The organism is Bacillus sp. NPDC094106 (genome assembly GCF_044764345.1).
Classification (GTDB): Bacteria; Bacillota; Bacilli; order Bacillales; family Bacillaceae_G; genus Bacillus_A.
The window spans coordinates 1-50,395 of the sequence record NZ_JBIWHY010000026.1 but is presented as its reverse complement, the minus strand read 5'-3'; the positions used below and the strand labels follow the sequence as shown (position 1 = coordinate 50,395).

Annotated in this window: 52 protein-coding genes and 4 pseudogenes; 41 read left to right on the top strand and 15 right to left on the bottom strand. The window is 34.4% G+C overall.

Annotation, left to right across the window (positions count from 1 at the left end):
- Positions 1–544 precede the first annotated feature (544 nt).
- From ACIQ7L_RS25715 to bcbE, 4 genes are all read left to right on the top strand, one after another.
- Entirely contained in the window at positions 545–1,225 is a 681-nt protein-coding gene (locus ACIQ7L_RS25715) for an MgtC/SapB family protein (protein ID WP_400572752.1), read from the top strand.
- Positions 1,226–1,611: 386 nt separating this feature from the next.
- Positions 1,612–2,142, top strand: a complete 531-nt coding sequence (locus ACIQ7L_RS25710) for a GNAT family N-acetyltransferase (RefSeq protein ID WP_400572750.1) — start codon at positions 1,612–1,614, stop codon at positions 2,140–2,142.
- Between the two features lie 96 nt (positions 2,143–2,238).
- Complete coding sequence (locus ACIQ7L_RS25705; RefSeq protein ID WP_400572748.1) at positions 2,239–2,445, top strand: alpha/beta-type small acid-soluble spore protein; 207 nt, start codon at positions 2,239–2,241, stop codon at positions 2,443–2,445.
- Positions 2,446–2,706: 261 nt separating this feature from the next.
- A complete protein-coding gene (gene bcbE / locus ACIQ7L_RS25700; protein WP_400572746.1) occupies positions 2,707–3,960 on the top strand; it encodes a bacillibactin exporter BcbE in 1,254 nt (417 codons plus the stop codon).
- 71 nt (positions 3,961–4,031) lie between these two features.
- On the opposite strand, the gene ACIQ7L_RS25695 is transcribed toward bcbE, so the two are convergent.
- On the bottom strand, positions 4,032–4,649 hold the full coding sequence (locus ACIQ7L_RS25695) for a LysE/ArgO family amino acid transporter (protein ID WP_400572745.1): 618 nt from the start codon (positions 4,647–4,649) through the stop codon (positions 4,032–4,034).
- A gap of 80 nt (positions 4,650–4,729) precedes the next feature.
- Between ACIQ7L_RS25695 and ACIQ7L_RS25690 the strand changes: the two are divergent.
- Together ACIQ7L_RS25690 and ACIQ7L_RS25685 are read left to right on the top strand one after the other, a co-directional pair.
- Positions 4,730–5,176: pseudogene (locus ACIQ7L_RS25690) on the top strand (PLP-dependent aminotransferase family protein); the annotation flags it as partial.
- Positions 5,177–5,231: 55 nt separating this feature from the next.
- On the top strand, positions 5,232–5,399 hold the full coding sequence (locus tag ACIQ7L_RS25685; protein WP_400572744.1) for a DUF3933 family protein: 168 nt from the start codon (positions 5,232–5,234) through the stop codon (positions 5,397–5,399).
- Between the two features lie 329 nt (positions 5,400–5,728).
- On the opposite strand, the gene ACIQ7L_RS25680 is transcribed toward ACIQ7L_RS25685, so the two are convergent.
- Positions 5,729–6,694 (bottom strand): patatin-like phospholipase family protein, encoded by a 966-nt coding sequence (locus ACIQ7L_RS25680; protein WP_400572742.1) that lies wholly within the window; start codon positions 6,692–6,694, stop codon positions 5,729–5,731.
- Between the two features lie 89 nt (positions 6,695–6,783).
- Positions 6,784–6,951: a YjcZ family sporulation protein gene (locus ACIQ7L_RS25675; RefSeq protein WP_400572741.1), complete on the bottom strand. Its 168-nt coding sequence runs from the start codon at positions 6,949–6,951 to the stop codon at positions 6,784–6,786.
- Between the two features lie 223 nt (positions 6,952–7,174).
- Between ACIQ7L_RS25675 and ACIQ7L_RS25670 the strand changes: the two genes are divergently transcribed.
- Together ACIQ7L_RS25670 and ACIQ7L_RS25665 are read left to right on the top strand one after the other, a co-directional pair.
- Positions 7,175–7,927, top strand: a complete 753-nt coding sequence (locus tag ACIQ7L_RS25670) for a YwqG family protein (RefSeq protein WP_400572740.1) — start codon at positions 7,175–7,177, stop codon at positions 7,925–7,927.
- 201 nt (positions 7,928–8,128) lie between these two features.
- Positions 8,129–9,289 carry a transglutaminase domain-containing protein gene (locus ACIQ7L_RS25665; protein WP_400572738.1) on the top strand — a complete coding sequence of 387 codons (1,161 nt, stop codon included), beginning with the start codon at positions 8,129–8,131 and terminating at the stop codon, positions 9,287–9,289.
- A gap of 203 nt (positions 9,290–9,492) precedes the next feature.
- Here ACIQ7L_RS25665 and nadE read toward each other — a convergent pair whose 3' ends face one another.
- A complete protein-coding gene (gene nadE, locus ACIQ7L_RS25660) occupies positions 9,493–10,311 on the bottom strand; it encodes an ammonia-dependent NAD(+) synthetase (RefSeq protein WP_335360721.1) in 819 nt (272 codons plus the stop codon).
- Positions 10,312–10,580: 269 nt separating this feature from the next.
- On the opposite strand from nadE, the gene ACIQ7L_RS25655 reads away from it, so the two are divergent.
- A complete protein-coding gene (locus ACIQ7L_RS25655; protein ID WP_400572736.1) occupies positions 10,581–12,461 on the top strand; it encodes an ABC transporter permease in 1,881 nt (626 codons plus the stop codon).
- Between the two features lie 345 nt (positions 12,462–12,806).
- On the top strand, positions 12,807–13,757 hold the full coding sequence (locus ACIQ7L_RS25650; protein ID WP_400572734.1) for a S8 family peptidase: 951 nt from the start codon (positions 12,807–12,809) through the stop codon (positions 13,755–13,757).
- Positions 13,758–13,797: 40 nt separating this feature from the next.
- Here ACIQ7L_RS25650 and ACIQ7L_RS25645 read toward each other — a convergent pair whose 3' ends face one another.
- Positions 13,798–14,106: an ArsR/SmtB family transcription factor gene (locus ACIQ7L_RS25645; RefSeq protein WP_400572732.1), complete on the bottom strand. Its 309-nt coding sequence runs from the start codon at positions 14,104–14,106 to the stop codon at positions 13,798–13,800.
- A gap of 107 nt (positions 14,107–14,213) precedes the next feature.
- Between ACIQ7L_RS25645 and ACIQ7L_RS25640 the strand changes: the two genes are divergently transcribed.
- Together ACIQ7L_RS25640 and ACIQ7L_RS25635 are read left to right on the top strand one after the other, a co-directional pair.
- The gene (locus ACIQ7L_RS25640) at positions 14,214–15,149 is read left to right on the top strand and encodes an aldo/keto reductase (protein ID WP_400572730.1); all 936 of its coding nucleotides are present in this window, start codon (positions 14,214–14,216) and stop codon (positions 15,147–15,149) included.
- A 51-nt stretch (positions 15,150–15,200) separates the two neighbouring features.
- A complete protein-coding gene (locus ACIQ7L_RS25635) occupies positions 15,201–16,388 on the top strand; it encodes an MFS transporter (protein WP_400572728.1) in 1,188 nt (395 codons plus the stop codon).
- A gap of 55 nt (positions 16,389–16,443) precedes the next feature.
- On the opposite strand, the gene ACIQ7L_RS25630 is transcribed toward ACIQ7L_RS25635, so the two are convergent.
- Entirely contained in the window at positions 16,444–16,668 is a 225-nt protein-coding gene (locus tag ACIQ7L_RS25630; protein ID WP_097898585.1) for a hypothetical protein, read from the bottom strand.
- A gap of 85 nt (positions 16,669–16,753) precedes the next feature.
- The gene (locus ACIQ7L_RS25625; RefSeq protein ID WP_097898584.1) at positions 16,754–17,101 is read right to left on the bottom strand and encodes a DUF4257 domain-containing protein; all 348 of its coding nucleotides are present in this window, start codon (positions 17,099–17,101) and stop codon (positions 16,754–16,756) included.
- Between the two features lie 439 nt (positions 17,102–17,540).
- Here ACIQ7L_RS25625 and rsgA point away from each other — a divergent pair, with 439 nt between their 5' ends.
- From rsgA to ACIQ7L_RS25605, 4 genes are all read left to right on the top strand, one after another.
- Positions 17,541–18,590 (top strand): ribosome small subunit-dependent GTPase A, encoded by a 1,050-nt coding sequence (gene rsgA / locus ACIQ7L_RS25620; RefSeq protein ID WP_400572726.1) that lies wholly within the window; start codon positions 17,541–17,543, stop codon positions 18,588–18,590.
- A gap of 198 nt (positions 18,591–18,788) precedes the next feature.
- Positions 18,789–20,771, top strand: coding sequence for a methyl-accepting chemotaxis protein (locus ACIQ7L_RS25615; protein ID WP_400572724.1), 1,983 nt, complete (start codon positions 18,789–18,791; stop codon positions 20,769–20,771).
- Between the two features lie 144 nt (positions 20,772–20,915).
- A complete protein-coding gene (locus tag ACIQ7L_RS25610; RefSeq protein WP_400572722.1) occupies positions 20,916–21,230 on the top strand; it encodes a hypothetical protein in 315 nt (104 codons plus the stop codon).
- Positions 21,231–21,535: 305 nt separating this feature from the next.
- A complete protein-coding gene (locus tag ACIQ7L_RS25605; protein WP_400572720.1) occupies positions 21,536–21,904 on the top strand; it encodes a DUF3979 family protein in 369 nt (122 codons plus the stop codon).
- Positions 21,905–21,933: 29 nt separating this feature from the next.
- Here ACIQ7L_RS25605 and ACIQ7L_RS25600 read toward each other — a convergent pair whose 3' ends face one another.
- Complete coding sequence (locus tag ACIQ7L_RS25600) at positions 21,934–22,974, bottom strand: YkvI family membrane protein (RefSeq protein WP_400572718.1); 1,041 nt, start codon at positions 22,972–22,974, stop codon at positions 21,934–21,936.
- 230 nt (positions 22,975–23,204) lie between these two features.
- On the opposite strand from ACIQ7L_RS25600, the gene ACIQ7L_RS25595 reads away from it, so the two are divergent.
- The 3 genes and pseudogenes from ACIQ7L_RS25595 to ACIQ7L_RS25585 all read left to right on the top strand — a co-directional run.
- Positions 23,205–23,648 carry a Dps family protein gene (locus ACIQ7L_RS25595; RefSeq protein WP_400572716.1) on the top strand — a complete coding sequence of 148 codons (444 nt, stop codon included), beginning with the start codon at positions 23,205–23,207 and terminating at the stop codon, positions 23,646–23,648.
- Between the two features lie 150 nt (positions 23,649–23,798).
- Positions 23,799–24,254 carry a DUF3939 domain-containing protein gene (locus ACIQ7L_RS25590; protein ID WP_400572714.1) on the top strand — a complete coding sequence of 152 codons (456 nt, stop codon included), beginning with the start codon at positions 23,799–23,801 and terminating at the stop codon, positions 24,252–24,254.
- A gap of 43 nt (positions 24,255–24,297) precedes the next feature.
- Positions 24,298–24,639, top strand: a pseudogene (locus ACIQ7L_RS25585) (alpha/beta hydrolase); the annotation flags it as partial.
- Positions 24,640–24,693: 54 nt separating this feature from the next.
- Here the strand turns inward: ACIQ7L_RS25585 and ACIQ7L_RS25580 are convergent.
- Together ACIQ7L_RS25580 and ACIQ7L_RS25575 are read right to left on the bottom strand one after the other, a co-directional pair.
- Positions 24,694–25,695, bottom strand: a complete 1,002-nt coding sequence (locus tag ACIQ7L_RS25580; protein WP_400572712.1) for an LLM class flavin-dependent oxidoreductase — start codon at positions 25,693–25,695, stop codon at positions 24,694–24,696.
- A gap of 91 nt (positions 25,696–25,786) precedes the next feature.
- Positions 25,787–25,990 (bottom strand): DUF3896 family protein, encoded by a 204-nt coding sequence (locus ACIQ7L_RS25575; RefSeq protein WP_400572710.1) that lies wholly within the window; start codon positions 25,988–25,990, stop codon positions 25,787–25,789.
- A 180-nt stretch (positions 25,991–26,170) separates the two neighbouring features.
- Between ACIQ7L_RS25575 and ACIQ7L_RS25570 the strand changes: the two genes are divergently transcribed.
- Together ACIQ7L_RS25570 and ACIQ7L_RS25565 are read left to right on the top strand one after the other, a co-directional pair.
- Positions 26,171–27,643 carry a flavin monoamine oxidase family protein gene (locus tag ACIQ7L_RS25570; protein ID WP_400572708.1) on the top strand — a complete coding sequence of 491 codons (1,473 nt, stop codon included), beginning with the start codon at positions 26,171–26,173 and terminating at the stop codon, positions 27,641–27,643.
- 147 nt (positions 27,644–27,790) lie between these two features.
- A complete protein-coding gene (locus ACIQ7L_RS25565; RefSeq protein ID WP_400572707.1) occupies positions 27,791–28,375 on the top strand; it encodes a GNAT family N-acetyltransferase in 585 nt (194 codons plus the stop codon).
- Positions 28,376–28,411: 36 nt separating this feature from the next.
- On the opposite strand, the gene ACIQ7L_RS25560 is transcribed toward ACIQ7L_RS25565, so the two are convergent.
- Positions 28,412–29,314 carry an aldo/keto reductase gene (locus tag ACIQ7L_RS25560; RefSeq protein ID WP_400572705.1) on the bottom strand — a complete coding sequence of 301 codons (903 nt, stop codon included), beginning with the start codon at positions 29,312–29,314 and terminating at the stop codon, positions 28,412–28,414.
- 169 nt (positions 29,315–29,483) lie between these two features.
- Between ACIQ7L_RS25560 and ACIQ7L_RS25555 the strand changes: the two genes are divergently transcribed.
- Positions 29,484–30,434, top strand: coding sequence for a CobW family GTP-binding protein (locus tag ACIQ7L_RS25555; RefSeq protein ID WP_400572703.1), 951 nt, complete (start codon positions 29,484–29,486; stop codon positions 30,432–30,434).
- Positions 30,435–30,714: 280 nt separating this feature from the next.
- Here ACIQ7L_RS25555 and ACIQ7L_RS25550 read toward each other — a convergent pair whose 3' ends face one another.
- Together ACIQ7L_RS25550 and ACIQ7L_RS25545 are read right to left on the bottom strand one after the other, a co-directional pair.
- Entirely contained in the window at positions 30,715–31,185 is a 471-nt protein-coding gene (locus tag ACIQ7L_RS25550) for a GNAT family N-acetyltransferase (protein ID WP_400572701.1), read from the bottom strand.
- A gap of 132 nt (positions 31,186–31,317) precedes the next feature.
- Positions 31,318–32,268, bottom strand: coding sequence for a metal ABC transporter substrate-binding protein (locus ACIQ7L_RS25545; RefSeq protein WP_400572699.1), 951 nt, complete (start codon positions 32,266–32,268; stop codon positions 31,318–31,320).
- 200 nt (positions 32,269–32,468) lie between these two features.
- Here ACIQ7L_RS25545 and ACIQ7L_RS25540 point away from each other — a divergent pair.
- Both ACIQ7L_RS25540 and ACIQ7L_RS25535 read left to right on the top strand, forming a co-directional pair.
- A pseudogene (locus ACIQ7L_RS25540) lies at positions 32,469–32,692 on the top strand (hypothetical protein).
- 125 nt (positions 32,693–32,817) lie between these two features.
- On the top strand, positions 32,818–33,477 hold the full coding sequence (locus tag ACIQ7L_RS25535; RefSeq protein WP_400572697.1) for an oxidoreductase: 660 nt from the start codon (positions 32,818–32,820) through the stop codon (positions 33,475–33,477).
- 86 nt (positions 33,478–33,563) lie between these two features.
- Here the strand turns inward: ACIQ7L_RS25535 and namA are convergent, their stop codons facing one another.
- Positions 33,564–34,604 (bottom strand): NADPH dehydrogenase NamA, encoded by a 1,041-nt coding sequence (gene namA / locus ACIQ7L_RS25530; RefSeq protein WP_400572695.1) that lies wholly within the window; start codon positions 34,602–34,604, stop codon positions 33,564–33,566.
- A 132-nt stretch (positions 34,605–34,736) separates the two neighbouring features.
- Here namA and ACIQ7L_RS25525 point away from each other — a divergent pair, with 132 nt between their 5' ends.
- From ACIQ7L_RS25525 to ACIQ7L_RS25455, 15 genes and pseudogenes are all read left to right on the top strand, one after another.
- Positions 34,737–35,189 carry a methylated-DNA--[protein]-cysteine S-methyltransferase gene (locus ACIQ7L_RS25525; protein WP_097895897.1) on the top strand — a complete coding sequence of 151 codons (453 nt, stop codon included), beginning with the start codon at positions 34,737–34,739 and terminating at the stop codon, positions 35,187–35,189.
- 130 nt (positions 35,190–35,319) lie between these two features.
- Positions 35,320–36,264, top strand: a complete 945-nt coding sequence (locus ACIQ7L_RS25520) for a DUF2628 domain-containing protein (protein ID WP_400572693.1) — start codon at positions 35,320–35,322, stop codon at positions 36,262–36,264.
- 135 nt (positions 36,265–36,399) lie between these two features.
- Positions 36,400–38,061, top strand: coding sequence for a peptide ABC transporter substrate-binding protein (locus ACIQ7L_RS25515; RefSeq protein WP_400572691.1), 1,662 nt, complete (start codon positions 36,400–36,402; stop codon positions 38,059–38,061).
- Between the two features lie 58 nt (positions 38,062–38,119).
- On the top strand, positions 38,120–38,536 hold the full coding sequence (fosB, locus tag ACIQ7L_RS25510; RefSeq protein WP_400572689.1) for a FosB/FosD family fosfomycin resistance bacillithiol transferase: 417 nt from the start codon (positions 38,120–38,122) through the stop codon (positions 38,534–38,536).
- Positions 38,527–38,676, top strand: a pseudogene (locus ACIQ7L_RS25505) (short-chain dehydrogenase); the annotation flags it as partial. The gene fosB and the pseudogene ACIQ7L_RS25505, both read left to right, overlap by 10 nt.
- A gap of 12 nt (positions 38,677–38,688) precedes the next feature.
- Positions 38,689–39,306 (top strand): phosphoserine phosphatase 1, encoded by a 618-nt coding sequence (locus ACIQ7L_RS25500; protein WP_400572687.1) that lies wholly within the window; start codon positions 38,689–38,691, stop codon positions 39,304–39,306.
- Between the two features lie 306 nt (positions 39,307–39,612).
- Positions 39,613–40,137, top strand: a complete 525-nt coding sequence (locus ACIQ7L_RS25495; RefSeq protein ID WP_400572756.1) for a hypothetical protein — start codon at positions 39,613–39,615, stop codon at positions 40,135–40,137.
- Between the two features lie 352 nt (positions 40,138–40,489).
- Positions 40,490–41,566, top strand: a complete 1,077-nt coding sequence (locus tag ACIQ7L_RS25490) for a CotH kinase family protein (RefSeq protein WP_400572686.1) — start codon at positions 40,490–40,492, stop codon at positions 41,564–41,566.
- Between the two features lie 72 nt (positions 41,567–41,638).
- A complete protein-coding gene (locus ACIQ7L_RS25485; protein WP_400572684.1) occupies positions 41,639–42,256 on the top strand; it encodes an NUDIX hydrolase in 618 nt (205 codons plus the stop codon).
- 160 nt (positions 42,257–42,416) lie between these two features.
- A complete protein-coding gene (gene uptA, locus ACIQ7L_RS25480) occupies positions 42,417–43,019 on the top strand; it encodes an undecaprenyl phosphate transporter UptA (RefSeq protein WP_400572754.1) in 603 nt (200 codons plus the stop codon).
- Between the two features lie 95 nt (positions 43,020–43,114).
- A complete protein-coding gene (locus tag ACIQ7L_RS25475; protein WP_400572682.1) occupies positions 43,115–44,494 on the top strand; it encodes a putative polysaccharide biosynthesis protein in 1,380 nt (459 codons plus the stop codon).
- A gap of 183 nt (positions 44,495–44,677) precedes the next feature.
- The gene (locus ACIQ7L_RS25470) at positions 44,678–45,619 is read left to right on the top strand and encodes a magnesium transporter CorA family protein (protein WP_097895913.1); all 942 of its coding nucleotides are present in this window, start codon (positions 44,678–44,680) and stop codon (positions 45,617–45,619) included.
- A gap of 201 nt (positions 45,620–45,820) precedes the next feature.
- Entirely contained in the window at positions 45,821–46,717 is an 897-nt protein-coding gene (locus ACIQ7L_RS25465; protein WP_400572680.1) for a permease, read from the top strand.
- Between the two features lie 3 nt (positions 46,718–46,720).
- Positions 46,721–47,590: a TIGR03943 family putative permease subunit gene (locus ACIQ7L_RS25460; protein WP_400572678.1), complete on the top strand. Its 870-nt coding sequence runs from the start codon at positions 46,721–46,723 to the stop codon at positions 47,588–47,590.
- A gap of 151 nt (positions 47,591–47,741) precedes the next feature.
- Complete coding sequence (locus ACIQ7L_RS25455; RefSeq protein ID WP_335360815.1) at positions 47,742–48,248, top strand: acyl-CoA thioesterase; 507 nt, start codon at positions 47,742–47,744, stop codon at positions 48,246–48,248.
- Between the two features lie 111 nt (positions 48,249–48,359).
- Here the strand turns inward: ACIQ7L_RS25455 and ACIQ7L_RS25450 are convergent, their stop codons facing one another.
- On the bottom strand, positions 48,360–48,446 hold the full coding sequence (locus ACIQ7L_RS25450) for a YjcZ family sporulation protein (protein WP_000505094.1): 87 nt from the start codon (positions 48,444–48,446) through the stop codon (positions 48,360–48,362).
- Between the two features lie 161 nt (positions 48,447–48,607).
- On the opposite strand from ACIQ7L_RS25450, the gene cls reads away from it, so the two are divergent.
- Positions 48,608–49,792, top strand: coding sequence for a cardiolipin synthase (gene cls, locus ACIQ7L_RS25445; protein ID WP_400572675.1), 1,185 nt, complete (start codon positions 48,608–48,610; stop codon positions 49,790–49,792).
- Between the two features lie 30 nt (positions 49,793–49,822).
- Positions 49,823–50,281 carry a spore coat protein gene (locus ACIQ7L_RS25440; RefSeq protein WP_400572673.1) on the top strand — a complete coding sequence of 153 codons (459 nt, stop codon included), beginning with the start codon at positions 49,823–49,825 and terminating at the stop codon, positions 50,279–50,281.
- The last annotated feature ends 114 nt before the right edge of the window (positions 50,282–50,395 follow it).

The following is a 50,395-nucleotide window of genomic DNA, read 5'->3' as shown; positions in this document are numbered from 1 at the left end:
CTTATCGCTCGTATTTTTTCTTTTGAAGAAAGTTTAGCCATTAAAAAGTGCACCTCCGATTGTTAGACTGTGTCTAACAATCGGGGTGCACTTCATATTTTTCCGGCTTTTATATATATACATCAATTAAAAAACGGACATAAAACCCCCTCTTTTTAGGTGGGAGAGAGGATCTGGCCATGCATAGAAGCGGTCAGGGCCTTTTTCTGCCACATCCGAAGTAAAAACAGAAAGAGTAAACGAGTGTAGGTTACTTTTTACTCCACATAGCAGGGATTTAGATGTCGAAAAATTAAAATGGATTTATATAGCTTAGCTAATATATAGACAGAAATTGAAAAACTGACGTAAACACTCCTTTCTTGTTAGGTGGACGAGAGCATCTGCCCATGCATAGTAGCGACTTACATATTGAAAAATTAAAATGAATTTATATAGAAAAGACTGGAATTGATAACCAAAACGAGTTATAGTTTAATATTCAAGGAAAAATGATGTTTACGAAGAGGAATGATGAACATCATATAAGTAAGGAGAATGAAAAATGTCATATGAATTTTTACTCAAATTAGGTTTAGCACTCTTTTTAGGTTTATTTATTGGGATTGACAGACAGCTAAAGAATAAACCACTTGGTGTGAAAACAAGTATGGTCATTTCTGTAGCAAGTTGTTTAATTACAATCGTTTCAATTGAATCGGTGAATGTTTATTCTTCACCAGGTCATACAAATATGGATCCGATGCGTTTAGCAGCTCAAATTGTAAGTGGTGTTGGTTTTCTCGGAGCGGGAGTTATTTTACGAAGAAATAACGATGTGATTTCGGGATTAACTACAGCTTCTATGGTGTGGGCGGCGTCTGCTCTAGGTATTGCAATTGGGGCAGGTTTTTATATACAAGCAACAGTAGCTATGATTTTAATTATATTAGCAATCAATGTATTGCCTCATCTGGTAAAGATTGCTGGACCGTACTCATTAAGACAAAAGGACGTAGCTATAAAAATTATTGTAAACAAGCATAAAGAGTTAGATGGAATCTTTAAGCAAATAAAAAATTTAAACATGCAAGTGAAACGGGTTAAAATTAAAGATATTGATAATGGTGCAGCTCAACAATTAGAAATGGTGATATTAGCACCTGAAGATTTATATACAACTGAGTTATATAGTTCTTTAAAAGAGATTGATCATATTATTTCAGTTGAGGTTGAGAGTAGATAGTCATAACGTAAAAAGGGTGATGGGATTCACCCTTTTTTATTTTAGATTCATTTATTTTTATAAAATGTGTTTGTTATATATACATTAATTTAAAAAACGACATACCCCCCTCCTTTTAGGTGGGAGAGAGGATCTGGCCATGCATAGAAGCGGTTAGGGCCTTTTTCTGCCACATGCGAAGTAAAAACAGAAAGAGCAAACGAGTGTAGGTTACTTTTTATTCTGCATAGCAGGGATTTAGATGTCGAAAAATGAAAATGGATTTATATAGTTTGTCGTAGAAACTAATTATATAGGGAAGTAAATGAAATATTTAATCATTTGCATAATCAACATCGATTTTATGTTTCCATTTGATACAATGAAATGCAAAAGGGGGAGAAGAGATGGAAATAAAAATTAGAAAGGCAGTAAAAGAGGATATTCCTGGTATAGCAAAAGTGCATACGGATAGTTGGAAAACAACGTATAAAGGCATATTACCTGATGAAATTTTAGATAATATCACGCATGAAAGCCGAGAAAAACAATGGAAAACCATTTTCGAACAAGTGACCCCTTATCAATATAGGTATGTAGCAGAAACGTTAGATGGCAGTATCATAGGATTTCTTGATGGTGGAACTGAAAGAACAGGAAAATATGATTGCGATGGGGAATTATATGCAATTTATCTATTAAAAGAATATCAAGGTTATAAAGTAGGAAAACGATTATTTCAAACGCTCGTATCTGAATTTATAAAAAATGATGTGAAATCGGTATTAGTATGGGTTCTTTCTAATAATCCTTCAAAGCTCTTTTATGAAAAATTTCGCCCCGAACTAGTTGATACTAAGTTTTTAGAAAGATTAGATGCAGAAGAAACTGCGTATTGTTGGAGAAATATTGAAAGTCTTTATAGAAGTTTAAGGTGATGAAAGAGCTTTATTAGAATTAATAAATTCCAAAAAATACCAAGAATAAATTATCGAGTTTCTCTGCATTTTAATATATAAAGGAGGTGAACGGTAATGGCTAGAAATCGTAATTCTAATCAATTAGCATCAAGCGGAACGCAAGCGGCTCTTGATCAAATGAAATATGAAATTGCACAGGAATTTGGTGTACAACTTGGAGCCGATACTTCTTCACGTGCAAATGGTTCTGTAGGCGGTGAAATCACGAAACGTCTTGTAGCTATGGCAGAACAACAGCTTGGTGGCGGATATATTCGCTAAAATGAAAGCGTCAAGGGAGAAAGGAAGGGATCTTCCTTTCTTTTTTGTTTTTTTAAAATATTGTATGGTGTTAGGTGGAAAGGAAGATAATTTTCCATTAAATAGTACGGATATACTGTTGTGGGGATTGAAAGAATAGAAGTAATGCTAGGTTTTACTCCAATTTCTTTTGTTATATAAGTTAAAAAGCAGACAAGATGTGAGAGCCCTGATGGAATATAAAATCAAATCCCATCAGGGCTACTATGTGGGAAGAAATAAATGATGAAAGGTTTCGAAATTAGCATGTTAAAAAAAGAAGACTGTTGTTTAATTGCACTTGCATCTGTGCCACTTGTTATGACATTAGGAAATTCAATGCTTATTCCAATCCTTCCAACAATTGAAAAAAAGTTGCATATTTCTTCTTTTCAAACATCCATGATTATTACAATATATTCTATTGTGGCAATTTTACTTATTCCTATCGCTGGTTATTTATCAGATCGGTGGGGGCGCAAAATGGTGATGGTCCCAAGCTTGTTAATTGCTGCCATCGGAGGGGCTATAACAGGTTGGGTATCATGGAAAGTTGAAAATCCCTATGTGTGGATTCTTATAGGAAGAGCGATTCAAGGAATAGGTGCTGCGGGAGCTATGCCAGTTGTCATCCCGTGTGTCGGTGATTTATATAAAGATGAAAAAGAAGTAAGTACTGGCTTAGGGATTATTGAAACATCGAACACATTTGGAAAAGTACTTAGTCCAATATTAGGATCAGCTCTTGCTGGGATAGTATGGTTTTTACCATTTTGGGCTATTCCGGTATTATGTGCTATCTCAATTGTTTTATTATTGCTGTTAGTAAAAGCAAAAAAACAAGAAAATCAAGTGCCGCCACTTAAGGAATTTATTCATTCCATTGCTTCAACCTTCCGAGAAAAAGGAAGATGGTTAGTTGCAATCTTTATATTAGGTGCGATTACTATGCTTATTTTATTTGGGATTCTTTTTTATTTGTCTACCATATTAGAAACAAAATATAGCATTCATGGAATTTGGAAAGGATGTATACTTGCTATTCCTTTACTTGTACTATCACTAAGTTCATATATGGCAGGAAAGAAAATCGGTGATAACCAAATCATAATGAAAAGGTGTATATACATCGGTTTTATATTAGCCGCCGCATCTGTTGCTATTCCATTATTTGTGAAAGGTATATATTTGTTACTTCTTTGTCTTGTTATTATGGGGCTTGGAATTGGGATAGCATTACCATGTTTAGATGCTTTGATTACACAAGGAATTGAAAAAGAACAAAGAGGAACAGTTACCTCATTTTATAGTTCGATGCGTTTTATTGGTGTAGCTGCAGGTCCGCCTCTTTATTCTTTTTTTATGAAGGGAGCAGACCATGAAGTTTTTTATGTAACAAGTATCTTTGCAGCGATTGGGGCGATTGTTACAATCATATGGATTAAACCAGCAAAAAATCAAGCTGCTTTACATCGACAGCCTAAATCAACTCCTTAACGTTGTTTCTATTTTGTCACGCCAAATGAGAATTGTATGTAACATATTCTCAGCATGCAATTCTCATTATTTTAGTGCAGAAAAACGATTTGCTTTAACATATAAAGAGCGACGCCCCATATCATAACTCCAGAAACTTTATTTAATATTTCAATTATTTTCCCGGATGAATCGATTTCTTTTAGCATTCGTCCAGCAAATACTAACCCGATAAACCAAATCCAAGAAACAGTAATAGTTGCAAAAGTAAATGCCCACTTTTCAACTCCTACATATTGAATAGAGTTTGTTCCTATAACACCAATCGTATCCAAAATTGCATGTGGATTTAATAAGGAAACAGAAGCAGCGAAAATAATTTGCTTTTTGAATGATATCTTTTTTTCTTTATGTAGTTCCTTTGTAGCATCGCTTTTCCAAATTGCCCATCCCATATATATCAGAAAGAAAAATCCAATTACATAAAGAGCTGTTGTGAGCCAAGAAAAAGTAAGAAGCATAATAGATACACCTTGGACGGCAACGAGAATTAACACTGTGTCACAAATGGATGCGGTTAGCACCACAGGAGCGGCGTGCCAAATATTTGTTTGGCTGGCACCTTGATTAAAAACAAAGACATTTTGGACACCTAATGGAATAATAAGTCCAAATGCAAGGATGATACCGTGAATAATTGCTTCAGTCATGTTATTTCCTCCCGTATAAATGATTCAAATATGATAGTGTATATTGTATAAAAGAAAATAGAAGTTGTATCCATCCATATGGTTGGATTGTTGGACCAGAACCAGTTATTCAACGATTAGCAGATATAAAAATGCAAGCGGATTATGGTTCTAGTTCTATATCGCAACAGGTTGCTGCAGAATGGTTTCGGAGTGGCTTCTATGGTGAACATATACAATATATACGAGGCGAATTGAAAAGAAAGAGAGACTTTATGCTTGACGTACTCAATAAATATTGTAAAGATATAGCAACTTGGCATATCCCACTAGGTAGTTTTTACATTTGGTTACATATCGGTCCCGAAATCTCAAGCCGAATTTTATTTGAAAAAGCATTAAAAGAAAATATTTTACTAAATCCAGGGAATTTATATGATAGAAATGCAGGGGATTTTTTACGTCTTTCATATTCATATGCATCATTAGATGAAATCGAAATAGGAATTAAAAACATAGCCAGATTGATAAAGAGTTTATCAGTATAGTAGTACATTTTTATGAAAAAAGTAACAGAGTATGTATTGAAAAAGGAGAGAAAGTATGAAAAAGTATGTTATTTGTCAAGTAATTGAAGGGACTAAATATTTAGCAGCTTATGCGGAAACGAAGCAAGAAGCAATTGAGAAGGCAGAGTTACTAGGACTTAGGACAGGAGAGCGGTATGTAGTTGTTACTGCTAAAGAAGCGGAAGGATTGGAGTATCCTTAATGAAAAATAAATGCAGGAAATATTCTATATAAATCCACTTTAATTTTTCGACATTTAAATCTCTGCTATGCAGAATAAAAAGTCACCTACACTCGTTTGTTCTTTCTGTTTTTCCTTCGCATGTGGCAGAAAAAGGCCCTGACCGCTTCTATGCATGGCCAGATGCTCTCTCCCACCTAAAAAGAGGGGTTTTATGTCGGTTTTTCAATTGATGTATATATGTATTAAGGTGTACCTTATAATCAATAAGCCTAATCCAATTATAGTTTATTAGGCTTATTGATTTGATAGTAATGTAAAGTAAGAACAATCTAATTGAAAGAAGAATATTATGAATCCAAATAGCGGTTTTGATGATATATTTTTCGATCTTGATTTCCGCTTCTATATTCATGGACATATCTTTTGAAGTTCCAAGATTGTAAAAATTTATTCGCAGCGTTGTATCCAGATTGATAGAGCCATTCTTTTTCGGCATCAGTTAATTGGAAATTGGTACTTGTAATTGAACCTGTTGGAATTGTAATGGTTCGCGCCTTTGATTCTTTATCGAAATAACGTAAGTCGTGTGCTTGCATCATTGTTTTAAATAACCCTTTGAACATAGAAATAGGCTCTTCATAAGGAACAGGCTCTGCTTGGATTTCATCTTTCACAAAATGGAAGCCAAAGGTAGGCCAGCGAGGTATAGTGGGTGAGTCGAAGATCCAGATTGGATAATTGCTTAAAATACCACCATCAACCATGTAACAAGGTTGTTTCCATTTTGGTGTTTTCCATTTCACTGGTTCAAAAAAGAAAGGAATAGTCCCGCTCATTCTAACTGCTTTCGCGATTGGAAAACGATAATTTGAAAAACCGTAGTTGGGTAAGTCATCAGGGAAAACAACCATTTTGCCATTGCTTATATCTGAAACGATGATTTTTAGATTTTTTTGATTAGGTAAGTCACTAAAATGATAAATTCCCTTTTTTCTTAGTAAGTCTTCTAGCCATTCTTCTAAAAATATATTGGAATAGATTCCTAATCTAGCCCATGTGTTCAACCCTTTTCCTATAAGTGGGATCTTATCAAGTAAAGTTTTTTTTGTGAATTGATGGTAATCTACGTTATTTATAATGTCTTTTAGCTCTGTACAAGAATAACCAGCTGCCAAGAGGGCTGCGATAATAGCACCAGCTGATGTTCCCGCTACGCGTTCGCAATCGTAGCCTTGCTCAGCTAATGCACAAATTGCCCCAACATGTGCAATTCCACGAACACCCCCACCTTCAAACACACCATCAATCTTCATAAGAATGATTCCTTTCACATAATGAATTTTTTGTATAGTAAAAGAGCACGCAAATCACGTGCTCTTTTACAATAGTTTTTAAATCTTACTTAGTAGCCGCCGAATCCGCCCCAGCAACTAGCTCCAATGATGATTAGAAGGATAAATAAAACGATTAATAACGCGAAACCGCCATAACCACAACCACCACCACAACTGCCGCCGTAACCGAAACCGCCGTAACCACCATAACCGCCACAACTATATCCGTAACCCATGTGGAAAGCCTCCTTATATTAAAAGTTAAAATGAATGATTAGAGGGTCTACTGTAAGAAATTATGAGATATCATGTTTGTAGGAACACTGTATACTATGCTTTTTTAAACTTGTTCGCGTATGAGAGATGAGCCCGTTTTTTGATGGTTTGTTTAATTTGAAGATGAAGTCGTTACTATATGTGTGCTATGATACGAATAAGTACATTACTTAAGGAGAGCTTATGAAAAAGCAAATTGAATCATTAATTGATAAATATGAATTGACACATTTAAAACAGGAATTAGTAAATACTATATTTCCTTGTATAAAAGTTACTCCTATACAAAAGGATACACTTGCAATTGGTTGTTCTAAAATGGGAGGAGTCCCTGATGTGCCCGTTTCATTTGAATATCCAACTTACAAAGAGAATCCATTACATTTTATTGCGCAATTTAATTTAAATGATTTACATGATGTGGGTATGAGTCACAATCTTCCTAAAACAGGAATGCTCTATTTTTTTTGTTATGAAAATCATTTTGATGAAGATGTAAATCAGAAAGATGTAGGATGTGTACTTTATTATGATGTTTCACCTGAACAACTGCGAAGAATGGATGAAATCCAACCGAAATTTATACAATGTGAAATATCATTTGAATGCACTTATAAATTACCAGAGCTCTTTATTGAAAATGAAGATGATTCGGATCGTTTTCTGCAGTTACTTGAGGAATTAATCCCAGATCATTATGACAACCATCAATTATTTGGTGAACCTTTCTCTGTTCAAGAAGAAGTGTTTCAAGAAGCTGGCGATTACATTGGTGTGAATCCTCATCATATGACGCTATTATTCCAAATTGATTCTGATTATAAGAATTGTAATATGATGTGGGGAGATTTAGGAATGCTATACTTTTGTATTGGAAATGATGATTTGAAACATCGTCGTTTTGAAAATACATGCTGTATATTACAAACTTGTTAGAAAAAAGAAAAGTAGTAGTTACTTCTAATGGAGGGGTTACTACTTTTTTAGTTTATATATTACCGAAATTCCTTTTAATAATATTTAAATGGCAATTAATAAATATACATAATCTCATATTTTCTTTTTGGGAAAATACTGTATACTCTAAAAATATATGAATATTTTTTCGTATATTTTTAGAGTAGGAGGAGTGACAAGATGAAGAAAACAAACAAGTATGTAACAGCTATCGCACTTTGTTCAACAATTATGATCAGTGGTTTACATGTGCATTCCGTATCTTATGCAGCGTCAACTCAAAAGGTAGCAGCTACACCATCAGATACAAAGTTGTTAGAAGATTTTCAGAAAGAGTTAAAAAAGCGCATTGATAATCGAGAAGAAAATATTACAATCACATACAAAACAAAAGAGAAAAATGGTAGAGACGTAATGGATAAGCTCTTTCAAGAGTATAGTAAAATTGTAGATGCAGATGAGTATGTAAAATATAATATAGCAAGTACTAAGTACTCTATACGTGGAATACCAGGAAACTATGCGTTTACATTAAACATTACATATCGTGAATCAAAAGAACAAACACAATATGTAAAGACGCAGGCAAAATCGATTGTGAATTCTATAATAAAAGCTGGCATGGATGATCATGAAAAAGTAAAAGCGATTCATGATTATGTTGTGAAACATGTTTCCTATGATACTTCTTATAAGGCATATACAGCGTATGACGCCTTGGCCAATCGCTCAGCTGTTTGTCAAGGATATACGCTATTAACATATCAATTATTAAAAGAAGCGGGTATTCAATCACATATCGTAACTGGAAAAGGAAATGGACAAGCACATGCTTGGAACCTAGTAAAGATTGAGGATAAATGGTATCACCTCGATACGACATTTGATGATCCAGTTCCAGATAAAGAAGGACGTGTAACATATTCTTACTATAATATGTCTGACGAGCAATTAAGCAAAGACCATGAATGGGATCGTAGTAAATATCCAGTAGCATCTACGAATTACTATAATGAATTAACAAGTAAGATAAAGAAAGGTAGTTCAAAAAAGTTGGTATATCAACAAATGCTAAAAGACACGAATTTAGTCTATCTGTCTACGCAATATGGGGCTGAAGATTATAATGAGTTGAAACAAAAATTACAGAAGCAATTTACTACGAAACCTCAAAAAGTAGAACTGCGTTATAAGCAATCTATGGATGGAACAATGCAAGATATTAAAAAAGTATTAAATGAACTTACTTGGCCAAAAGGTGCGAAGCGAGTTTCTTATCAAGTTGCACCGTATAGTGCGATGGCAGGGTATTCATTAGCAACAATTACATTTACGTATTGATGAAAAAGGGCATCTGTAAAAGGTGCTCTTTTTATGTTTATAGGTAAATGCAGAATTATTTACATTGAGTGTATGGTAAAATTATCAAAAAAGAGGGATTTTATGTCCGTTTTTTAATTGATGTATATATAGAAACTAATTTTTAAGAAGTGATTTATATAAAAAGAAGCTAAATGAAATTAGCTTCTTTTTATATATGTTATTTATTTCCACCAGTCATCAAACATGGATGCTGGTGTTTGTCTTTTATGTTCACTTACTGTATAACGTTTTTCAATTTTTTCTGCAACGTCTTCAGGAACTGCTTTTCCTTCTAAGTAATCATCTAATTGATCGTATGTAATCCCTAATTCTGTTTCGTCAGCTTGACCTGGTTTTTCATCTAATAAATCAGCTGTTGGCATTTTTAAGTAAAGGCGTTCTTCAGCGCCTAATTCTTGTAATAAAGATCGTCCTTGACGTTTTGTTAATCCTGTTAGTGGTAAAAGATCTGCACCACCATCACCGAACTTTGTGAAGAAACCTGTTACAGCTTCAGCAGCATGATCTGTTCCGATAACAAGTAAACCTTGTTGTCCACCAATTGCATATTGTGTGACCATGCGAACGCGAGCTTTAACGTTTCCTTTATTGAAGTCTGTTAATGATTCTCCTAATAAGTCTTTATATTGACTTGAAAATGCATCAACTGTTGAAGCGATATCGAAAGCTACAGATTGATCGGGTTTAATAAATTGTAGTGCTAATTGTGCATCGTCTTCATCTTTTTGTACCTGATATGGAAGGCGTACAGCGATAAATGTTGCGTTGTATCCTTCATTGCGAGATTCTTCAACTGCAAGCTGTGCTAAGCGGCCTGCTAGTGTTGAATCTTGTCCACCACTAATTCCGAGTACAAAGCCTTTTGCACCTGTTTTTCTTAAATAATCTTTTAAGAAATCAATTCGTTTACGAATTTCTGCTTTTGGATCAATTGCAGGCTGAACATGTAATGCTTTCATAATTTGTTCTTGTAATGTCATTATGTTTTCCTCCTATTCATATAGAACGAGTGATAAGTTTATATGTACTGATTCAGAAATATCCATCCTTATTATTTCGTAAAATTAACGAATATACAATAGGTTGAACGTATGAATATGAATGTAGTTATTATAAAGAAAATGCCTAGTTTAATCAATTTTTCTGTGACCTTTCAAAAATGTAAGGTTTTTGTCATTTGAATCGATGGTAGATATTTCTTCGCTTTATTATGATAGCAATATAGTTATTGAAAGGGCGGAGAAATAATATGAATATTAGGGAATTAGCGTTTCGTAATGTAACGCGGAATAGACGAACATATTCGGCTTATTTTTTGAGTAGTGCATTTGCAATTATGGCCTTCTTTGTTTACTCATTTTTTGCATTTCATCCTGCATTAAGTGCCGGTCAATTAGGTCAATATGTATTTGTAAGTATGTCTTTTGCACAAGTTATTATTTATCTTTTTACGTTTTTCTTTATTCTATATTCAATGGGAATGTTTTTAAAAACAAGGAAGCGTGAATTAGGGATTTTAATGATGCTAGGTATGACGAAATTTCAATTAAGACGTCTTATCTTTTTTGAAAATGTCATGATTGGTATGGCATCAATTATTGCGGGTATCATTTGTGGAATGCTGTTTTCAGGTCTATTGATTTGGATAGCGCCATTAGTATTGAAGCTAGATCTATCTTTATCATATTATTTACCAACAACAGCAATTGGCGTAACGAGTGTTATGTTTTTTATATTATTTATTATTATTTCTTTTTTTAGTGCAGGAATGATTCGTAAAAATCAAATCATGAAACTATTTAGAGGTGCAGTAAAAGCGAAGCCTGAACCAAAAGCGTCCATTATTTTTTCAATTCTAGCTGTGGTATTGCTTGGTACAGGATATGTAGGTGCCTTATCTTCGCATGGTGCAATGGTTTTTATTATGTTGATTCCTGTAACGACGGTTGTCATTATTGGTACATACTTACTGTATAAGCAGCTAAGTGTATATATTATTCGAGCATGTAAAAAAAGCAAACGTTTGTATTGGACAAGAACTAATATCATTACTCTATCAGATTTAGCATATCGCATGAGAGATAATGCACGGATGTTCTTTATTGTTACAATTATTTCGACTGTAGCTTTTTCTGCCATTGGTACACTAGTTGGCTTTGCTTCTATGACGAAGAGCATAATGGATCAACCGATTGCATTTCAGTATCAATCTAAACAAGGAAATGAAAATGAAGCAGGGCATGTACAAATGATTGAGCAAACATTAAAGAACTATAATATATCTAACGAAAAAACAGATGTTGTCTCAAAGCAAACCGAAGAGAAAGGACTGCGAGATGCAGTCTTTGTAAGAGAATCTGATTATAAGAAATATGCAAAGCTTACAGGTGAACAGCCAGGTGATTTGAAAGAAAATACAGCACTCTTTCTATCAGCAGAAATGCCAGTACCACAAAAAAAAGAAAGAAAAACATTAGAATTACCGAATCAAAATACATCATTGAAGGTGAAAGAAATTCATACATCTTCTCTTGGTAAAGCACTTACTAGGAATGTCTACGTTATTTCAGAAGATCAATATAATCTATTACAAGATGGCTTCAAGGAAGTAAAAGATTATATGTATCAAACGAAGGAAAGCAAAAATGAAATTGAAGCTGGAAAGGAAATAACAAACGAAATAAAATCTCAACAAGAGCATTCGAGATTTAGTGCAGCAGAGTATGAGCAAAATCAAGCTTTACAGGTTGCTGGACCTATTTTATTTGTAGGATTTTTTATCGGTATTGTGTTCTTTGTATGTGCGGGTAGTTTTCTATACTTCCGCTTATTCTCTGACTTAGAAGATGATTATCGTTTATTTGAATCAATTCGAAAAGTAGGGTTAACAAGTGGAGAATTATCCAAAGTTGTGACAATTCGATTAGCGCTATTATTCTTTGTTCCAATTGGTGTTGCAACATTACACGGTGCTGTTGCATTAACGACTTTAGGGCAAATGTTTGAGTATTCACTTTTAAAGGAAAATGCAATTGTACTAAGTATTTTTGTTGGAATTCAAATTGTATATTTCATTCTGATACGATCTCGTTATTTAAAGCAATTGAAGGCAAGGTTGCGGATGAGTTAGTAAAGGCTGGGTATGTTTAGTTTGCTAGGTATTTAAACAAAATCACTCATTACATTAATTTAAATAATCAGTACGATACTAGTATCATATTGTGCGGTATTAAGGCTGAGTAGGTTCTTATTCCAGCGATCATGCTGTTATGAAAGAAAGGGAATTTGTGACCGCAAAAAATGAAGTAGCATAAGATTTCACAAACGTCTTTTTCGTCAGAATATCTGATGGAAAAGATGTTTTTTGTATTGAGAAAAATCTTGAAGCAGGAAAATAGAAGTGAGAAAACGAATGTTTTTTATAAATGAAAGCGTATTCAAAATGTAAAAATAATATATTTTAGGAGGGATTATGATGAACAGTAGTACAGCGAATAAGCAAAAAGGGATTCAATTAATTCCGTATACGGTAAATAAAGTAGTTGAGCAAGTAAACGAAATCCCACCAGGTGTACAACTGATTCATGCTCCTGAGGTTTGGGAAAAGAGTGCAAAAGGGAAAGATATTGTAGTTGCGGTATTAGATACAGGCTGTGATATAAATCATATTGACTTAAAAGACCGAATTATTGGCGGAAGAAATTTTACTGAGGATTATGAGGGCAATCCAAACGTTTATCTTGATAATAATGGTCATGGAACCCATGTTGCAGGAACAATTGCAGCGACAGAAAATGGTGTGGGTGTTCTAGGTGTTGCTCCACTTGCTAAATTATTAGTATTAAAAGTATTATCAGGGGATGGCTCTGGAAGTTATCAGCAAATTATTGAAGCGATTGACTATGCAGTACGCTGGAGAGGACCAAATCAAGAGCGAGTCCGGATTATTTCCATGTCACTTGGAGGTTCAGAGGATGTACCAGAATTACATGAAGTGATCCAGCATGCGGTAAAGCAAGAAATACTTGTTGTATGCGCTGCAGGAAATAATGGGGACTGTAGTGATGAAACAGAAGAATTGGATTTCCCGGGTGCTTATTCTGAGGTCATTGAAGTCGGAGCTGTTAATTTAGAGAGAAAGCTAGCTTGTTTTAGTAATTCGAATCAAGAAATTGATTTAGTAGCGCCAGGAGAAAAAATTCTTTCTACTTATCCAGAAGGGAAATATGCGGTATTAAGTGGGACGTCAATGGCTACGCCGCATATTGCTGGAGCATTAGCGCTTCTGATTAAGCAGTGCGAAAGAGAGTATGGAAGAAAGTTATCAGAACCAGAAATTTATGCTCAGCTTATTAAGCGGACTGTACCTTTAGGATATGAGCGAACATCAGAGGGAAATGGATTAATAGATTTGTCAAAAGAATAATTGGTATTAAAAAACATCTCATTTGAATATGAGATGTTTTTTAATATGGTTCCGTTGCTTGCAAGACAGCATCTAATAATCCAGGAAATCTAGCATTTAAATCTTCCATTCGAATCGAAATAAAACGCTGTGTACCTTCTAGACGAGTGTACATAACACCGGATTCGCGTAAAACTTTAAAATGGTGTGACAAAGTTGATTTAGCAACTGGAATATTTAGTGCACCGCATGATTGTTCTTTTTGTTCCATTAGCATATTTACAATTTGTAAACGAATTTGGTCGCTAAGAGCATATAAGACAGAAGAAAGTTGAATTTCTTCTCGATTTGGATGATATAGTGTTCGCATAATTTCACCTACCTTATAAGTTCTTTCAGTTGCACTATAACATATAAAGTGCTATATTTCTATTGTTCGAATATATTCGAACAATAGAAATGTATAGGGGGATAAAAATGAAGTATACGAAGTTGCAAAAGGCAGGATTACAAATTTCTCAAATTGGGTTAGGAACGAATGCAGTAGGGGGCCATAATTTATTTTTAAATGTGAATGAACAAGAAGGAATAAGAATGATTGAGGAGGCACTTCAGCAAGGCATTACATTGATAGATACAGCTGATTCATATGGATTTGGCAGATCTGAGGAATTAATAGGAGAGACGATTAAAAGAAAACGACAAGAGCTTGTACTCGCTACAAAAGGAGGGATACAGCCATTATTGAGCGGTTCTACTTGTATTAATAATGAACCAAATTATTTAAGAAATGCAGTTGAAAATAGCCTGCGAAGATTACAGACAGATTATATAGATTTATATTATTTACATTTTACAAATTCAGAAACTATGTACATAGATTCAATTGGAGAACTTGTTCGATTAAAAGAAGAAGGGAAGATTCGTTCGATAGGAATATCAAATGTAAACTTAGCTCAGCTAAAAGAGGCGAATCAATTTGGCGATATTGATATACTGCAGTCTCCTTATAATATGTTAGATCGTACAGCGGAAAAGGAGCTCTTGCCATATTGCATAAAAGAAGGAGTTTCATTTATTCCATATGGTCCCCTTGCTTTTGGCATTTTAGGTGGTAGATATCCAGAAGATCTGAAACTAGATGAAACAGATTGGCGTAAAGATGTCTCATTATTTGAGGAACATACATATAAGAAAAACTTTATGAAAGTCAAAAAATTAAAAGATTTTGCTAGAGAAAAAAATACAACGTTATCTAATGTAGCGTTAGCTTGGCTTTTAAATCAAAAGGGAATTGATACAGTGATTCCTGGTGGGAAACGTGCAGAGCAAGTAAGAGAAAATGTAAAAGTAGTAGATGTATCGCTACATGAGAGTGATTTAGAATATATACAATCTATTTTAGAGGAGTAGTAACAAAGGGTGAAATTCTACCCTTTGTTACTATTTAAGGAGATGGAGAAGATGAACAAAATTATGATATTATTTTTTAGCATGATGTTTATGATTGGTACAGATACTTTTTTGATTTCACCATTATTACCAACACTACAAACAGTATACGGGATTCCAACAGAAATTTCAGGATGGATGGTAAGTGCATATGCACTGGGATATGCTGTATTTGCACTTATTGCTGGACCTATTTCTGATGGATTAAATCGGAAGAGGGTAATGTTAGGAGGCATGAGCTTTTTTGCAATTAGTACGTTTTTATGCGGATTAGCATCAAGCTTTTGGTGGATGATTACCTTCCGTTTTTGTGCAGGAATAAGTGCAGCATTTGTATCTCCACAAGTGTGGGCATCTATTCCGCTTCTTGTGTCCAAAAATCAAGTTATGAAATCAATTGGGATTGCAACAGCAGGACTATCATTAGCGCAAGTACTAGGATTACCAATTGGAGCATATTTAGCAACGATACACTATACAACACCTTTCTTTATAATTGGTATTTGTTCAGCGATACTTGTCATTTTTATTTATATTGCATTGCCAGAAATACAGCCACTGCAAATAGAACAAAAGCATCAATCTATTATAAGTCGTTATCAACAGCTATTAGGGGAGTCGAAGGTTTCACTTTCTTACTTTGCATATTTTCTTTTCCAAACAGGCAATTTTGCAGCATTTTCATTTTTTGGAGTATGGTTAGCAACTCAATTTAAGTTACAAGTAAATGAAGTAGGAACAGCAATGCTTATACTTGGATTAGGAAATCTAGCAGGCAATATTTTAGGACCTAGACTTGTTAAAAAATTAGGTTATACTTATGCTTTTTATGGCGGTATTTTTGTTGTAGCTGGTTTATATGTTATTTTACCGCACTTGAAACAAATTCTATTGGTTGAGTTATTTTTCTTTATTTTATTTTTCATTACAGGAATTTTATTTGTACTTATGATGAGCCGTTTGCAAAAGATATCTAGCATAGCTAGGGGAACAGGAGCGGCGTTAGCAAATTCTTCTATGTATATTGGGCAAACAATTGGAGCGGCAGTGGCGGGAGTGCTGTTTGCAGTATTTGATAATTTTACTTTCATTGGCTCTTTTACGGCTATCTTATATGTGGTTTCACTTTTAGTATTCCGAAAAAGTGATCGATACATGACAGGAGAATTAGGGGGAAAACAGAAGACCACCTCTTTATAAACAGTAATAATATTATGTAAACAAATTAACGAAAAGCACTATTTTAGATACATGACTAAAACAGTGCTTTTCGTTTAGATTGAACAGTTGCAGCATTTTCATCTTCTATTCCTGCTTCTTCAATAATTCGTTTTTTTGCTTTATCTAATAGGTGATTGACTGTTTCACCAAAATGGTTAGCTTCACGTTTTGTGCGGGCTGCTCGTAAACATTTATAGTTTTCTATCAGTTCCTCTTTTTCAGAGTCTGTTAAGAAATCTTCTATTTTCTTTTTTGGCATACGAAACACCCTTTCTTCTGACAGACAACACAATTCAGAAATATTTATTTTTCATTATAGCAATAGTTTTTAATGAAAGTATAGATTAACGTCGTAATAATTTGTCAATTTCTTGAATTTTCTCATCGACTTTACCAATTTGTGTGTTTTTGGCTTGTTCACCACCAAGTGCTTGATGAAGTAAGAAGGTTTGCCCTGAAATGGCAGTGACAATGGATACTTTAATAATCTCTTTTATTGTAATTACATCAAATAAGACGAGTCCTAGAAGTGCTGCAAGACTACCAGTTAATATATCAGTTAGAAAACCAAGATGAAAGAAGGTTTTTAAACGGCGTGGAAGCAATAACTTGCCTTGGTTATTGATTAGATGGGAAACGAAGCCAGTCATGCCACCAACGAGAACAGCAGTTAGCCATTGATACATCTCCATCAAATCCACTCCTTTTAGTGAATAAGATTCGTTTTTTACACTTATATTCCTTTTTAAATTTTATATGAGCATATTGAGAAAATTTGGTCTGGCTACATGCTTGTTCACTTTTATTATAAAGGAAAATTTCGGTATATTTCAGTCTATTACGTGACGTTCTTTTTCATTATCGTAAATCTAGAAAGGGAGGATGAAATCAGCCATTGTGGACAAATAAGAACAATAAAAAAATATATATCCGAAAATTCCGTTAAATAAAGTAGCTTTTCAAAATAATATTACATATAATGAGATTAACTAAACTAAGAACGGGGTGATGTATTATGGCGATGATTATTGATAGAAATATGAAAGCGAATACAAAGGTGGATGGAAAGAGCGAGACTTTGTAGGAATCGCACAATCCTTCCACTGGGCTCAAAATAGGGAGGATAATAATTTGAATCAAAATTGTTTAGAAACATTTGGATGGGATTCTTTTTTTGAGAATCAATCTGTAGACAAGTATGAAGTAGGACGGATTTTACTTGAACATAAGCATATATATCGTATCATTTGTAATGATGGTGAATATGTAGCAGAGCTATCTGGAAAGTTTCGGCATGAAGCGTTATCTAAAGGGGATTATCCAGCAGTTGGTGATTGGGTGTATATAAAGAAGTTAGAAGAAGAAAATAAGGCGATTATTCACCGTATTTTGCAAAGGAAAAGTTCCTTTGTTAGACAAGAAGCTGGTAACAGAACTGTTGAACAGATTATAGCAGCAAATGTGGACTATCTCTTTTTAGTAAATGCTCTTAACCATGATTTTAATGTGAGAAGAATGGAACGTTATTTATTACTTGCTTATGAAAGTGGAGCAATGCCTGTTATTGTTTTGACAAAAAGTGACTTGTGTGAAGATGTGGAGCAAAAGATATTGGAAACAGAGGCGATAGCTATTGGTGTTCCAATCTTTGCAGTTGACAGTTTACAGCAAGCGGGAATTGGGTCCTTGCAACAATTTGTAGCTCCTGGTAAAACGATTGCCCTCGTGGGTTCCTCAGGCGCTGGGAAATCTACTTTATTAAACGCATTAATGGGAGCTGAAGTTGCAAAAACAGGTGGTGTTCGTGAAGAGGATAGTAAAGGACGACATACAACGACTCATCGTGAGCTGTTCCAATTGTCAAGTGGTGGTTTAGTAATTGATACTCCTGGTATGAGAGAGCTTCAACTTTGGGAAGGCAGCGGAGCAATCCATGCGACATTTTCTGATATTGAAGAATTCGCCAAAGAGTGTCGTTTTCGAGATTGTGAGCACAACAGTGAACCGGGCTGTGCCGTTCGAATGGCGATTGATGATGGTATTATAGCAACAGAGCGTTTGCGAAATTATAAAAAGTTGCAGAGAGAAATTGCATATACGATGAGGAAACAAGATTTAGCACTTGCCCGATCTGAGCGAGCTAAGTGGAAAAAGATTGTAAAACAACATAGAAAGAATTGAAAAAACCAAAGGGAGGCTCCTTTGGTTTTTTACGTTTGTAAATTTTATAATAATATTATTCGTATATATGGACAAAAAGAAATTATTTGTTTAAACTTTACAAAGTATTAGTCGAAAAATGATGAGTAATAAGTTCATTTAGAGGTCGTTATTATCTTTAAACTTGAATATTAAAATGAAAAATAGAGGAGGGATTTCATGAGTAAACTATTACAGTGGTTTCGAAATATGAAAGTAGCAAAAAAGCTATTGATTTCATTTTTTATTATTTTAATTGCTGCTGTTTCAGTCATTGGTGGTTTTTCTTACCAAACGGCTAAAAAGAATTTTGAATCACAGATTATGAGTAGCGCAAATGATAATATTAAAATATTAGATAATTTAATTAATCAAACGATTGAAGCGAAATTTAATGATGTTAATAATTTTGCGAGAATGATTAAGAGTGATCTCTATCAGGGAGAGAATCAAGATGAATTAAAGAAACTGCTATCTCAATATACCAATTTAAATCCAGATATTGAACAGGTGTATGTTGCAGGAAATGATAAGAAATTTGTGCAAGAACCAGATATACAAATGCCAACGGATTATGATCCAACAACACGTCCTTGGTATAAAGATGCAGTAAGTAAGCAAGGTGGTATTATTGTAACAGAGCCATATAAGGCTAAAGGAAATGGCCATATTGTGGTAACGATTGCCAAACAAACAGAAGATAAAAATGGTGTTATCGGTTTAGATTTAAGCCTTGATAATTTATTAAAAACAGCAAAAATGATTAATATTGGAAAAAAAGGATATGCCTTTATTTTAGATCAAAATCAAAAGATAATTGCTCATCCAAAAGAAGAATCAGGTGACAAAGCCGCAGATGCTTGGGCAAAACGAATGTATCAAGAAAATCATGGTACCTTTACTTATTCATATGATAACAGCGAGAAGAAAATGGTATTTGCTACAAATCTAAAAACAGGTTGGAAAATTGGTGGAACGATGTATGCAAGTGAAGTAGTTGAAGCAGCTCAACCTGTATTTTATAACATGTTAATTATTATGGTAATTTCATTACTTGTAGGGGGCACACTTATTTATTTTGTGACACTTTCTATTACAAAACCTTTGAAAAAATTAGTTGTTACTTCGCATGAAATTAGCGATGGGGACTTAACGCAAACAATTGAAATTCATTCTAATGATGAAATTGGACAGCTTGCGAAAGGTTTTAATGAGATGACGCATTCATTACGCACATTAATTGGTAGAATTAATACTTCAGCAGGTCATGTTGCATCTGCATCTGAAGAACTGACGGCAAGTGTGAGACAAGCAAGTGAAGCAACAGAACAAATCACAATGGCGATGGAGCAAGTTTCAAGTGGAGCAACAGTACAAACATCAAGTGTAGAAAATGGAGCAATGTTACTTCATAATGTAACAGAGGGAATTCAACATGTAGCAAACAGTTCCTCTTCAATTGCCAATGCATCTACATATACACGTGAAAAAGCAGAAGATGGTGGGAAACTTGTCGGGAAAACAGTGAATCAAATGAATTCGATTGCAGAATCTGTTTCACAGTCAGATGCTGTAATTCAAGCATTAAATGATAAATCAAAGCAAATTGGTGATATTTTAGAAGCGATTCAAAATATTGCAGATCAAACAAATTTACTTGCATTAAATGCTGCAATTGAAGCCGCACGAGCAGGTGAGCATGGTAGAGGATTTGCGATTGTTGCTGATGAAGTACGAAAACTAGCAGAGCAATCTAGCGGATCATCAAGTGAGATTGGGAAATTAATAGGTGAAATACAAGAAGATATGGGCAAGACAGTAAAGTCTATGAGTAATGTGAATGAAGAAGTTCAATCTGGCCTTGTAATAGCGAATGAAACGAAACAGAATTTTGCAGAAATATTGCATTCTACAAATGAAATTGCTACGCAAATTGAAAGTATGGTAGAAACGGCAAATGGAATGTCAAAAGGTGCAAATGAGGTTTCTGTTTCAGTTGGTGAAATTGCCATGACAGCGCAAAATAATGCGACAAGTACACAAAATATTGCTGCATCTGCTGAAGAGCAGTTGGCTTCCATGGAAGAAATTAGTTCCGCTGCGGGTACATTGTCACAAATGGCCGAGGAATTACAAGTACTGATTGAAAGATTCAAAGTATAGTGATGAGGAGACTGTCTCAACAGTAGTGGAATGGCTACTAGGGAGACAGCTTCTTTTTGTTTTAGTGTCGAAAAATAAAGGTATTTGTTATAAGTGTGTATAATTATTATTAAAGTAGACTACTTATATATAAAGGAGAGCAGTATGGGAGTGTATTGGGGAACAAAAAAACATTCTTGGCTTAGCTATGTTTCATTTTGGTTAAGTATTTCATTTTTTCTTATTTTTTTAGTTGAAGTGTTTGCATTTAACACACTTTTAAATAGTTCGAGTGGTGCAATGAACGTTGTTAAATATTTTTATTTCGTATGTGTACCATTGAATATTATTCTTAGTTTAAGGCTATTGTTTAAGAAGAATGAAAAGAAAACATTACCGATTGTTAGTTTTGTTGTATCGTTATTATTTGCAAGTTTGATAGCGGTGTTAGCTTTAGCTGCGATAGGTAAAGTGTTTTAATGGGAAACAGGAATGATACATGTCATTCCTGTTTTTATTTTCGCTATTCGTGTGCAATAAGACCTTCGCTTCAAAACACAGCAAAAGTGAAGAAGTTAGGTTGTCTGTAATTAGATTAATCTTCATTGTATAATTTGGATAAAATCCGTGTAGCATAAAGCAAATGAATATAGTAAGAGAAACGATATATGGTACAATAAACGTGATAGTGATAGTGATAGTGATAGTGATAGTGATAGTGATAGTGATAGAGAGAAAGGGTATATATAATACTCATGGCTTTTTAGTAAGAGAGGGGTTATCGTATGCTATACGAGGATTTAATGACAGTGTTTCAAGTTGCTCCAATGGAAGATGGAAAAGACGGCTGGAAATATGTGATCCAAGAACAAAATGGTACGTATTCAATTGTTGATGAAATAGTGACAGAACATATGAGTGTGGAAATATATTTTAATGAATATGATGAGATAAGGATTACTTTATATAAAGATGGGAAATCAATCACTACTATACAGCGGATAGCAATTTTAAAAGCGGAATTAGAAGAGGATGAAGACGCTATTCAGTTTGTATTAGAGCGTATGCCGAGTCGCATGATTCGGTTACAATTAAAGCCGTATCTTGCAGTAGAGATGGGATTATATTGGGAAGTGTGTGAAGACTGTGAATAAAAAAGCGTCCGCTCATAGCGGATGCTTTTTTATGTTTTTTGAAGTTGTTTACATGCGATAATGGGGAGTAGGATGATACTAACCCATCCGATTATTGGATATAAGATGTGCAGGAGTTCACTGTAGCCAATATAGCTAAAGCAATAACTAATTAGTAAAATAAAATAAACAATACGATTGTTTTTCCAACCAGTGATAGATTGCATTTGTTTGGTCATCCCAAATATATTTCCAACTAATGTTGTAAATACTTCTCCAAAAATAATAAGGACAAAGAAAAAGTGAAAAGTTGCATTGAATCGTCGAACAACTTCTGCCATAGGAATGTTGTATTGATAAAATTGCTCGACCGATAAAATAGCCAAATGGCTACATAATAGAATAAAACAGAGTCCTGCGCCTCCTAAAATTCCTCCCCATAAAATAGCTTTTTGATCTTTCACCTCACTTGCTAATGGTACGAGAACACTTTGGGCGAGAGAAAGGTTTAAGGCGACATATGTAATAGGACTTGTAATCCATTTTATATTCCAACTTTCTGTAGGAATAGTATTAAGTATAGGTGTTGTACCGTGAATAAATGTTGTAATAGCAAGTCCAATAATGAAAATCATCATAATGGGTACTACAAGTGTATTCACTTCGAAAACCCCTTGTAATCCCCGGCTACCAATAATGATACAAGCAATAACTGTAATAAAAATACCCAGTTGTCTTGGAAGACGGAGTTGTTCTTCAAATACGGCACCAGCCCCTGATAACATAACGCTTGTTACCCCGAATAGTACAAGGAGCAATAAAGTGTTTACTACATTTCCAAATACATCTCCAAATAAATATTTGTTAAATTCTTGTGCTGAGAATGCACCAATTTGTGAGGAAAGCAACATCATCTTCGTACCTAACCAAATAAAAAAAAATCCACTTATACATATTCCGATTGTTCCGTATAGACCGTTAATTGTAAAAAACTCAACAATTTCTCGTCCAGTTGCAAATCCAGCCCCGACGACAGTCCCAATATAAGTAGCAGCAACTTTTTTTGCTACTTGCCATTGTTGATTATTCATGTAACCCCTCTTTCTACTATGATGAACGTGACTTACTACTATGCATATGTGTGAGCTTGGACAATTAGACATGAAAGGATACATGAATTTCTGGAGATTAGGAAAAGGTAAAAGTTGTTAAAGTTTTGTTACATATAAGCTAATGATTTGGAAGAGTAGGAAATGTGTGGTACAATGAAATTGTATTATTAAAAGAGAATAATTCTAAAGTGATAAGAGGAGTGGATTGGATGAGTACGAAAACAAATGTTGTTGAAGTATTAAACAAACAGGTAGCAAACTGGAATGTGTTATATGTGAAAATTCATAACTATCACTGGTATGTGACAGGACCACACTTCTTTACATTACATGAAAAATTTGAAGAATTTTATAATGAAGCAGCAACGTATATTGATGAATTAGCAGAGCGTATTTTAGCATTGGGCGGGAAACCATTAGCGACAATGAAAGAGTATTTAGAAACATCTACTGTACATGAAGGAACAAGTAACGAATCAGCTGAAGAAATGGTGCAAACATTAGTAAATGATTTTTCTGCGATTATTCAAGAGTTAAAAGAAGGTATGGAAGTAGCTAATGAATCTGAGGATGAAACGTCCGCTGATATGTTATTAGCAATTCATACAACATTAGAACAACATGTTTGGATGTTAAGTGCATTTTTAAAATAAAGTAGAGCTTTTATTAGTGTTTATACGTAATTTATTATTTACCCTCACAAATAGTAGAATAAAAAACCTATTGAAAAATCCTTTCAATAGGTTTTTGTGATTTTTCAGTCTTCTTTTTATGGTATAATATAGTAAAAAGGAGGCAATGCGATGTTTCGCTTTTTCAAAAGTGAGAAAGAGAAGAGGCCCATTACAAAAGATGAATTAGAACAAGCGATGGCTAAGTTTCTGGAGAAAAATGCAAATATTGTTTATACAGTATTAGTCAATGATGATTATACAGTGAATTATGATTTGTTAAAGCCATATTTACTAGCATTTCCGACAAATATGTTTCTTATTACAAAGGAAACGCTCGAGGTATTTGAATATACAGCAGAAAATTTAGAACTTGTAAAAGAGATTGATTTGGTGCAAAAAGCAGTGGATCAATATGTAACAGAAAAAGAAATGTTCCCCATTGTAGAAGGCAATGAAGAGCGTCTCATATGTAGAATGAAATTAGCGCCGTATTTAGATCGTATATTAAAAAGGGATTTATATATATCAGAGAAGCATTATTTAGTTTCAAGTAAACCAGATAAGAGTAAAAAGAATATTGTTTAGGATGAAAACAACAATACCATATTGTTGTCTTTTTTTTGTTTGAATTGGAGGTTTTTCTGCTGGAGCAAGGGTGGTACTACATGCGATATTAAACGAAAATATAGAGGTAAAAGGCTTTGTTTTTGTCGCACCGTGGCTCCCTGGGGTGGAAGAGTGGGAAGGTTTGCTGAATAAATTGAAAGATAAAGGGATTAAGGGATATATTGTTTGTGGAGATCAGGATGAGGATTGCTTTGAATGTACACAGAAGTTTGTGAAGCTATTGGAAACGAAAAATATAAAGCATGAGTATAAAGTTATGTCTAATCTAAACCATGATTACCCTGAAAACTTTGAAGAAATATTACAAGAAGCAGTTGGATATATTGCGGGTACAGATGTATAAAGAAGGTAGAAGAAAAGGAGTGCATCACATAGGAGGATACACTCCTTTTTTGTATTACAAATGAAAAGCCTCAGCTAATAAACGATACGATTTTAATTTATCCTCAAATTGATGAGTGATGGTTACAATCATAAATTCTTCAGTATTGTAGACTTTACTCAAATTTAAGATTTGTTCTTTGACGTATCTTTGATCACCTACAATCATACGTTGCCGATTTTCTTTAATGCGGAACAAATCATAGGCACTATAAGGGTAGTTTTGTGCTGTTTCAATGGAAGGAGTGCCAGTTGTTCTCTTACCTTGTTCCAATAACAGAATAGATAAGTCTAGACTAGACGCAATTTTCTCTGCTTCTTCATTTGTTTCTGCACAAATGACAAAAATCGAAACGATCGATTTAGGTTTGTCTCCTAAGAAAGATGGTTGGAATTGTTTTTGATAAACCTTCATCATTTCAGGGCCACCATAGCCGTTAATAAATTGAGCGAAGGCAAAAGCAGTTCCTTGTTTCGCTGCAATCATGGCGCTTTCCCCGCTGGATCCAAGCATCCATATTTCAGGTGCAGTAGGAATGACAGGTGAAGCTTTTAGATTTGCATAGTGATGGTTTTTAGGTATGTTGTCATGTAGATACATGGCAACATCTTGAATTTGTTCTGGATATTGGTCGAGAGAAATCATTTTTCCTTCTTGCAACGCACGAGTGGCGATTGGCATACCACCTGGTGCTCTACCAACTCCAAGATCAATTCGATTTGGATAAAGCGCTTCTAATACACGGAAATTTTCAGCAACTTTGTATGAACTATAGTGCGGAAGCATAACGCCACCAGAGCCCACACGGATACGATTTGTTTTCGCTGCGATATGAGATATGAGTACTTCAGGGCTTGAACCAGCTAAACTTATAGAATTATGATGTTCAGATACCCAAAAACGAGTGAATCCTAGTTTTTCCACTTCTTGAGCAAGTGTTACTGTATTGGAAAAAGCTTCAGTAGCGCTACTGCCATCGGAAATAGGTGATTGGTCTAATACACTTAGTTTAATCATAGAATATACCTCTCTATCTTAATGTACATTCTATTATATATTTACTTACGAAAAATGCGTAAAGAAATGCTCAAATGAAAAGCGAATGCTTTCACACTCGCTTTTCATGAGAAATTCCACGTTCATAATGATTCATTTCCACTAACGTTAAAATGTATTCGTAGTTATCGATTTCCATCTTAATTTGATTACGATCATCTACACTTAAATTTACATCCAATAATTTTTTGCATAGTAGTTGTTTTTTCAATTCTAAATGTTTTTTTGTTTCAGGATAGTCGTAAGTACGTTTCATATTTATCAATCCTTTCCTTACATTTCCTATCTATATCTTTATTATATGATAGGGGGTGTAGGATGAGAGCAAATCTCTGTGAATTATTAGTGAATATTCAGAAAATGTATTGTTCTACTATACTCGTGAATACAATGCAGAGAATCACTGTTTTGTATTTTCAAAGTAAGGGGTGGAATGATGCGAATGCATACAAAATACGGTGTCACAACTGATGAAATGGTGAGAATTATTGATAAGGGATTACCGAAAACAGTAGCGCCAAAACAAATCATTGTAATTGGTGCTGGAATGGCTGGTTTGGTATCAGCGTCGTTACTTAAAAGCGCAGGACATGATGTGAAAATTTTAGAAGCGAATAACCGTATAGGAGGCCGAATTGAGACGATTAGAATGGAAGACACCGGATTATATTTAGATGTTGGAGCAATGCGCATTCCATATATACATACACTAACGATGGCTTATATAAGAAAGTTCGGACTACAAGTGACTCCTTTTATTAATCGAAATGAGACAGATATTATTTATGTGAATGGTAGAAAAACGACATTGAGGCAATATGAGAAGAACCCTAATGTATTACGGTATCCGGTAGCAATGAATGAAGAAGGAAAAACATCTGAGGAATTATTATTGTTAGCAGTGCAGCCAATTCTGGATTTCATTCAAAGAAATCCAGATGAAAACTGGGAGATTGTCGAAAAAGATTTTGGAAAGTATTCAACAGCACAGTTTTTAAAGTATCACCCTTATCAGTACAATACGTACTTTTCACCAGTAACAATTGAAATGATTGGTGTACTGTTAGATTTAGAAGGATTTTTAGAAAGATCATTTGTTGAAACATTACGTTTTTTATATATACTGCAAGAAGAACGGGGTTTTTGTGAAATTACAGGAGGGAATGATCAACTTCCGAAAGCTTTTTTACCTCAGTTACAGGATCATATTATATACAATCAAAAATTGATGAAGCTTCATCAACATGAAAAAGGAGTGACAGCTTATTGTAGGCATGAAAAAACGTTTGAATATAGCAGCATAACGGGCGATCTAGTTATTATTACAATTCCATTTTCTACAATGCGCTTTGTGGAAATTGATCCATTCGATTCTGTATCACATGAAAAATGGAAAGCAATTCGTGAACTACATTATATGGCGGCAACTAAAATAGGTATTCAGTTTAAAAGTCGTTTTTGGGAAGAGCAGGGGCAATTAGGGGGAAGGATTATAACGGATTTACCAATCCGTTATGCATATTATCCGAGTCATGGTATTGGTTCAAAGGGACCTGCTATGATGCTTGGAAGTTATACGTGGTCTTATGATGCATTATTATGGGATGGATTGTCGAAAGGTGATCGTATTTATTATACATTACAAAATTTAGCGACTATATTAGGTGATCAAGTATATGATGAATTTATGTCAGGAGTAGTAAAGAATTGGACATTGGACCCGTATGCATTAGGAGGGTTTGCGATTTTTCAAGCGGGTCAAGAAACAGAACTGCAACCAGCGATTGTAAAACCAGAGGGGAAAATATATTTTGCCGGAGATCATACTACGCTTTATCACGGGTGGATACAAGGAGCAATTGAGTCTGGAATACGTACAGCCGTAGAGGTGAATCAGTTGGTTGTATAAGTAGTAGGTAAAGCGTCATGATGCGTATGAATTGGGAGAGGTACATGTGATTTTGTTTGAAAATAAGGTTGATTCTGAAAAAAGTGTTTACTGTATAGTTTGGATTAAATATTATTATATATAAAAGAATAACAGGGAGTGTTTGTAATGAATCCATTATTACTTGATTTTCCTTCTGAATTTTACACAGACAGGCTTCTTATTCGAATGCCGAAACCAGGGGATGGAAAAGCGGTATATGAAGCTATCAATGCATCGGTAGAAGAACTAAAGCCTTGGATGGTTTTCGCTCAAAAAGAGCAAACAGAAGAAGAAATCGAAGCGAGTATAAGAAGGTCACATATTCAATTTTTACAACGTGAAGATTTGAGATTACTAGTATTTTTAAAAGAAACAGGCGAATTTGTAGCTTCTTCAGGATTGCATCGTATGAATTGGGAAGTACCAAAATTTGAAATTGGGTACTGGATAGATTCGCGCTTTGGTGGAAAAGGCTATATGACAGAAGCAGCACAGGGGATTGTGGATTATGCTTTTTCTGAGTTACAGGCAAACCGGATAGAGATTCGCTGTGATTCAAGAAATGTAAAAAGTAGAGCGATACCAGAGAGACTAGGTTTTACATTAGAAGGGATTTTAGAAAGCAACAGTGTAGCAGTAGATGGTCACGGATTAAGGGATACATGTGTGTTTGCAATGACAAGAAACAGGTATAAAAAAGAAGAGCTATAAGGTAGTAGCTCCTCTTTTTTATGATTTACTAGCATATCATGGTACGGGATGGCCATTTGAACTTTCAAAGATCGTAAACCATTGCTGACGATCCAATGTAAGTTTTGTTGCAATCACAGCTGCTTTCACACGATCTAGCTTACCAGAACCAACGATTGGCATCATTTTCGCTGGATGAGCAAGTAGCCATGCATACATGACAATATCGATGCCATCAATATTTAGTTCATTCGCGATATTTTGTAAAGTTTCTCGTAAGCGTACAGCACGTTCATTTTGACTTGTAAAGATTTCTCCACCAGCAAGAGGCGACCAAATCATAGGACTGATTCTTTTTTCTTGGCATAAGTCCATTGTACCTTTTTCAAAATGCTCAAGCTGCATCGCAGATACTTCAATTTGATTTGTAATGAGCGGAAAATCTAAATATGAGCTAAGCATATTGAATTGAGACGGCAAAAAGTTGGATACACCGAAATAGCGGACTTTTCCATCCTGTTTTAAACGTGAAAAAGCTTCTGCCACCTCAGCTGGATCCATAAATGGATCAGGACGATGAATAAGTAACAAATCAATATAATCTGTATGTAAGTTGTTGAGTGACTCTTCCACGCTTTTTACAATATGTTTAGCGCTAGTATTATAGTGAGCGACATATCGATTTGGAAACTTTGGTGATGGGGGAGCGATTCCACATTTTGTTACAATTTGCATGTTTTCACGCAAAGAAGGTTTTAATTGTAAAGCTTCCCCAAATAATGATTCACACGTATATCCCCCGTAAATGTCGGCATGATCAAAAGTTGTAATTCCCATATCCATACAAGATTCGATAAAAGAAAGTAATTCTTGCTTTGGCATATTCCATTCTGCTAAACGCCAAAATCCTTGAATGATACGAGAAAATTCAAGGCTACTAGCCATTTGAATTCGTTCCATTTTGAGTAGACCTCCCTGGTGAATGGTGATGTTTTTGAAAAGGTTTTTTTGTTTGGTATTATTATATAGCTATCATGAGGTGCTTACAATAAATATGTCTTTTCTGTAAAAAACAACTTTTTCGGTATGGTATAATGTATAGAGATATAAGCATAAGGAGCTGTAAAAAATGATTCCAGTAACAATTTTAACTGGTTTTCTTGGGTCAGGGAAAACAACATTATTAAATCGTATTTTATCAGAAGAACACGGAAAAAAATTAGCGGTTATTGTAAATGAAATAGGACAAATTGGCATTGATAATCAATTAATTATGAATGTCGAAGAAGAAATCATGGAAATGACAAATGGCTGTTTATGCTGTACAGTGCGTGAAGATTTACTTGTTGCTTTAAAACAATTGCTTGATGTAAAAGCAGAAGGGAAAATGGATTTTGATGGTCTGGTGATTGAAACGACAGGTCTTGCGAACCCAGGTCCGATTATTCAAACGTTCTTTTTAGATCCAGTTATTCAATCCGCATATCAAATTAATGGTGTCGTAACAGTTGTAGATAGTTATCATATACATAAGCACTTTGAAAAAGGGCTAGAGGCAAAAGAACAAATTGCTTTTGCTGATATAGTTTTAGTAAATAAATTAGATTTAATTGAAGAGCAAGAAAAGGAAAAGCTTCTTACTGAATTACAAGGGATTAATCCGACAGCAAAATTAATTCCAACGACAAATTGTGAAGTAGATATTCCTGCCTTGCTAGAAATTCATACGTTTAAAACGCGTGATACATTAGACATTTATCCGCATAAAGAGCATCATCATTTAGAAGGTGTGAAATCATTTGTATTACGTGAAGAGCGTCCACTTGATTTGCAGAAGTTAAATGAATGGATGTCAGCTGTTGTTCAAGAACTAGGAGAGTACTTATATCGTTATAAAGGAATTTTATCAATTGATGGAGTAGATCGTCGCATTGTCTTCCAAGGCGTTCATACACTATTTGCTGCTTCTTATGATAGAGAGTGGCAAGAAGGAGAAGAGCGCATAAGTGAAGTCGTTTTCATCGGAAAAGATATTAATAAAGAATGGTTCCAAGAACACTTCAAGGAATGTGTGAAATAAGCCTGCGAGAATTGCAGGCTTATTTTTTTTTGAGAATGTTCTATATAAGTACAAATTGAAAAATCGATATAAAACCTTTCTTTTTAGATGGGAGAGAGAATCCGGCCATGCATAGAAGCGGTCAGATCCTTTTCCTGCCCCATGCCAAGTGAAAACAAAGAGAGCAAACGAGCGCAGGTCACTTTTTGTTCTTTATAGCCGTGACTTATATGCTGGAAAATCAAAATGGATATATATATTAATCAATAAAGAGTAGTAGAAAAATAGTAAAAGCCTGTTCTCACAGGCTTTTGCTTTCATCTATAAGTAATTCCATTACAACACCTACAACTGGACCATTATCATCGATATCACCAGTTAAATGGAAACCGAACGATTCATATAGTTTCATTGCTAGTTTGTTATCTGGATGAAGACTTAAATAAATTTTTTTACATTGAAATTTTTGTTGTAAATACTGGATAAGCAGGTGGAGAAAACGCTTTGCATAGCCATTTCCTTGAAAATGGTAATCGATCATAAAACGATCTAGCCATACGCTATCATCTTTTTTTGAATACCAACCATACATCGCGTATCCAACAAGTGCTTCTCCATCATATAAGCCTACTGACGTTCCGTTTTCTTCATATAATGACTCGGCTAAAGAAAACGCATTGCTTTCAATGAACTGTTGCTGCTCCTTTGCTACGTCTAAAGCAGCGACTGAACGCCAATTATTTGCTGTTACTTCACAAATGTGAAGATTCATAGTTCCAACTCACTTTCTGAAATATCATATCTTTAAAGCTAATATGGATAATTTTACTTGTTATTTTGTTTAAGTCAAGCTGTGGCCTATGAAAAAGACAACTGAAAAACTCCAGTTGTCTGAAAGGTACATTTAGTTTGTAGCTTCTTTTAAAGTATTTACATTTTCTTCCATTAATGTAAAGTAATCTTTATTTTTCTTTGCATCATCTTCAGAGATAGTAGCAAGGTGATTTAAACGTAAAATTTTCGTTCCCGTTTCTTTTTGAATTACTTCCGCTACTTTTGGAGTAGAGAATGTTTCAAATAAAATATATTTTAAGCCATGATCTTTCGCTGTTTTCGCGATGTTAGCAAGTTCTTTTTGAGATGGCTCATCAGAAGCAGATATTCCAGCAATCGGGATTTGTTTTAAGCCGTAGCGCTGTTCCCAGTATCCATATGCAGCATGAGAAACTAAAATTTCTTTTGTTTTCGCATTTGCAATAACAGATTTAAATTGATCATCTAAATCAGTAAATTTTGTTTGTAATGCTGCAAAGTTTTTTTCAAATTCTTGTTTATGATCTGGTTGCAATTCCACAAGTGCATTTTTGATTTTTTCAGCTTGTTTCATTGCAAGTGTAGGATCTAACCAAACATGTGGGTCCTTATCATGAGGGTGCCCATCCTCTGTATGACCGTCTTCATGATCGTGGTGTTCTTCTTCAGATGATGCACGAAGCTCAATACCTTGAGATGCATTTACAACTTTTACGTTCTCTTTTTTTAATGTTTTTTCCAGTTTCTCAGCAAATGGCTCTAATTCAGCGCCGTTATACACAAATAAATCTGCTTTTGCAATTTGCACGGTTTGTTTCTGACTTGGCTCATACGTATGAGAGTCAGCACCAGGCGGGTAAATTGCTTCTACATTTACGTAGTCGCCACCGATTTTTTTAGCGAAATCAGCCAGTGGAAAAATAGTTGTATATACAGTAAGTTTCCCATCCTTCTTTGCAGATCCTTCTTTTTTACTAGAACATCCAGCAAAAATTAGTGTAAAAATCAACAGGAATGAAAATAGAGTTAATCTTTTATTCATGTAATTCTCCTCTTTTCTCTTTTTTACAAGTCTATTTTCCCCAAAATGTAAGAGGAAAATCACTTTTTTAAATAAAACGGAATAATTACGTTTTATGTTGCGAACCTAGTATAATATATCTTTAGGAAAGTTGCAATAAATAATAATCATTCCGATTTGATTTTGTTATAAAGTTGTCAAAAAGAACAGGATTAATTTTTATGAATGTTGCATATGTGACAACACTGCTTTCATATATTGAGGTAGAGGGTACGAAAAAGGGGATGAGGGATTGAATTACATCATAGAGGCAATCTTATTAATATTAGCGATAGTTTTGCCGTTATCTTGTGTTTTAATTTTTTTAAAGACATTAATCAGTAATTTAGGTGATTCTACATTGATAACGAAGTTGCCGGCAGAGACAAAAAAGAAAAAAGAGTAGGGAAATCATTTGAATAACGCATAGCACATTACTTATGATAAAATGAGGTAAAGGAAACTCCTGTAAATAGGGGATATACTGCCTGTTCAGATGGGATAAAAGTAGATAAAGAGGTATAAAGATAAATGAATAAACGAACAGCGTTAGTACTCGGTGCAAGTGGTTTAGTTGGACAAGAAGTAACGCAGCTATTACTTGACTCAGATTACTATGATTCGGTTACTATTTTTGTAAGGAAGCCACTGCAATTAGAACATGAAAAGTTACAACAAAAACAAGTGGATTTTTCAATATTAGAAGAATACAAAGAGTTTTTTGCTGTAGATGATGTATTCAGCTGCCTAGGAACAACAATTAAGAAAGCGAAAACAAAAGCGAATTTTAAAAAAGTAGATTATGAATATACATTACGAGCAGCTTGTTTAGCCGAAAAGCAAGGTGTACAAAATTTCCTTGTCATTTCTTCTATGGGAGCAAATCCAAAATCACTTTTCTTCTATTCGCAAGTAAAAGGAGAAATGGAAGAAAAGCTGCAAAGGTTAGTCATTGGCGGAATTCATATTTTTAGGCCATCGTTATTATTAGGAGATCGAGAAGAATTTCGTTTTGGAGAAAGAATGGCAGAGAAGATTTCTGGTGTTATGCCATTTATATTTAGTGGTACTTTTAAAAAATATAAACCGATTTCCGCGGAACAGGTTGCAAAAGGAATGTATATCGCGGCATTGCGTGAAGAATCCGGTGTTCATATTTATAATTCAAAAGAGATTACTGTGATGGAATAATAAAAAACGAGAAGGGTGCCTTCTCGTTTTTATTTTTATCCCGCTATCCTTCCACCTCAAGCTCATGTAGAGGTAGGTGTGGGAGTTCAATTAGTCTTGTTTACTATTTTACCAGGAGCACGGCTGTATTGGCGTGGCTCTTGTAATTCAAAGCCGAGTTCATTGGCAGCTGTTCTTGGAAAATATGGATTGCGGAGCAATTCACGACCGATAAAGATTAAGTCAGCTTCATTACTTAGTAGAATCTGCTCTGCTTGTAGACCGTTTGTGATTAAGCCGACTGCACCTGTTGCAATGTGAGCGTGTTCTTTTATATGTTTTGCGTATTCTACTTGGTAACCAGGATAAACATCAATATGCGCTGGTACAACTGCACCAGAGCTGCAATCAATAAGATCTACACCTTGTTCTTTCATCCAATTTGCGAATTGAACGTAGTCATCTACTGTTAACCCCTCAGGGTGATAGTCATTTGCAGAAATACGGACAAATAAAGGTCCGGTCCAAACTTCATTTACAGCATCAATGATTTCTCTTAAGAAACGGTAGCGATTTTCTGGTGATCCTCCATATTCATCTGTTCGTCTATTTGATAGTGGAGAAAGAAATTCATTAATGAGATACCCATGTGCTCCATGTAGTTCAATAATATCAAATCCAGCTTCCTTAGAACGGGATGCAGCTTTTTGAAAAGCAGTAATAGTTTCCTGAATTTGTTGTTTATTCATTTCTACTGGAACTTTCATTTTATCATGAAATGCGATGGGCGAAGGTGCAACAGGGTCTGTATGTAATTCAGCTTTTCGTCCAGCATGAGCTAACTGGATAGCCGCTTTTGCACCGTTTTCATGAAGAAGTGATACCGTCTTTTGTAATCCTTCAATGTGTTCGTTACTCCAAATACCTAAATCTTTATGAGAAATACGCCCTTCAGGTACAATTGCTGTTGCTTCAAGCATTACGAGCCCAACTTGACCAGCAGCTCGCGTCCCATAATGTATATGATGAAAATTTGTTACCTGTCCATCTTCATTTTCAGATGAATACATGCACATAGGAGACATAACAATACGATTTTTTAGTGTAACGTTTTTTATCGTATAAGGTGAAAAAAGTTGGTAATTCATATTCATTCCCCCTTATTGTCATTTCTATCATTGTATCATCATCATTTTTGTTTCCATAATGAAACGCTTATTCTCAAAACTTTATTCATTCATGTTACAATTATGAATATGAATCAAATTGGGGGATAGAGTATGTATCGAGCTTATTATGAAAGTGAATTAGGATTGCTTGAAATTACGGCAAATGATAAAGGAATTACGTCTGTTATATTTGTGGAGGAACGAAAAAAAGAGAACAAGAGTAAGCTTGTAGATCAGTGTTTAGTCCAATTAGATGAATATTTTAATAAAATGAGAACCGAGTTTACAGTGCCGTTATCCGCAGATGGAACACCATTTCAAAAGAGTGTTTGGGAAGCTCTTTATACGATTCCATATGGTGTGAGTGCTTCGTATTTAGATATTGCAGAGAAAGTTGGGAATACAAAGGCTGTACGGGCGATAGGTGGAGCAAATAGCAGGAATCCTATTTCAATTATTGTTCCGTGTCATCGTGTCATTGGAAAAAGTGGTAAGCTTGTTGGTTATGCGGGAGGCTTATGGCGGAAAGAATGGTTATTAAAACATGAGGGGATTTTGAAATAAGAATATGATAACCCTATTTTAATGAGATATTAGTTAGTGATCAGAAGTAACCTTCATTATGAATTGTTAACTCCAGTAAAATTACGTATCGTCATTATATATGAGAGAAGTTATGGAAAGAGGGATTGTTTTGCGTTGTATAAATTGTGGGAGTCCTTGCACTGATGGTCAGCTGAATTGTAAAAATTGTCAGCGGATTTTACATAATGAACCAAAAGAGGAAATCTCACCGATAGAAAAAAATATGGAGCAATATGTTGGAGCGCATTATCCATACTATAAAAGAAAATGGGATAAAGAGAGTAAACGAATCGCAAGATGGAGTTGGAATGGATGGGCTGCTATTTTTAATGTGGGATGGTTTGGATATCGCAAGTATTATTTACCTGCTTTTCTATTTGTCATGTTATTAGTAGCTTGTGATGCATTTTCATATTACATGGGATTTAATGTATCACTTCCGATCATTAATATGGTTCCACTTACGTTTTTATTGCTTATTTTCATGATAATAGGAGTAGGGATCTTTGCGAATGGTTTATATTATCGATTTGCTGAGCGGAGAATATATCGGATAAAGGCACAAGAGATTGAAAATGAAGCAGTTGAAAGCTATCTTATTCGTGATAGTGGAGGAACGAGTAAAATGGGAGCAGCTATTGTTACTGTTTTGACAGCTGCTAGTATATTTTTGAGTCATTTTTTCTTCCCAACAGATCAAGATGTTATTCAAAAAGTACGTACAAGCTCACTTTATGAATACCCATTCTTTTCTATCGGTGAATCATTTGAAATGTATTTCCAACAACCAGAATGGGCGTACTACCGAGGGACAGATGGATTAGAGTTAGTCGAATTTCATGGATATAGCCGTGGTATGCCAAGACAAAAAATTGTTATTCAGTTTGTTGTTGATTATCAAATGCATGAAATTGAACCGTATTCTCTTACAGTCAACGGGGAACCTCGAGGTGAAGAAGAATTTTTGAAAATGATGGAAGATGTATTTCAGATTCAAAATCCATTTGAGCTAGACGATGGATTGCAGTGGAATGATTCGAAAGAAATGCTATAAAGAACGCATGGAACAGTTGACTTTCCATGCGTTTCTTTTTTATTATTTAAATAAAATATTTAAAATAATCAGAATCTTTTGTATAATACTATTATACATACTTTATTGTATACATACAGATTGGGGGAAGGAAGAATGAAGAAAAAAGTTTCAACGCTTGCTGTACTTGCATTATCAACAAGTATGTTCGTTGCAGGGTGCGGGAATGGGGAGAAAGCATCGACAACGAAGAAAGAGACAGGTAAGGGGATGGCTGATAAACAAGTACTAAACTTATTAGAAACCGCAGAAATTCCTTCGATGGATACAGCAAAATCAACAGATTCCGTATCATTCCGAGTATTTGTAAATGCGATGGAGGGCTTATATCGGTTAGATAAAGATAATAAGCCAACTCCAGGTATGGCAAAAGATGTGAAGATTAGTGAGGATAAGAAAACATACACGTTTGAATTACGAGATGCAAAGTGGTCAAATGGTGAGCCAGTCCGTGCACAAGATTTCGTATATGGCTGGCAACGTGCGCTGGATAAAGCGACAGCTGCCGAATATGCATTTATATTATTTGATGTGAAAAACGCACAAAAAGTTAATAAAGGAGAATTACCACTTGATCAACTTGGTGTAAAGGCAAAGGATGATAAAACACTAGTAGTAGAACTAGAACAACCAGCTCCATATTTTCTTGAACTTACTTCGTTCCCAACATTCTTTCCTTTAAATGAGAAGTTTGTAAAGGAACAAGGAGATAAGTATGCATTAGAAGCTGATAAAATTTTATATAATGGACCATTTACATTAAGTGAATGGAAACATGAACAAAGCTATCAATTAAAGAAAAATCCAAATTATTGGGATAAAGATACTGTGAAATTGGAAGAAATTAATGTGAGTGTTGTAAAGGAAACGAGTACAGGTGTTAACCTATATGATAGTGATCAAGCGGATCGCGTACTTTTAAGTTCAGAGTTTGTTGACAAATATAAAAAGAATAAGCCAGATGAATTTAAAACGAAACTGGATCCACGCATGTACTTCTTACGATTTAATCAACAGAATCCAACATTTAAGAATCAAAAAGTCCGTGAAGCAATTGATCTAGCCTATGATAAAAAAGGAATTGCAAATGTTATTTTAAATGATGGATCCTTACCAGCTTATTTCTTAGTACCAGAAAAATTCACAACAGGGCCAGATGGGAAAGACTTCCGTACTGTAAATAAAAATTTCCATGATAACAAGGATAACGTAGAAAAAGCGAAGAAATTATGGGCTGAAGCGAAAAAAGAACTTGGTCAAGATACAATAACAGTAGAATTATTAAATGATGATAATGGTAGCCGGAAGAAAGTTGGCGACTTTATTAAAGAAGAACTTGAGAAAAACTTACCAGGCTTAAAAGTGAATTTAAAACAACAGCCATATAAACAAAAATTAGATTTAGAGAAGAAATTTCAATATGAATTTTCACTATCAGCTTGGAGTCCAGATTATCCGGATCCAATGACGTATATTGATATGTTTGTGACAGGAAGCTCATTTAATGAAATGGCTTATTCAAATCCGAAGTATGATGAACTAGTTGCTAAATCAAAAGGAGAACTATTAAAAGACGATGCAGCACGCTGGAAAGCACTTGCAGAAGCTGAAAAAATCTTAATTGGAGAAGATGCCGCAATTTCACCTACTTATCAGCAAAGTACAGCATACTTAGAAAAGCCATATGTAAAGGGCATTGCAAATCATACATTCGGTGGTGATTTTAGCTATAAATGGGCATATGTGACAAAAAAATAGTACAATAAAAGATGGGTGAATTTTCACTCATCTTTTTACTATGTAAGGAGGATTTGTTTTGATAAAGGGTTTGAATCATCTTTGTTTTTCAGTTTCAGATTTAGAGAGAGCTATTGAATTTTATAAAACTGTATTAGAAGGAAAGTTATTAGTAAGGGGAAGAAAACTTGCATATTTTGATATATGCGGGATGTGGGTAGCACTCAATGAAGAAGTAGATATTGCAAGAAATGAGATTCATCAGTCTTATACACATCTTGCCTTTTCTGTCGAACAAGAAGATTTTAATCGTTTATTACAGCGATTAGAAGAAAACGAAGTTCATATTTTACAAGGAAGAGAACGTGATGTAAGGGATTGTCAATCTATTTATTTTATTGATCCAGATGGACATAAGTTTGAGTTTCATTCAGGTACATTGCAGGATCGCTTAAAGTATTATAAGGAAGCAAAATCACATATGGAATTTTATTAGGGTTTATTTTACAAGGTGAACATTCAAGGTGGTTGACTCATGAAGAGATTGCTGAAGGAGTTATAGCAGGGATTCAAAATAAACAAAGAAAATGGGTCGTAGGAACACTAGAACCATGGGAATCACGGCCAGAATGGTAAGGGGGAGGAAAAATGAAAACAACGTTATATGTAACGCGTCATGGAGAAACAGAGTGGAATGTCGCAAAGCGCATGCAAGGAAGAAAAAACTCGAACTTAACTGAAAAAGGTATGTTACAAGCAAAACAATTGGGTGATCACATAAAAGAAATGCCGCTTCATGCTATATATAGTAGTCCAAGTGAACGAACGCTTCATACGGCAGAGCTGATTAGAGGGACACGAGATATACCAATTATAGCAGATGAACACTTTTATGAGATTAATATGGGAGTATGGGAGGGAGAAATGGTTGCTGATTTGGAAACAAAATATCCGGAAGAAGTAAATTTATTTTGGAACGAACCACACCAATTCCGCTCCACCTCAGGCGAGAGTTTTTTTGACGTATATAGCAGGGTAGTAGAGGGGATAAATATTCTGTTGGAAAAGCATAAAGGAGAAAGTATTTTAGTTGTATCTCATGCTGCAGCAGCGAAATTACTTGTGGGGCATTTTGCTGGTAATTCTGTTGAAAAGGTATGGCATGATCCATTTATGCATAGTGCAAGTTTAAGTGTGATTGAAGTTGAAGACGGAAAAGGTACAGTAAAGCTTTTTGCAGATATAAAACATTTTCAAGAAATATAGTCAAAAAAATAGATCGTATACATTTTAAGTTATACAAATATGAACAGTAAAGATAGCAGACTAATAATATCTGTATGGTTACTCATAAGAAAACACTTCTTGATAATTCCAGTATATCAAGGAGTGTTTTCTTTTTTGTGTATTGTTTTTACAAAAAAGATGTCCAAAAAGTAGTTATTCATCTACTTTTTGGACATCATCTTTTTCATCTAAGAATTAATTTCCATTATATATATTTAAGTTTTACCGATTTACTTATTGTGATGAGAATTAGCTCCAAAAGGGATGGTTAGGAAAACAGTGGCTTTGTTTTTTGAACGTAGGGCTATGAAATCTCTTTTTGGATTTACAAGTTTTATGGAATTTATGACTTTTATGGGATTTACAAGTTTTGTGGCATTTGCGAGTTTTACGGGATTTACAAGTTTTGTGGCATTTGCGAGTTTTATGGGATTTACAAGTTCTGTGGAATTTGCGAGTTTTGTGGGATTTACAAGTTTTGTGGCATTTACGAGTTTTATGGGATTTACAAGTTCTGTGGAATTTGCAAGTTTTATGGGATTTACAAGTTCTGTGGGGTTTGCAAGTTATATGGGACTTACAAGTTCTGTGGGGTTTGCAAGTTATATGAGATCTAAAAGTTCTATGAGGTTTGCAAGTTATATGGGATTTAAAAGTTCTATGAGGTTTGCAAGTTATATGGGATTTACAAGTTCTGTGAGGTTTGCAAGTTATATGGGATTTACAAGTTCTGTGGCATTTACAAGTTTTACGGCATTTACAAGTTTTATGACAGCGAGATTTATGTCCACTTGTAGGATCTTGATGTAAAAAACCTTCCATTCCTGCGGCTTTAATCCCTTCTACAGCTTTTTGGATATTATATTTCATACGAATCCTCCTTAACACTATCTATTGAAAAGAAATATCTTTTCTCTTACATTACTACAATATGAAATAAATCCTCGCCGCGTATAGGACGGGTGTGGAATTCTAGAAAAATAGATGAATGGTAGGGGTATCAATAGGAAAAGGAAAATCATACATTGATTGTAGATGAAGTGAACCTTCCGTCAGTATAGGGGGAATTGTGTTTTTTCGAGCTCTTTATATGGTTTTCTCAGAAGCTTGAGACGGAGGGATTAAACGTAAATATGGGATAAAAAGAAGGGGAGGAGAAAATATGCTGCCTACTTATGACTTTTTTATTAATCCTATGTATATCACAGAATTACGTAAAGATATTTGGTCTGACGATCCTGTTCTTGCTAAATTGACATATCAAAAAAGAAAGTATGATATTGACATTGTATATCGAGGCTCTCATATTAGAAAGTTTGAGAAAAAGTCCTATCATGTTAAGTTTTATAAACCAAAATTATTTCAAGGGGTAAAAGAAATTCATTTAAATTCAGAATTCAAGGATCCATCTTTAATTCGAAATAAGCTATCCCTTGATTTTTTTTATGATATTGGTACATTATCTCCGAAATCACAGCATGTTTTTGTGAAAATTAATAATCAAGTACAGGGGGTATATTTGCAACTAGAGTCTGTTGACGAATATTTTTTACGTAGTCGCAATTTACCAAATGGTTCTATTTATTATGCGGTTGACGATGACGCAAATTTTTCTTTAATAAGTGAATTAAATAAGGATATAAAAACGGATTTATCATCAGGATATGAATTCAAGTGTGCAAATGAGCATAGTGAAGAATATTTAAGTGAATTTGTGTATCAGGCAAATACGATTTCACGAGCAGCCTATGAGAAGGAAATTGTAAAATATGTTGATATTGACAAATATTTACGATGGCTGGCGGGTATTGTTTTTACGCAAAACTTTGATGGCTTTGTTCATAACTATGCACTGTATCATAATGGTGAAACAGGTTTATTTGAAGTTATTCCTTGGGATTATGATGCAACATGGGGACGAGATGTAGAAGGAAGATTGTTAAATCATGAGTATATCCGAATTCAAGGGTATAACACCCTAAGTGCCAGATTGCTTGATGTAAGTGCATTTAGGAAACAATATCGGAATATTTTGGAGGAAATTTTAGAAGAAAAGTTTACTGTGGATTATATAAAACCAAAAGTGGAGGAAATGCATGGATTAATCCGTCCGTATATTGTTCAAGATCCTTATATGAAGAAGAAAGTAGAGATTTTTGATAGTGAACCAGAATTGATTTTTCAATACATCGAAAAACGTCGTCAATTTATACAAGAACATTTACATGAATTAGAGTGAACAAGAAAAGAGATTCTAATCAATCTCTTTTCTTGTTGTATAATGAATATACTTCTTTTAGGAAGGTGGAAAATGAAGGTGAAATGGATTGATTGGGTAAAACAAATACAAGCCATAGCTCAGACTGGCTTAACGTATTCAAAAGATGTATATGATATTGAGCGCTTTCAACAATTACGTGATCTTTCAATTTCTATGATGTCTCACTATACGAAGACGGATTGGGAAGTGGTAGAGAAACTATTTGCCAGTGAAACAGGTTATCAAACACCAAAAGTAGATATTCGAGCAGTTATATTTCAAAATGAGAAATTATTATTTGTGAAAGAAAAAAGTGATGGGAAATGGGCACTTCCAGGAGGCTGGGCAGATATTGGTTATACACCAACAGAAGTTGCAGCAAAAGAAGTATGGGAAGAAACAGGTTATAAAGTAGATCATTTTCGATTACTAGCAGTATTTGATAAAGAAAAGCATCATTCATCGCCATCAATATCACATGTATATAAAATATTTATCGGTTGTGAAATTGTTGGGGGAGAAAAACGAACAAGTGTGGAAACAGAGGAAGTAAACTTTTTTGGTGAAAAAGAAATCCCGCAATTATCAGTTGCCAGAAATACAGAATGGCAAATTAGAGAAATGTTTACTTATATGAAAGATAAGGATAAAGAACCATTGCTTGATTGAAAAATTTCCAAAATATACCTGTTTCATTCTGTTTGTATGTGGTATATTCATAGTGCATTGTACATACTTTCAAAAGAGAATGGTGAATATATTGGCATGAACAAGCCTTTGTGGGATAATAGGAGAGTATGTGAATAGAAAAGGAGAGATAGGAAAGCAAATGTTAGCGAATTTAATAGATCAGTTATTACAATTTTTCGCCAGTCTAGGATACTTTGGTGTCGCCCTAGGGTTAATGATTGAAATCATTCCAAGTGAGATTGTCCTTTCTTATGCCGGTTTTTTAGTTGCACAAGATCAAATAAGTTTTGTAGGAGCGGTTATTGCAGGTACAATTGGTGGTACACTAGCGCAAATCTTTTTATATTGGTTAGGATATTATGGCGGGCGTCCAGTAGTTGAAAAGTATGGGAAATACTTGTTAATTAATAAGCATCATTTAGATATAGCTGAAGGTTGGTTTAATCGTTATGGTGCAGGGGTTATATTTTCTGCTCGTTTTATACCAGTTGTGCGCCATGCGATTTCAATTCCAGCAGGGTTAGCCAAGATGTCTTTAAAACGCTTTACACTTTATACAGTGGTTGCAATTATTCCATGGTCTATTCTTTTTATTTATTTAGGAGAAAAGCTTGGTGGAAAATGGCGCCATATTAAAGAATATGCGGCTGATTATACGCATTACATAATTATTGGAGCAGTGCTCTTTATTGTTCTTTACTTCGGTTTAAAGATTTTGAAAAAGAAAAAAACAGTTCGTTAAAGCCAATGGTTTCATTGGCTTTTTTTCTGCATTTTAGTTCTAAAAGAAAGAAGTTGTCCATAATGTGTAGTAATAAAGCGTAGCGGGGGAATGAAATGAAAGGGTCACCGTTTTTACGTGGAACATTATTTTTAACGATGGCAACGATGATATCTAAAATGCTAGGATTTATATATGTGATTCCATTTACAGCAATGGTAGGGACGAGTGGATATGTATTATACACTTATGCATATCGCCCTTATACAATTATGTTAAGCATTGCAACAATGGGATTGCCACTTGCTGTTTCAAAAATGGTTTCAAAATATGACCAGCTAAATGACTATCATACGGTAAAAAGGGTACTCAAAAGTGGAGTAGTCTTTATGGTTCTTATGGGGATTGTCTCATTTCTAGTATTATATTTGATGGCACCATACCTTGCGAAGATTGTGATTGATGGAAATGATCAAACTGGCAATAGTATGACTGCTGTAACTTACAATATTCAAATTGTAAGTTTTGCTCTATTAATTGTACCTGTAATGAGTTTGTTACGTGGTTTTTTTCAGGGATTTCAATCTATGGGACCTTCGGCAGTAAGTGTCGTTGTCGAACAGTTTTTTCGTGTATTGACAATTTTAATAGGAAGTTTTGTTATTTTATATGTTTTGAAAGCTTCAGTTTCTTTAGCAGTTGGAGTTTCAACGTTTGGAGCGTTTATGGGGGCGGTAGCAGGATTAAGTGTTCTGAGTGGATATTATCTGAGAAGGCGGAAGTTCTTGAAACAAAAAGAGATTACAAGTATTCCACAGACAACGAAATCTTTTTTCTTATTATATAAAGAGTTATTTACATATTCTATTCCTTTTGTTGTAGTTAGTTTAGCAATCCCGCTTTATCAAACAATTGATACATTTACAATCAATAAATTATTAATGCAGGTAGGGTATGTACAAGGAGAAGCAGAGAAAATAAATGCCATAATCGGTCTTGTGCAAATGGTTGTACTTATTCCGGTTTCCGTAGCAACAGCTTTTAGTATGTCTCTTGTTCCAGAGATGACAAAAGCATATATAGCAGGAAATGAACAGTTATTATATAAGCACTTTACGAAAACAAATTTGCTAGTGGTTGGAATTACCATTCCGGCAGCAATTGGAATGATTGTATTAGCAAAACCGGTATATACTCTTTTATTTGGTGCAGGGAATGATCCAAATATGGGAAGTGTTATTTTACAGTACTATGCACCTGCATGTATATTATTTTCATTATTTACAGTGACAGCGGCAATGTTGCAAGGAATCAACCAGCAACAAAAAACGATTATCGGTTTAATGATAGGTATCATCATAAAAGTTGTATTAAATATTACATTATTACCATACTTAGACTACACTAGTTTTATTATCGCAACATATGCTGGTTACACGATTTCAGTTTCATTTAACTTGTGGATGCTTTCTAAATATGTTATAAAGGCAACATAAGCTTTTCAAAAGGCAGAGCGAACTCTGTCTTTTTCTATTTTGAAAGATTTTATAAAAAAGCGTTTTCAAAATAATTTTTCTATTGAAATTTGAACATTTGTTTCATATGCTGAAAATAGCGGTTCAAAAACTGTTGTTTAAGTGAGGTAGATTCCCACATGTAAAAAGAATCGGGGTGATAGTATGTTAAATATTTATTTAACAGACCGAAACGGAAAACTACAAGAAATTGAGGAGATTCAAAAAGGTTGTTGGATTAATGTACTCCATCCAACAGAAGAGGAAATTCAATTTCTAGTACAAACATTAAATGTAGAATTGGACTTCATTAAGGACCCTTTGGATGATGAAGAACGTTCTCGTATTGAAAAAGAAGATGATAATGCATTGATTATCGTTGATATTCCTACAGTAAGGCATGATGAAGAGGGAAATTCAATATATGATACAATTCCAATTGGTATGATTATAATGCCGGAATGTTTTGTAACCATTTGTTTGGAAGAAAATCCGATTTTTGAGCGTTTTATTAACCAACGTATTAAAGAATTTTATACGTTTAAAAAGACGCGATTTGCGCTGCAGCTCTTATATACAATTTCTACATATTATTTAAGATACTTAAAACAAATTAATCGAAAAACAATCGACTTGGAGCATCAATTAAATCAGTCGATGAAAAATAAAGAAATTTTTACATTACTAGGACTTGAAAAAAGCTTGGTATACTTTACGACATCTTTAAAAGCAAACAAAATTGTGATTCAAAAGTTAATGCGCAATAATACGTTTATTAAAATGTATGAAGATGATCAAGATTTGCTAGAAGATGTATTAATTGAAAATAAACAGGCCATTGAAATGGCTGAAATATATAGTAATATTTTAAGTGGTATGATGAATACGTTTAGTTCGGTTATTTCTAATAATTTAAACAGTGTTATGAAGTTTTTAACTTCTATGACAATCATATTATCAGTGCCAACAATGGTTTCCAGTTTTTTTGGAATGAATGTTCCAGTTCCTTTAAGTGAAAATCCGCATGGTTTTTTAATGGCTATGATTATATCTGCAATATTATCTTGCGTAATGGCCTTTATTTTTTGGAAGAAACGTTATTTTTAAATCATATGAAAGCTGTTCTAGCATAGTTATCAAACTGCGCTAGAACAGCTTTTTTGTCGTAATAAAACGTTTCTTATATACGACATGTATATGGCTGAAAAACGTTTTTTCCATGATTTGCAGATTTGAAAAGGGCTTGTTCAAATAATAAATTGAGGTTAAAATTACATATTGTTAATGAAAAAATGGAGGAAATACATCATGGAATTGTTTCAGTTACCGAAAGCATTCCTGCAAATGAATACAATCTTTATCTCAATTTTAATTGAAGCACTGCCATTTGTGCTAATTGGTGTATTTATTTCAGGATTCATTCAAATGTTTGTGACAGAAGATATGGTGGCAAAATGGATGCCGAAAAATCGATTTCTGTCTGTGTTATTAGCCACTTTTCTTGGCATGATGTTTCCAGGGTGTGAATGTGGCATCGTTCCAATTGTAAGACGCCTCATTGGGAAGGGTGTTCCGCCATACGCTGGAATTGCATTTATGTTAACGGGGCCAATTATTAACCCGGTTGTATTATTTGCAACGTACGTTGCATTCGGAAGTAGTATGCATATGGTGTGGTATCGTTCCATTGTAGCCATTGTTGTAGCTATTATCGTTGGACTTATATTATCGTTTATGTTTAAAGATCATCAACTACGTGATGAACATTTCCCAGAGGTGGATCATAAGCGTCCTTTGCGTAAAAAGATGTGGGACGTATGTACACATGCTGTTGAAGAGTTTTTCTCAATGGGGAAATACTTAGTAATAGGAGCATTAATTGCTGCTGCAGTTCAAACATTTGTACAAACTTCAACACTACTTTCTATAGGACAAGGACCGTTCTCTTCATCAGCCGTTATGATGGGACTTGCGTATATTTTATCACTATGTTCAGAAGCGGATGCTTTTATTGCATCTTCGTTCCAAAGTACATTTTCAACAGCATCAATTGTCGCGTTCCTCGTTTATGGACCGATGGTGGATATTAAAAATATGTTTATGATGCTTGCGACATTTAAAACAAAATTTGTAATTGTGGTGATAGCTACAGTTACACTTGTAGTTTATGCAAGCTCACTACTCATTTATGCGATGGGGTGGTAGGTTATGTTTCGAGCATATATTTTACTCGGGTTTACAATCTTAATTACGCAGCTTCATATTTCAGGTAATATAACAAAGTATATAAATATGAAGTACGCATATTTATCAAAAACAGCTGCAATTATTTTAGGGTTTTTAACACTTATTCAAATCATTGTTGTTTTCCAAAAAGAGCACCAAAAGGAAAAAGGGCAGCATGATTGCAGTTGTAACCATAATCATTGTGGGCATGATCATTCAAAAGATGAAAATACATGGTGGAAACGGACTTTTGCGTATACATTATTTTGTTTCCCTATTATTTCAGGATTATTCTTTCCAATTGCAACATTAGATTCGGATATTGTTAAAACAAAAGGGTTTCATTTTCCTGTTGCGCAGGCAGGAAGCACAGATCCATTTATGACAAGGCAGTTTCTAAGACCCGATACGAGTATTTATTACGGGAAAGAAGGCTATCGTGGTGTAATGGAAAAAGGGAAAAAAGAATACATCACAAAAGATAATATTGCCTTGAAGGATGAAGATTTCTTAAAAGGTATGGAGACAATTTATAATTATCCTGGTGAGTTTACAGGCAAGACACTTTCGTTTAAAGGATTTGTTTTCCGCGATGATTCTTCAAAGAAAGAACAATATTTCTTATTCCGATTTGGTATTATTCATTGCGTAGCCGATTCAGGTGTATATGGTATGTTAGTGAAAAAACCAGAGGGAGTAGAGTGGAAAAATGATGATTGGATTCAAGTAGAAGGAACAATTTCAACTGAATTTTATCAACCATTCCATGCAAATATTCCTGTTTTAGAAGTAACAAAATGGAATAAAGTTGAACAGCCGAAAGAACAATATGTATTTAGAGGAGCCGATTGATTCATAAAATCGGTTCTTTTTTCTAGACGAGAAGTTGTGAATATTGTTAGTATATAATATGTAGTTCACCTGGTGTAGTATCTATCGTATTAGGGGAAATAAAAGGATTACAATATGTTAAAGTAATTGAATGATTAAAGAGGTGGCAGAAATGGCAGAAGCAAAGGGAAAAACAGTAAATGAATCAAGGGTGTTTAAAACAAGTCGTGTCTTTCCGACAGATTTGAACGATCATAACACATTATTTGGGGGGAAAATATTAGCTGAAATGGATATGATCGCATCTATCTCAGCAACTAGGCATTCAAGAATGGAATGTGTAACTGCATCGATGGACTGGGTAGATTTCTTACATCCAGTTCGTTCTACAGATTGTGTGAGCTATGAATCGTTTGTTATTTGGACAGGACGAACTTCAATGGAAGTATTTGTGAAAGTAGTAGCAGAAGATTTAATCTCAGGTAATAAACGTATCGCAGCAACATCGTTTGTTACATTTGTTGCACTTGGGAAGGAAAATAATCCAGTTCCGGTTCCGCATGTTATTCCAGAAACAGAAGGAGAAAAAAAACTGCATGAGATTGCTGTTTTGCGTGCGCAGCAACGTCATATTCGAAAAGCAGAAAGTAAGAAAATAGCAACTTTGTTAACTTTATAAGTGGAAGTGCATTTGAGAATAGTGCATGAAAAATTGAAATGAAAAGCGGACACCTAAAAATAGGTGTCCGCTTTTATAGTTTTTATGCGCATATCGTATTGGGATAGCTAACTAGCAAAAGCAAGCAGCACCTACGATAATTAAGAGGATAAATAATACGACAAGTAAAGCAAATCCGTTGCCATGTGCGAAGCCCATAGTTATTTCCTCCTTTTATTTTAAGATACAACATACAATATGCAAATCCATATTTGTTTGACAGGGACATATATCATGAAGGTATGGATTTTTCTTGTATGTTAACGTAAAAAAAGAGGGAAGATATAGGAATGATAGCTTGTTAAGAAAGGATATTATCCATGAAACACTTTATAGGTTTTATGATATGTCTCATAGGTGTATTCATATGGATGAACATCGATGTAGAAATGGGGAAAAAAATGGCAGGTGGGTATGAAATATCAAAAATTCGCTATGGTAATTTCAAATTATATATCGATGGAGAGGATTTGTATCAAAAATTATTTGATGATATAAATCGTGCAGAAAAGTACGTGTATATTCATTTTTACATCGTAGGTAAAGATGAAGTAAGTCATAAATTCTTACAATTACTAGAGAGGAAGGCCTCAAGCGGTGTAGATGTAAGGTTATCAGTAGACCGAATTGGTGGCTATAAAGTTAAGAAAAAAGTGATCGAACATTTAAAAGAAAAAGGTGTTAAGTTTACTTTTAGTAAAAAGCCTAAGTTTAAAAATCTTTTTTATTCCCTGCAACAACGCAATCATCGGCGTATTGTAGCGATAGATGGAAAAGTATCGTACATTGGTGGTTTTAATATAGGAAAGGAGTATCTCGGCCAAGATCCTAAATTTGGGGAATGGCGTGATTATCAGATGCGTATTGAAGGAGATGGAGCCATTGATATGGAACGACAATTTGCAGAAGATTGGCAAGCAGATACTGGTGAAAAGTTTCCTTTGTACGAAGGTCCAGCGATAGAGGGGGATGCAAAGTATCAATATGTGTTTTCAAATGGAAAAGGGTTATGGCAAGAATACGGTGCATTATTAAAGAAGGCTAAGAAATCATTGATTATTGCAACACCGTATTTTGTACCAAGTAAGGAAATGATGAATGGGTTACAAGAAGCGTTAGGACGTGGAGTGAGAGTGAAGATTCTTGTTCCCTTTAAAAGTGATGCCATATTACTAAAACAAGCTGCGTATCCCCATTTAAAAAAAATGTTGGATGCTGGTGCGGAAATCTATCAGTACCGGAATGGATTTTTTCATGGGAAAGTGACAATCATCGATGATACAAGTGTTGATGTAGGAACAGCTAATTTTGATAATCGGAGTTTTTATATCAATACAGAGTCGAATTGTTTTATATATGATAAAGCAGTTGTTGCTCAAGTATGGAGACGATTGCAAGAAGATTTTCATAAATCTAAACGTTTTTCTGATAAAGATTTTGAAGAAATTAATAGCTGGGATTGGTTTCTAGCAAGAATAGCAAATGTTCTAGCACCATATTTATAACATATAGTAAAGAAGAAAGGAGGTAGTCTTATGAATTGTATGGAAGAGCTAATGAGCTTTACTTATACGCTTATATATAAAATTGGAGAGTATATGAATCGGATTCACGATGAAGAGCTAAAGGATATATTACGGCAACATCTACCTTATATGCTACAAGCATATAATGAGCAAGTAAATTTTCAAGAAGGAGAAAATTTACAGCATATGATTTGTGAACAGCTAAAGTCTCCCTTTATACAAGATGATGTGGAGATGAAAAGCATCCACATAGGGGATATAGGAATCGCTATTTCTTATATTTCGCATTTGAAAAGACTAGCACTAAATTTTGCTCAAGTTGCTGTAGAAGTTGCTAATCCTGAATTTCGATCTTTTTTAGAAAGCTGTTTTGTGAAAATGAATCGTTATGCATATAGTGTGTGGCAATATGTAGTGAAGAAAGAATATAAAATTGAAGATATATATATAAATGAAAAATTTGCATAGAAAAAAGACGGCTGCTATGCCCATAGCCATCAAGTTAACAAAAATAACCCAGATGCTGAAAAGCATCTGGGTTATTTTTGTTAGATATAGAATACAAGTTTTCATATTTGGACA

What these genes read in the sequence shown, in the direction of transcription:
- ACIQ7L_RS25550 (WP_400572701.1), bottom strand. Translation starts at nt 31,185, where the DNA reads ATGAATCTTCACATTTGTGAAGTAACAGCAAATAATTGGCGTTCAGTC.
- ACIQ7L_RS25525 (WP_097895897.1), top strand. Translation starts at nt 34,737, where the DNA reads ATGTATCGAGCTTATTATGAAAGTGAATTAGGATTGCTTGAAATTACG.
- ACIQ7L_RS25680 (WP_400572742.1), bottom strand. Translation starts at nt 6,694, where the DNA reads ATGAAGATTGATGGTGTGTTTGAAGGTGGGGGTGTTCGTGGAATTGCA.
- ACIQ7L_RS25460 (WP_400572678.1), top strand. Translation starts at nt 46,721, where the DNA reads ATGTTTCGAGCATATATTTTACTCGGGTTTACAATCTTAATTACGCAG.
- ACIQ7L_RS25570 (WP_400572708.1), top strand. Translation starts at nt 26,171, where the DNA reads ATGCGAATGCATACAAAATACGGTGTCACAACTGATGAAATGGTGAGA.
- ACIQ7L_RS25645 (WP_400572732.1), bottom strand. Translation starts at nt 14,106, where the DNA reads ATGCGAACACTATATCATCCAAATCGAGAAGAAATTCAACTTTCTTCT.
- ACIQ7L_RS25455 (WP_335360815.1), top strand. Translation starts at nt 47,742, where the DNA reads ATGGCAGAAGCAAAGGGAAAAACAGTAAATGAATCAAGGGTGTTTAAA.
- ACIQ7L_RS25695 (WP_400572745.1), bottom strand. Translation starts at nt 4,649, where the DNA reads ATGACTGAAGCAATTATTCACGGTATCATCCTTGCATTTGGACTTATT.
- nadE (WP_335360721.1), bottom strand. Translation starts at nt 10,311, where the DNA reads ATGACATTACAAGAACAAATTATGAAAGCATTACATGTTCAGCCTGCA.
- ACIQ7L_RS25600 (WP_400572718.1), bottom strand. Translation starts at nt 22,974, where the DNA reads ATGAATAATCAACAATGGCAAGTAGCAAAAAAAGTTGCTGCTACTTAT.
- ACIQ7L_RS25670 (WP_400572740.1), top strand. Translation starts at nt 7,175, where the DNA reads ATGAAAAAGCAAATTGAATCATTAATTGATAAATATGAATTGACACAT.
- ACIQ7L_RS25615 (WP_400572724.1), top strand. Translation starts at nt 18,789, where the DNA reads ATGAGTAAACTATTACAGTGGTTTCGAAATATGAAAGTAGCAAAAAAG.
- ACIQ7L_RS25565 (WP_400572707.1), top strand. Translation starts at nt 27,791, where the DNA reads ATGAATCCATTATTACTTGATTTTCCTTCTGAATTTTACACAGACAGG.
- ACIQ7L_RS25650 (WP_400572734.1), top strand. Translation starts at nt 12,807, where the DNA reads ATGAACAGTAGTACAGCGAATAAGCAAAAAGGGATTCAATTAATTCCG.
- ACIQ7L_RS25575 (WP_400572710.1), bottom strand. Translation starts at nt 25,990, where the DNA reads ATGAAACGTACTTACGACTATCCTGAAACAAAAAAACATTTAGAATTG.
- ACIQ7L_RS25705 (WP_400572748.1), top strand. Translation starts at nt 2,239, where the DNA reads ATGGCTAGAAATCGTAATTCTAATCAATTAGCATCAAGCGGAACGCAA.
- ACIQ7L_RS25560 (WP_400572705.1), bottom strand. Translation starts at nt 29,314, where the DNA reads ATGGAACGAATTCAAATGGCTAGTAGCCTTGAATTTTCTCGTATCATT.
- uptA (WP_400572754.1), top strand. Translation starts at nt 42,417, where the DNA reads ATGTTAGCGAATTTAATAGATCAGTTATTACAATTTTTCGCCAGTCTA.
- ACIQ7L_RS25685 (WP_400572744.1), top strand. Translation starts at nt 5,232, where the DNA reads ATGAAAAAGTATGTTATTTGTCAAGTAATTGAAGGGACTAAATATTTA.
- ACIQ7L_RS25665 (WP_400572738.1), top strand. Translation starts at nt 8,129, where the DNA reads ATGAAGAAAACAAACAAGTATGTAACAGCTATCGCACTTTGTTCAACA.
- ACIQ7L_RS25535 (WP_400572697.1), top strand. Translation starts at nt 32,818, where the DNA reads ATGAATAAACGAACAGCGTTAGTACTCGGTGCAAGTGGTTTAGTTGGA.
- ACIQ7L_RS25625 (WP_097898584.1), bottom strand. Translation starts at nt 17,101, where the DNA reads ATGGAGATGTATCAATGGCTAACTGCTGTTCTCGTTGGTGGCATGACT.
- ACIQ7L_RS25590 (WP_400572714.1), top strand. Translation starts at nt 23,799, where the DNA reads ATGTTTCGCTTTTTCAAAAGTGAGAAAGAGAAGAGGCCCATTACAAAA.
- ACIQ7L_RS25485 (WP_400572684.1), top strand. Translation starts at nt 41,639, where the DNA reads ATGAAGGTGAAATGGATTGATTGGGTAAAACAAATACAAGCCATAGCT.
- ACIQ7L_RS25500 (WP_400572687.1), top strand. Translation starts at nt 38,689, where the DNA reads ATGAAAACAACGTTATATGTAACGCGTCATGGAGAAACAGAGTGGAAT.
- ACIQ7L_RS25555 (WP_400572703.1), top strand. Translation starts at nt 29,484, where the DNA reads ATGATTCCAGTAACAATTTTAACTGGTTTTCTTGGGTCAGGGAAAACA.
- ACIQ7L_RS25635 (WP_400572728.1), top strand. Translation starts at nt 15,201, where the DNA reads ATGAACAAAATTATGATATTATTTTTTAGCATGATGTTTATGATTGGT.
- ACIQ7L_RS25475 (WP_400572682.1), top strand. Translation starts at nt 43,115, where the DNA reads ATGAAAGGGTCACCGTTTTTACGTGGAACATTATTTTTAACGATGGCA.
- ACIQ7L_RS25580 (WP_400572712.1), bottom strand. Translation starts at nt 25,695, where the DNA reads ATGATTAAACTAAGTGTATTAGACCAATCACCTATTTCCGATGGCAGT.
- cls (WP_400572675.1), top strand. Translation starts at nt 48,608, where the DNA reads ATGAAACACTTTATAGGTTTTATGATATGTCTCATAGGTGTATTCATA.
- ACIQ7L_RS25605 (WP_400572720.1), top strand. Translation starts at nt 21,536, where the DNA reads ATGCTATACGAGGATTTAATGACAGTGTTTCAAGTTGCTCCAATGGAA.
- ACIQ7L_RS25470 (WP_097895913.1), top strand. Translation starts at nt 44,678, where the DNA reads ATGTTAAATATTTATTTAACAGACCGAAACGGAAAACTACAAGAAATT.
- namA (WP_400572695.1), bottom strand. Translation starts at nt 34,604, where the DNA reads ATGAATTACCAACTTTTTTCACCTTATACGATAAAAAACGTTACACTA.
- ACIQ7L_RS25610 (WP_400572722.1), top strand. Translation starts at nt 20,916, where the DNA reads ATGGGAGTGTATTGGGGAACAAAAAAACATTCTTGGCTTAGCTATGTT.
- ACIQ7L_RS25675 (WP_400572741.1), bottom strand. Translation starts at nt 6,951, where the DNA reads ATGGGTTACGGATATAGTTGTGGCGGTTATGGTGGTTACGGCGGTTTC.
- ACIQ7L_RS25715 (WP_400572752.1), top strand. Translation starts at nt 545, where the DNA reads ATGTCATATGAATTTTTACTCAAATTAGGTTTAGCACTCTTTTTAGGT.
- bcbE (WP_400572746.1), top strand. Translation starts at nt 2,707, where the DNA reads ATGATGAAAGGTTTCGAAATTAGCATGTTAAAAAAAGAAGACTGTTGT.
- ACIQ7L_RS25490 (WP_400572686.1), top strand. Translation starts at nt 40,490, where the DNA reads ATGCTGCCTACTTATGACTTTTTTATTAATCCTATGTATATCACAGAA.
- ACIQ7L_RS25630 (WP_097898585.1), bottom strand. Translation starts at nt 16,668, where the DNA reads ATGCCAAAAAAGAAAATAGAAGATTTCTTAACAGACTCTGAAAAAGAG.
- ACIQ7L_RS25450 (WP_000505094.1), bottom strand. Translation starts at nt 48,446, where the DNA reads ATGGGCTTCGCACATGGCAACGGATTTGCTTTACTTGTCGTATTATTT.
- ACIQ7L_RS25595 (WP_400572716.1), top strand. Translation starts at nt 23,205, where the DNA reads ATGAGTACGAAAACAAATGTTGTTGAAGTATTAAACAAACAGGTAGCA.
- ACIQ7L_RS25545 (WP_400572699.1), bottom strand. Translation starts at nt 32,268, where the DNA reads ATGAATAAAAGATTAACTCTATTTTCATTCCTGTTGATTTTTACACTA.
- ACIQ7L_RS25655 (WP_400572736.1), top strand. Translation starts at nt 10,581, where the DNA reads ATGAATATTAGGGAATTAGCGTTTCGTAATGTAACGCGGAATAGACGA.
- ACIQ7L_RS25465 (WP_400572680.1), top strand. Translation starts at nt 45,821, where the DNA reads ATGGAATTGTTTCAGTTACCGAAAGCATTCCTGCAAATGAATACAATC.
- ACIQ7L_RS25515 (WP_400572691.1), top strand. Translation starts at nt 36,400, where the DNA reads ATGAAGAAAAAAGTTTCAACGCTTGCTGTACTTGCATTATCAACAAGT.
- ACIQ7L_RS25440 (WP_400572673.1), top strand. Translation starts at nt 49,823, where the DNA reads ATGAATTGTATGGAAGAGCTAATGAGCTTTACTTATACGCTTATATAT.
- ACIQ7L_RS25710 (WP_400572750.1), top strand. Translation starts at nt 1,612, where the DNA reads ATGGAAATAAAAATTAGAAAGGCAGTAAAAGAGGATATTCCTGGTATA.
- ACIQ7L_RS25640 (WP_400572730.1), top strand. Translation starts at nt 14,214, where the DNA reads ATGAAGTATACGAAGTTGCAAAAGGCAGGATTACAAATTTCTCAAATT.